This window comes from Bordetella ansorpii (assembly GCF_900078315.1).
In the GTDB taxonomy this organism is placed as follows: Bacteria; Pseudomonadota; Gammaproteobacteria; order Burkholderiales; family Burkholderiaceae_B; genus Bordetella; species Bordetella ansorpii.
In genome coordinates, this window is record NZ_FKBS01000014.1 from 1,089,847 (window position 1) to 1,144,833 (window position 54,987).

Annotated in this window: 59 protein-coding genes and 3 pseudogenes (1 of these 62 only partly in view); 55 read left to right on the forward strand and 7 right to left on the reverse strand. The window is 65.3% G+C overall.

Features of this window, described 5'->3' with window-relative positions:
• Positions 1–164: 164 nt before the first annotated feature.
• Positions 165–593 carry an RNA-binding S4 domain-containing protein gene (locus A7W11_RS12580; RefSeq protein ID WP_066414022.1) on the forward strand — a complete coding sequence of 143 codons (429 nt, stop codon included), beginning with the start codon at positions 165–167 and terminating at the stop codon, positions 591–593.
• A 73-nt stretch (positions 594–666) separates the two neighbouring features.
• On the opposite strand, the gene A7W11_RS12585 is transcribed toward A7W11_RS12580, so the two are convergent.
• Entirely contained in the window at positions 667–1,842 is a 1,176-nt protein-coding gene (locus tag A7W11_RS12585) for a citrate/2-methylcitrate synthase (RefSeq protein ID WP_066412652.1), read from the reverse strand.
• Between the two features lie 156 nt (positions 1,843–1,998).
• Here A7W11_RS12585 and A7W11_RS12590 point away from each other — a divergent pair, with 156 nt between their 5' ends.
• The 4 genes from A7W11_RS12590 to A7W11_RS12605 all read left to right on the forward strand — a co-directional run bounded on the left by A7W11_RS12590 (position 1,999) and on the right by A7W11_RS12605 (position 5,659).
• Complete coding sequence (locus A7W11_RS12590) at positions 1,999–2,952, forward strand: 2-hydroxyacid dehydrogenase (protein ID WP_066412655.1); 954 nt, start codon at positions 1,999–2,001, stop codon at positions 2,950–2,952.
• 66 nt (positions 2,953–3,018) lie between these two features.
• On the forward strand, positions 3,019–3,801 hold the full coding sequence (locus A7W11_RS12595; RefSeq protein WP_082887214.1) for a fumarylacetoacetate hydrolase family protein: 783 nt from the start codon (positions 3,019–3,021) through the stop codon (positions 3,799–3,801).
• Positions 3,798–4,562, forward strand: coding sequence for an SDR family oxidoreductase (locus tag A7W11_RS12600; protein WP_066412657.1), 765 nt, complete (start codon positions 3,798–3,800; stop codon positions 4,560–4,562). The genes A7W11_RS12595 and A7W11_RS12600 overlap by 4 nt, the downstream gene beginning before the upstream one ends.
• A 125-nt stretch (positions 4,563–4,687) precedes the next feature.
• A complete protein-coding gene (locus tag A7W11_RS12605) occupies positions 4,688–5,659 on the forward strand; it encodes a Bug family tripartite tricarboxylate transporter substrate binding protein (protein ID WP_066412658.1) in 972 nt (323 codons plus the stop codon).
• Between the two features lie 17 nt (positions 5,660–5,676).
• On the opposite strand, the gene A7W11_RS12610 is transcribed toward A7W11_RS12605, so the two are convergent.
• Positions 5,677–6,537: an RNA polymerase sigma factor gene (locus A7W11_RS12610; protein ID WP_235816863.1), complete on the reverse strand. Its 861-nt coding sequence runs from the start codon at positions 6,535–6,537 to the stop codon at positions 5,677–5,679.
• A gap of 57 nt (positions 6,538–6,594) precedes the next feature.
• On the opposite strand from A7W11_RS12610, the gene A7W11_RS12615 reads away from it, so the two are divergent.
• From A7W11_RS12615 to A7W11_RS27970, 3 genes are all read left to right on the forward strand, one after another.
• Entirely contained in the window at positions 6,595–7,194 is a 600-nt protein-coding gene (locus A7W11_RS12615; protein WP_066412661.1) for an ATP-dependent Clp protease proteolytic subunit, read from the forward strand.
• 249 nt (positions 7,195–7,443) lie between these two features.
• Positions 7,444–7,677 carry a hypothetical protein gene (locus A7W11_RS27965; protein ID WP_156523060.1) on the forward strand — a complete coding sequence of 78 codons (234 nt, stop codon included), beginning with the start codon at positions 7,444–7,446 and terminating at the stop codon, positions 7,675–7,677.
• Between the two features lie 4 nt (positions 7,678–7,681).
• Positions 7,682–9,292 carry a DUF6895 family protein gene (locus tag A7W11_RS27970; protein ID WP_156523061.1) on the forward strand — a complete coding sequence of 537 codons (1,611 nt, stop codon included), beginning with the start codon at positions 7,682–7,684 and terminating at the stop codon, positions 9,290–9,292.
• Positions 9,293–9,950: 658 nt separating this feature from the next.
• Here the strand turns inward: A7W11_RS27970 and A7W11_RS12625 are convergent.
• Complete coding sequence (locus A7W11_RS12625) at positions 9,951–10,451, reverse strand: DUF305 domain-containing protein (RefSeq protein ID WP_003098996.1); 501 nt, start codon at positions 10,449–10,451, stop codon at positions 9,951–9,953.
• A 450-nt stretch (positions 10,452–10,901) separates the two neighbouring features.
• Here A7W11_RS12625 and A7W11_RS12630 point away from each other — a divergent pair, with 450 nt between their 5' ends.
• The 11 genes from A7W11_RS12630 (at position 10,902) to A7W11_RS12680 (ending at position 21,212) form a co-directional block, all read left to right on the forward strand.
• Positions 10,902–11,648, forward strand: a complete 747-nt coding sequence (locus A7W11_RS12630; protein ID WP_066412668.1) for a hypothetical protein — start codon at positions 10,902–10,904, stop codon at positions 11,646–11,648.
• Between the two features lie 118 nt (positions 11,649–11,766).
• Positions 11,767–11,979, forward strand: coding sequence for an AlpA family transcriptional regulator (locus tag A7W11_RS12635; protein WP_003090093.1), 213 nt, complete (start codon positions 11,767–11,769; stop codon positions 11,977–11,979).
• A gap of 42 nt (positions 11,980–12,021) precedes the next feature.
• The gene (locus A7W11_RS12640) at positions 12,022–12,897 is read left to right on the forward strand and encodes a ParA family protein (protein WP_003098988.1); all 876 of its coding nucleotides are present in this window, start codon (positions 12,022–12,024) and stop codon (positions 12,895–12,897) included.
• Complete coding sequence (locus A7W11_RS12645; RefSeq protein ID WP_003050422.1) at positions 12,881–13,150, forward strand: hypothetical protein; 270 nt, start codon at positions 12,881–12,883, stop codon at positions 13,148–13,150. Before A7W11_RS12640 ends, A7W11_RS12645 begins: the two co-directional genes overlap by 17 nt.
• Positions 13,143–14,822, forward strand: a complete 1,680-nt coding sequence (locus A7W11_RS12650) for a ParB family protein (protein ID WP_004350508.1) — start codon at positions 13,143–13,145, stop codon at positions 14,820–14,822. Before A7W11_RS12645 ends, A7W11_RS12650 begins: the two co-directional genes overlap by 8 nt.
• Before the next feature lie 14 nt (positions 14,823–14,836).
• Positions 14,837–15,397 carry a DUF2857 domain-containing protein gene (locus A7W11_RS12655; RefSeq protein WP_003090097.1) on the forward strand — a complete coding sequence of 187 codons (561 nt, stop codon included), beginning with the start codon at positions 14,837–14,839 and terminating at the stop codon, positions 15,395–15,397.
• A gap of 3 nt (positions 15,398–15,400) precedes the next feature.
• Entirely contained in the window at positions 15,401–16,639 is a 1,239-nt protein-coding gene (locus tag A7W11_RS12660) for an STY4528 family pathogenicity island replication protein (RefSeq protein WP_003116837.1), read from the forward strand.
• A gap of 429 nt (positions 16,640–17,068) precedes the next feature.
• Positions 17,069–17,860 (forward strand): PFL_4669 family integrating conjugative element protein, encoded by a 792-nt coding sequence (locus tag A7W11_RS12665; protein WP_003116836.1) that lies wholly within the window; start codon positions 17,069–17,071, stop codon positions 17,858–17,860.
• The gene (locus A7W11_RS12670) at positions 17,857–18,384 is read left to right on the forward strand and encodes a DUF3158 family protein (protein WP_003098978.1); all 528 of its coding nucleotides are present in this window, start codon (positions 17,857–17,859) and stop codon (positions 18,382–18,384) included. Before A7W11_RS12665 ends, A7W11_RS12670 begins: the two co-directional genes overlap by 4 nt.
• 73 nt (positions 18,385–18,457) lie before the next feature.
• Positions 18,458–18,898 (forward strand): single-stranded DNA-binding protein, encoded by a 441-nt coding sequence (locus tag A7W11_RS12675; protein WP_003098976.1) that lies wholly within the window; start codon positions 18,458–18,460, stop codon positions 18,896–18,898.
• A gap of 283 nt (positions 18,899–19,181) precedes the next feature.
• Positions 19,182–21,212 (forward strand): DNA topoisomerase III, encoded by a 2,031-nt coding sequence (locus A7W11_RS12680; protein WP_003116834.1) that lies wholly within the window; start codon positions 19,182–19,184, stop codon positions 21,210–21,212.
• A 723-nt stretch (positions 21,213–21,935) separates the two neighbouring features.
• On the opposite strand, the gene A7W11_RS12685 is transcribed toward A7W11_RS12680, so the two are convergent.
• Positions 21,936–22,571, reverse strand: coding sequence for a cation transporter (locus tag A7W11_RS12685; protein ID WP_003098972.1), 636 nt, complete (start codon positions 22,569–22,571; stop codon positions 21,936–21,938).
• A 411-nt stretch (positions 22,572–22,982) separates the two neighbouring features.
• Between A7W11_RS12685 and A7W11_RS28750 the strand changes: the two genes are divergently transcribed.
• Both A7W11_RS28750 and A7W11_RS28755 read left to right on the forward strand, forming a co-directional pair.
• The gene (locus A7W11_RS28750; protein ID WP_014747696.1) at positions 22,983–23,192 is read left to right on the forward strand and encodes a hypothetical protein; all 210 of its coding nucleotides are present in this window, start codon (positions 22,983–22,985) and stop codon (positions 23,190–23,192) included.
• Positions 23,193–23,216: 24 nt separating this feature from the next.
• Positions 23,217–23,579, forward strand: coding sequence for a DUF3703 domain-containing protein (locus A7W11_RS28755; protein WP_196495817.1), 363 nt, complete (start codon positions 23,217–23,219; stop codon positions 23,577–23,579).
• A gap of 67 nt (positions 23,580–23,646) precedes the next feature.
• On the opposite strand, the gene cadR is transcribed toward A7W11_RS28755, so the two are convergent.
• Positions 23,647–24,045, reverse strand: a complete 399-nt coding sequence (cadR, locus tag A7W11_RS12695; RefSeq protein WP_003098965.1) for a Cd(II)/Pb(II)-responsive transcriptional regulator — start codon at positions 24,043–24,045, stop codon at positions 23,647–23,649.
• Positions 24,046–24,136: 91 nt separating this feature from the next.
• On the opposite strand from cadR, the gene A7W11_RS12700 reads away from it, so the two are divergent.
• The 9 genes from A7W11_RS12700 (at position 24,137) to A7W11_RS12740 (ending at position 32,344) form a co-directional block, all read left to right on the forward strand.
• The gene (locus tag A7W11_RS12700; protein ID WP_003098961.1) at positions 24,137–27,049 is read left to right on the forward strand and encodes a heavy metal translocating P-type ATPase; all 2,913 of its coding nucleotides are present in this window, start codon (positions 24,137–24,139) and stop codon (positions 27,047–27,049) included.
• Positions 27,050–27,052: 3 nt separating this feature from the next.
• The gene (gene lspA / locus A7W11_RS12705) at positions 27,053–27,553 is read left to right on the forward strand and encodes a signal peptidase II (RefSeq protein WP_003098955.1); all 501 of its coding nucleotides are present in this window, start codon (positions 27,053–27,055) and stop codon (positions 27,551–27,553) included.
• Between the two features lie 336 nt (positions 27,554–27,889).
• Positions 27,890–28,201, forward strand: a complete 312-nt coding sequence (locus tag A7W11_RS29120) for a hypothetical protein (RefSeq protein WP_003108988.1) — start codon at positions 27,890–27,892, stop codon at positions 28,199–28,201.
• A 337-nt stretch (positions 28,202–28,538) separates the two neighbouring features.
• Positions 28,539–28,751 (forward strand): hypothetical protein, encoded by a 213-nt coding sequence (locus tag A7W11_RS12715; RefSeq protein ID WP_003116833.1) that lies wholly within the window; start codon positions 28,539–28,541, stop codon positions 28,749–28,751.
• Positions 28,752–28,772: 21 nt separating this feature from the next.
• Positions 28,773–29,165, forward strand: a complete 393-nt coding sequence (locus tag A7W11_RS12720) for a hypothetical protein (protein WP_003116832.1) — start codon at positions 28,773–28,775, stop codon at positions 29,163–29,165.
• 182 nt (positions 29,166–29,347) lie between these two features.
• On the forward strand, positions 29,348–30,034 hold the full coding sequence (locus A7W11_RS12725) for a hypothetical protein (protein ID WP_003116830.1): 687 nt from the start codon (positions 29,348–29,350) through the stop codon (positions 30,032–30,034).
• An 83-nt stretch (positions 30,035–30,117) separates the two neighbouring features.
• Positions 30,118–30,855 carry a DUF5983 family protein gene (locus A7W11_RS12730; protein ID WP_003116829.1) on the forward strand — a complete coding sequence of 246 codons (738 nt, stop codon included), beginning with the start codon at positions 30,118–30,120 and terminating at the stop codon, positions 30,853–30,855.
• Between the two features lie 97 nt (positions 30,856–30,952).
• Complete coding sequence (locus A7W11_RS12735; protein ID WP_003116828.1) at positions 30,953–31,231, forward strand: hypothetical protein; 279 nt, start codon at positions 30,953–30,955, stop codon at positions 31,229–31,231.
• Positions 31,232–31,519: 288 nt separating this feature from the next.
• Positions 31,520–32,344: a hypothetical protein gene (locus A7W11_RS12740; protein ID WP_003098941.1), complete on the forward strand. Its 825-nt coding sequence runs from the start codon at positions 31,520–31,522 to the stop codon at positions 32,342–32,344.
• A gap of 261 nt (positions 32,345–32,605) precedes the next feature.
• Here A7W11_RS12740 and merR read toward each other — a convergent pair whose 3' ends face one another.
• A complete protein-coding gene (gene merR, locus A7W11_RS12745) occupies positions 32,606–33,013 on the reverse strand; it encodes an Hg(II)-responsive transcriptional regulator (RefSeq protein WP_003098939.1) in 408 nt (135 codons plus the stop codon).
• Positions 33,014–33,084: 71 nt separating this feature from the next.
• On the opposite strand from merR, the gene merT reads away from it, so the two are divergent.
• The 25 genes and pseudogenes from merT (at position 33,085) to A7W11_RS12870 (ending at position 52,839) form a co-directional block, all read left to right on the forward strand.
• Entirely contained in the window at positions 33,085–33,435 is a 351-nt protein-coding gene (gene merT / locus A7W11_RS12750) for a mercuric ion transporter MerT (RefSeq protein WP_003116827.1), read from the forward strand.
• 12 nt (positions 33,436–33,447) lie between these two features.
• On the forward strand, positions 33,448–33,735 hold the full coding sequence (gene merP, locus A7W11_RS12755; RefSeq protein ID WP_003116826.1) for a mercury resistance system periplasmic binding protein MerP: 288 nt from the start codon (positions 33,448–33,450) through the stop codon (positions 33,733–33,735).
• Positions 33,736–33,745: 10 nt separating this feature from the next.
• The gene (gene merA / locus A7W11_RS12760) at positions 33,746–35,434 is read left to right on the forward strand and encodes a mercury(II) reductase (protein WP_003098932.1); all 1,689 of its coding nucleotides are present in this window, start codon (positions 33,746–33,748) and stop codon (positions 35,432–35,434) included.
• A gap of 18 nt (positions 35,435–35,452) precedes the next feature.
• Positions 35,453–35,968, forward strand: a complete 516-nt coding sequence (locus A7W11_RS29125; RefSeq protein ID WP_003098931.1) for a Tn3 family transposase — start codon at positions 35,453–35,455, stop codon at positions 35,966–35,968.
• Positions 35,932–36,450 (forward strand): annotated as a pseudogene (locus tag A7W11_RS29130) (Tn3 family transposase); the annotation flags it as partial. The gene A7W11_RS29125 and the pseudogene A7W11_RS29130, both read left to right, overlap by 37 nt.
• A gap of 33 nt (positions 36,451–36,483) precedes the next feature.
• A pseudogene (locus A7W11_RS12775) lies at positions 36,484–36,780 on the forward strand (DUF3085 domain-containing protein); the annotation flags it as partial.
• A gap of 141 nt (positions 36,781–36,921) precedes the next feature.
• Positions 36,922–37,372 (forward strand): annotated as a pseudogene (locus tag A7W11_RS28760) (XF1762 family protein).
• Between the two features lie 310 nt (positions 37,373–37,682).
• A complete protein-coding gene (locus A7W11_RS12785) occupies positions 37,683–38,588 on the forward strand; it encodes a DUF3577 domain-containing protein (RefSeq protein ID WP_003116825.1) in 906 nt (301 codons plus the stop codon).
• Positions 38,589–38,733: 145 nt separating this feature from the next.
• On the forward strand, positions 38,734–39,561 hold the full coding sequence (locus tag A7W11_RS12790) for a DUF932 domain-containing protein (protein ID WP_003116824.1): 828 nt from the start codon (positions 38,734–38,736) through the stop codon (positions 39,559–39,561).
• A gap of 94 nt (positions 39,562–39,655) precedes the next feature.
• Positions 39,656–40,345: a DUF3275 family protein gene (locus A7W11_RS12795; protein WP_003116823.1), complete on the forward strand. Its 690-nt coding sequence runs from the start codon at positions 39,656–39,658 to the stop codon at positions 40,343–40,345.
• A gap of 94 nt (positions 40,346–40,439) precedes the next feature.
• On the forward strand, positions 40,440–40,781 hold the full coding sequence (locus A7W11_RS12800; RefSeq protein WP_003116822.1) for a hypothetical protein: 342 nt from the start codon (positions 40,440–40,442) through the stop codon (positions 40,779–40,781).
• A gap of 104 nt (positions 40,782–40,885) precedes the next feature.
• A complete protein-coding gene (locus A7W11_RS12805; RefSeq protein WP_003116821.1) occupies positions 40,886–41,293 on the forward strand; it encodes a hypothetical protein in 408 nt (135 codons plus the stop codon).
• Positions 41,294–41,309: 16 nt separating this feature from the next.
• Positions 41,310–41,570, forward strand: coding sequence for a hypothetical protein (locus A7W11_RS12810; protein ID WP_003090124.1), 261 nt, complete (start codon positions 41,310–41,312; stop codon positions 41,568–41,570).
• 76 nt (positions 41,571–41,646) lie between these two features.
• Positions 41,647–42,294 (forward strand): hypothetical protein, encoded by a 648-nt coding sequence (locus A7W11_RS12815; protein WP_066412671.1) that lies wholly within the window; start codon positions 41,647–41,649, stop codon positions 42,292–42,294.
• A gap of 40 nt (positions 42,295–42,334) precedes the next feature.
• Positions 42,335–43,468, forward strand: a complete 1,134-nt coding sequence (locus A7W11_RS12820) for a DUF6094 domain-containing protein (protein WP_254917107.1) — start codon at positions 42,335–42,337, stop codon at positions 43,466–43,468.
• Between the two features lie 50 nt (positions 43,469–43,518).
• Positions 43,519–43,839 (forward strand): hypothetical protein, encoded by a 321-nt coding sequence (locus A7W11_RS12825; protein ID WP_003098896.1) that lies wholly within the window; start codon positions 43,519–43,521, stop codon positions 43,837–43,839.
• A gap of 89 nt (positions 43,840–43,928) precedes the next feature.
• A complete protein-coding gene (locus A7W11_RS12830; RefSeq protein ID WP_003098895.1) occupies positions 43,929–44,234 on the forward strand; it encodes a hypothetical protein in 306 nt (101 codons plus the stop codon).
• Between the two features lie 136 nt (positions 44,235–44,370).
• Complete coding sequence (locus tag A7W11_RS12835) at positions 44,371–46,650, forward strand: helicase-related protein (RefSeq protein ID WP_003098893.1); 2,280 nt, start codon at positions 44,371–44,373, stop codon at positions 46,648–46,650.
• A gap of 138 nt (positions 46,651–46,788) precedes the next feature.
• Complete coding sequence (gene pilL2, locus A7W11_RS12840; protein WP_003098890.1) at positions 46,789–47,388, forward strand: PFGI-1 class ICE element type IV pilus protein PilL2; 600 nt, start codon at positions 46,789–46,791, stop codon at positions 47,386–47,388.
• The gene (locus A7W11_RS12845) at positions 47,385–48,029 is read left to right on the forward strand and encodes a hypothetical protein (RefSeq protein WP_003098888.1); all 645 of its coding nucleotides are present in this window, start codon (positions 47,385–47,387) and stop codon (positions 48,027–48,029) included. Before pilL2 ends, A7W11_RS12845 begins: the two co-directional genes overlap by 4 nt.
• Positions 48,030–48,041: 12 nt before the next feature.
• Positions 48,042–48,779 (forward strand): TIGR03759 family integrating conjugative element protein, encoded by a 738-nt coding sequence (locus tag A7W11_RS12850; protein ID WP_003098886.1) that lies wholly within the window; start codon positions 48,042–48,044, stop codon positions 48,777–48,779.
• Positions 48,761–49,351 (forward strand): transglycosylase SLT domain-containing protein, encoded by a 591-nt coding sequence (locus tag A7W11_RS12855; RefSeq protein ID WP_003109780.1) that lies wholly within the window; start codon positions 48,761–48,763, stop codon positions 49,349–49,351. The genes A7W11_RS12850 and A7W11_RS12855 overlap by 19 nt, the downstream gene beginning before the upstream one ends.
• Entirely contained in the window at positions 49,348–49,896 is a 549-nt protein-coding gene (locus tag A7W11_RS12860; protein WP_003109779.1) for an integrating conjugative element protein, read from the forward strand. Before A7W11_RS12855 ends, A7W11_RS12860 begins: the two co-directional genes overlap by 4 nt.
• A gap of 4 nt (positions 49,897–49,900) precedes the next feature.
• Positions 49,901–52,093 (forward strand): type IV conjugative transfer system coupling protein TraD, encoded by a 2,193-nt coding sequence (traD, locus tag A7W11_RS12865; protein ID WP_003116813.1) that lies wholly within the window; start codon positions 49,901–49,903, stop codon positions 52,091–52,093.
• Positions 52,090–52,839: a TIGR03747 family integrating conjugative element membrane protein gene (locus A7W11_RS12870; RefSeq protein WP_003105620.1), complete on the forward strand. Its 750-nt coding sequence runs from the start codon at positions 52,090–52,092 to the stop codon at positions 52,837–52,839. The genes traD and A7W11_RS12870 overlap by 4 nt, the downstream gene beginning before the upstream one ends.
• Before the next feature lie 40 nt (positions 52,840–52,879).
• Here the strand turns inward: A7W11_RS12870 and A7W11_RS12875 are convergent, their stop codons facing one another.
• On the reverse strand, positions 52,880–54,987 hold the 3' portion of the coding sequence (locus A7W11_RS12875) for an AAA family ATPase (protein ID WP_066412673.1). Its footprint extends 517 nt past the window's final position; the window shows 2,108 of its 2,625 coding nt (coding positions 518–2,625); its start codon lies beyond the right edge, outside the window — the gene reads right to left on this strand; it ends in the stop codon at positions 52,880–52,882.

Sequence of the window (54,987 nt, forward strand, 5' to 3'; positions counted from 1 at the left end):
TTCGCTGTACGTGTGCTATTGCGTGCGTTTTGCGAAGAAAAAGATCATATAACGTGTGTAACGAGCTTGTCAAGCGAGCGCGTGAAAAATATCGAGTCGATTCGCGGAAGCCGCCACGGCGGCGTCTTCGCCAGCCGTTCGCCGATCGCCGTATCATGTCCGGCATGTCCAAAGCCCATTCCCGTGACGCGCAAGACGGCGCGTCTTCCCAAGACAAGATCCGCCTGGATAAATGGCTGTGGGCCGCGCGTTTCTACAAGACCCGCAGCCTGGCCGCCGACGAAGTGGATAAAGGACGCGTGCTGGTCAACGGCCAGGGCGCCAAGCCCGCGCGCGAAGTGCGTCCGGGCGACGTGCTGGTGGTGCGCCGCCAGGAGCACGACATGGAAGTGCGCGTGCGCGCCATCAGCGGCGTGCGCGGCCCCGCCTCGGTGGCGGTGCTGCTGTACGAGGAAACCCCGGAAAGCCAGGCCGCCCGCCAGCGCGCGGCCGAGCAGCGCCGCCTGGCGCCCGAGCCGGCGCAGACCATCCCGGATGGCCGGCCCACCAAGCGCGACCGCCGCAGGCTGTCTTCGTGGCGGGAGGGCGGCTGATCCGGCGGTTTGCTGGCTCCGGCGATGGCGCGATAGCCATCGTGTCGTCCGGCCAGCGTCGACGCCATGCGCCTCAGGTGTCCGCCGTTGCGTCCGGCATCACCCCCACATAACGCCCGCGCGGCCGGATCACCTGGCTTTCGCTCAGTTGCTCCAGGCTGTGCGCCAGCAACCCCACGCTGCGCGCCGTGGCGAACAGGCAGAAGGCCGCGTCGGCGGGCAGCCGGTGATGCGCCACCATGGCCGCCAGCGCGGCATCGATGTTGGGCTGCTGGCCCGTCAGTTCCGTCACCTTGCGGATGAAGCGCGCGATGACCTGTGGCGGCTCGAACAGTTCCAGCAACGCCGCCGCGCGCGGATCGCCGTCGGGATACAGGTGATGCCCGAAGCCCGCCAGCGGCAGGCCTGACGACAGGTAGTGGGCGATGACCTGGTCTTCGCCCACGCGCTCGACTTCGCTGAACAGCGCCTGCACCCGGCCCGAGGCATCGCCATGCAGCGGCGCGGCCAGCGTGGTCAACCCGGTCAGCAGGCAGGCCGGCAGCGAGGCCGCGTTCGAGGCGGCGATGCGCGCGGCGAAGGCCGAGCTGGTCAGCTCGTGATCCATCAGTACGACCATGGCGGTGCGCAGGTGCTCCGCCACGCGCGCGGACTGCTTCCAGCCTTGCGCGAAGCGCTGGTGCAATGGCGCCGTGCCGGGCTTGGCGCCGAAGGCCTCGGCCAATTGCCCCACCAGGCTCTGGCATTCGTTGTGCAGCACGCGCGTCATGCGGCCGCGCGTGGAATGCCCCGTGGCCGCCAGCGAACCCAGCAACATGAACGCGGCCACGCGCCCGGTGCTTTCGCCGGGCGCCGAGCGGCCCTTGCCCGCGTGGCCGGCACAGGAGAAGTCCACCGGCTGCTCGCTGGCCCACAGCAACTGCGCCACCTCTTCGACCGTGGCCGTGCGGGCCAGCGCGATCGCGTCCTGGCCCCGGTAATACAGGCGCTGCCGCATGAAGGTGGACAGCGCCGTGGGAATGCTGGGTTCGGATCCGAACAGGGTATTGGCCGCCAGCGTTTCGTGCTTGCGCCCGGCCTGCTTGCGGCGGGCCAGGTTGGCTACGTCTTCCGCGCGGTACAGGCTGCGGCGCGTGTCCGAGGGATCCGTCATCACCTCGAGCTTGCCGCGGCTGACGTAGGCGTAGAGGGTCTGTGGGCGCACGGCCAGCAGGCTGCAGGCCTCGGCCATCGATATCCAGGAAGCCATGTTGATTCCAGAGGAGATAGAAAGTTTATATGTTGATTTTAAAGGTCAATATTGCCATAAGAATCAAGAATTAAATACCATCGTCGCATTCATTCAAAAACAAAAGCGGAGACAAGACGGGCATTGCCCGTGCCGCGCAGCAAAAGGCGTATTCCCATGAAGCCTCAGGTCCTGCAGCTCAACCCCATCCTCATTCCGGCGATCAACGACGAACTGGCCGCGCACTACGACATGCACCGGCTGTTCGAGATCGCCGATCCCGATGACTGGCTGCGCCGGCACGGCGCGTCGATCGGCGCGGTCATCACTGGCGGCCACACCGGCATCTCGCGGGCCATGCTCGAGCAGTTGCCCGGCCTGAAGGTCGTGGCCGTCAACGGCGTGGGCACCGATGCGGTCGACCTGGCGTATTGCCGTGACCGCGGTTTGCCGGTGACGTCGACGGTGGGCGCGTTGACGGAAGACGTGGCCGATCTCGCCATCGGCCTGCTGATCGCGGCCTGCCGCAATCTGTGCGCGGTGGACCGCTTCGTGCGCGAGGGACAGTGGGAACGGCACCCCCAGCCCAACGCCATTCCGTTGGCGCGCCGCTTCAGCGGCATGCGGGTGGGCATCGTGGGCATGGGCCGCGTGGGGCGAGCCGTGGCGGTGCGCGCGGCGGCCTTTGGCTGCTCCATTCTCTACACCGACCTGCGAGCGATGGACGACGTGCCGCACGCCTTCGTGGCCGACCTGGCGGATCTGGCCAACCAGTCCGATGCGCTGGTGCTGTGCGCGGCGGCCGACAAGGCCCAGGGCATCGTCGATGCCCGGGTGCTGGACGCGTTGGGGCCGCGAGGCTTCCTGGTCAACGTGGCGCGTGGCCGCCTGGTCAACGAGGCCGACCTGGCCGCCGCCGTCGAAGCCGGACGGATCGCGGGCGTGGGGCTGGACGTCTTCGTCGACGAACCGCGCGTGCCGCTGGCATTGCGGCAGTCCGAGCGCGCCACGCTGCAGGCGCACCGCGCCAGCGCTACCTGGGAAACGCGCGAGGCCATGGCGCGCATGGTGCTGGACAGCGTCGCGCAGGCGCTGGCCGGGCAACGGCCCGCCATGAGCCTCACCACCTGATCCGCCGCCTGCGATTCCGTGTCGCAGGCAACGCTTCCGTCGTACCGCTAGTGGAAGGAGACCTCCATGACGGACTTCGTTTTTCCCGCGCAGGCCATCACCGCCCTGCCCATCGTGGGCAGCGCCGCGCGCTTTCCGGTGGGCCGCGTCTTCTGCATCGGCCGCAACTACCCGTGGCGCCTGGACGAACCCGCCCCGGCGCAGATGCCGGCCTGGTTCATGAAGCCGGCCAACGCGGTGTTTCCGGCGCAGGGCGTGCTGCCCTATCCGCCCGGCACCCAGGCGTTCTGCCATGAGATCGAGCTGGTCGTGGCGATCGGCCTGGGCGGGCGCGACATCGATCCGGCGCACGTCGAGGCGCGCCATGTCTGGGGCTACGCGGCGGGGCTGGACATGACGCGGCGCGATCTGCAGCAACAGGCCAAGCAGGCGGGCGGCCCCTGGGAGCCGGCCAAGGCCTTCGATCACTCGGCGCCTTGCACACCGCTGGCGCCCGTATCGCTGTGCGGCCATCCCGGGCGGGGCGCCATCTGGCTGTCGGTCAATGGCCGCGAGCGCCAGCGCAGCGACCTGTCGAACCTGTCCTGGCCCGTGCCCGAGCTGATCGCCATGTTGTCCCGCTCGGTGACCCTGATGCCGGGCGACCTGGTCTTCACCGGCACGCCCGCGGGCGTCGACACGCTGCAGCCGGGCGACGAGATCCGCGCCGGCATCGAAGGCGTCGGGCAGTTGGCGATGACCGTGTCGGGCGCCGTCAACGCCGTGCTGGCCGACTTTTCCCCGGACGCGACGCGCCGCCGCGCCACGCCTGATTTGCCGAACCCCAACTACGCAGGAGCTTTGCCGTGAACGTAACTTCTACCCCGAAAATCGCCCTGGTCACCGGCGCCGGCAGCGGCGTGGGCCGCCTGACGGCGCTCGGCCTGCTGGACGACGGCTGGACCGTCGTGCTGGCCGGCCGCCGTGCGGACCCCTTGCAGACGCTGGCCGCTGAAGCCGCCACGCGCGGCCAGAAGGCGCTGGCCGTGCCCACCGACGTCACCGATCCGGACAGCGTGCAGGCGCTGTTCGGCACCATCGAGCGCGAGTACGGCCGCCTGGACATGCTGTTCAACAACGCGGGCGTCAACGCGCCCGCGGTGCCCATGGACGAACTGCCGCTGGACAAGTGGTTCGCCACGATCAACACCAACGTCACGGGCGTGTACCTGTGCGCGCGGGCGGCCTTCGGGCTGATGCGCCGCCAGTCGCCGCAGGGCGGCCGCATCATCAACAACGGCTCGATCTCGGCGCATACGCCGCGGCCCTTCACCGCGCCCTATACCGCCAGCAAGCACGCCGTCACCGGGCTGACCAAGGCCCTGGCGCTGGATGGCCGCGCCTTCAACATCGTGGCCGGCCAGATCGACATCGGCAATGCCCTGACCGAACTGTCCGAGCGCATGAAGCGCGGCGTGCTGCAGGCCAACGGCACCACCGCGCCCGAACCCATGATGGACGCGGTGCACGTGGCCAACGCGGTGCGCCACATGGCTTCGCTGCCGTTGGACGCCAACGTGCTGACCATGACCGTGATGGCGGCCAACATGCCTTTCGTGGGGCGTGGCTGATGTGAACCCATTCGGCCCGCCCCGGCGGTGAACGCGCCGGGGCGGGCAGCTTCAGCCCTCCGGGGCCGCACAGGCCCGCGGGGGTTTCCATAAGAGTTGGGTATCAACCGAAGGAGACAACAGACATGAAGTTCAACCCCCTCATCAAGATGCTGATGGCCGCGGCCGTCGTGGCGGCCGTGCCCGGCGTGGCGGCGGCGAAGTATCCGGACCACGCCATCAAGATCATCGTGCCCGCGCCGCCGGGTGGCGGCATCGACATCATCGCGCGCGTGGTCGGCGAGAAGCTGTCCACGGCATTGGGCCAGCCCGTGGTGGTCGATAACCGGCCCGGCGCGTCCAACAATCTGGGCACGGAGATGCTGGCCAACTCCAAGCCCGACGGCTACACCATCGGCATCGTGGGCGGCAGCCACAACATCAACAAGTTCCTGTTCAAGAACCTGGGCTGGGATCCCGAGAAGAGCTTCGAGCCCATCGTCTATTCGCACGAGATTCCGCTGGTGTTCGCCGTGTATCCGAAGATTCCGGCCAAGACGCTGCCCGAACTGGTGACGTGGATGAAGGCGCATCCGGACGAGGCCAAGGTGGCCACGTCGGGCCGGGGCAGCGCGCAGGAGATGGCGGCCGAGATGTTCAAGCTGGCCAGCGGCGCGCCCATGCTGCTGATTCCGTACAAGGGCTCGTCGGCCGCGCATCCCGATCTGGTGGCGGGCCGCACGATGCTCTACATCGATACGGTCAGCGCCATCCAGGAGCAGGTGAAGTCGGGCCGCGTGAATGCCGTGGCGGTGTCGTCCAGCCAGCGCAGCAAGTCCTTGCCTGAAATCCCCACGGCGCAGGAGCAGGGGTTCAAGGACTACAACGCCAATACCAACGGCGGCTTCCTGGCGCCGGCCGGCACACCGAAGGAGATCGTGGACAAGCTCAACGCCGAGATCAACAAGGCGTTGAAGATGCCCGACGTGCGGCAGAAGCTGGAAGCCGCCGGCATCGAAGTCCAGGGCGGCACGCCGCAGGACTACGCCAAGGTGATCCGTTCCGACCTGGACAAGTGGGGCAAGGTGATCCAGCAGGCGGGCATCCAGTCGGAATAGGCCTGGCGCGGCAAGTTTCAGCAAACGGCCAGCGCCGCATCTTCGGTAGCGGGGGCGGCGCAGCGCATCGGCGGGTGGGTCTCGCGCGCGCCGGGCACGCCGACCCGGGGCGGGACGGCCGCGATGCCGCCCGCGCCCGTGATCGCCGTCAGCGCCATCAGGTTAGGGGCGCGCTGGCGCGGCGAACCGTCGCTCGGCCTATCGCCTTCCTGCATGCCCGATACGGCGTTCGCCGCCACTGTCATGGCTTGCGGGCTGCAGGCGCGCAGTACGGCGACCAGGCCGCCCGCATCGCGTTGGGCCAACGCCTGGCGGCAAAGCGCGAACAGATAGGCCGCGTCTTCGTCCAGATCGTCTTCGGCCTGTCCGGGATCCCGCGCCGGCGCCGCACGCAGGCGCTTCAGCAGGCGATGCAGGTGCTGGCGCGAGGCCGCTTCGCTGCGCCCGGTCAGCGCGCCGAGTTCCGCATGGGTGAATTCGAAAACCTCGTAGAGCACCACGGCCGCCGCATCGCCGGGCGCCAGGGTGCGCGCCAGGTGCGCCAGGGCGGCTTCCACGCGCTGCGCCTGGTCGGCCAGCCGTTGCGGCCAATCGCCTTCGACCTGGCGCGCCGTGCCGGCCATTTGGCCGAGGATCTCCCGATAACGCCCCTGGCGACGCAGGAAATCGATGCATAGATGGTGCAGCACCGTCGCCAGCCACGCCTGCCGGCCGGCTTCGGTGGGCGGCAACGCATCGTCCGCCGTGCGCAAGTAGGCGTCCTGTACCAAGTCTTCGGCCTGGCCGCCGTGCATCAGCCAGCGCCGCGCCATCCCGGTCAGGCGCCTGCGCAGGGATTCGTCGTGGGCCAGGGGGTGCGGGGGCGGGGCGGATGTCACGTTTTCGATCGCTCGTTCGTATACCGGTCGGAACTTAACATGAAAGGAGTTTCCGCCATGCACGCCACCGATCCCGACCCGTCCGCCGCGCCGGCTCCCGCCTCGAACAGCGCCTTCCTGGAAGAAAAGACCTTCCGCAACCGCACCGTGCTGGTCTTCGGCAGCATCACCGATACCAGCGCGTCGGAAACCGTGAGGCGCCTGCTGATGCTGGACGCGGAATCCGACGCGCCCATCAACATGATCGTTTCATCTCCCGGCGGCCACCTGGAATCCGGCGACGCCATCCACGACGTGCTGCGCTTCATCAGCGCCCCGGTCAACATGATCGGCACCGGCTGGGTCGGCAGCGCCGCTACGCACTTGTATCTGGGAGCGCCTCGCGAGCGCCGCGTCTGCCTGCCGCAAACCCGCTTCCTGATCCATCAGCCCAGCGGCGGCGCGGGCGGCCCGGCCAGCGACATCGCCATCCAGGCCCGCGAAATCGTCAAGGCGCGCGAACGCATCGCCCGCGTCATCGCGCGTGAATGCGGGCAACCCCTGGAGCGCGTCTTGGCGGACATCGAGCGCGACCACTGGATGCCGGCAGAGGATGCGGTGGCTTATGGCCTGGTGTCGCGCATCATCGAGCGGCGCACGGAGCTGGGGTTGGGTTGACTAAAAATGCAGTCCGAGACGATGGATTTTTGCTCGGAGCGTGTGACTGTCGACGCAGGCGCCGCATCGTATTAGCGCTTTTAGGCAGTTCACCGGAAGCGATCTATGCCGGCTATCTAGACATAGATAAGCGATGGTTGTTGGTGCAGTTTATTGCTGATGTTTACGCGAAGACTTATTTGTTTACATCGTTTTTTCCTGATAGTACGATGGGGTCGCAATTTCCCCGTTCATGATCAGGAGCGTGCAATGGCTACAAAAAAAGCAATGGTTGCAAAAAAGGTAACCCCGGCAAAGCGTTCCAAAAGCGCTGCCGGCTCTGATGCTGTTGATGTCAATGCGATCCTTCAGTCCGCCATCAAATCGGGTTTGATAAAAAGCGATACGACCGTTGCAGAGGTCGTGGCAATGGCCGGGAGCCCCGAGGTAGGTACTCTTGGATATGCCATGGCCTGGGATCGTTATGTCGCAGTCGTGAAATAGCGCTGTGTCGACTGAGATTGGGGCCAATGGCCCCATTTTTTTTGATCTGCAGGACACTGAGGCCTGGCTGGTCAGCGGCATCCATGGCATGGGGGCTATTGTTGATGGGGATGAGCGGCGAACTCTTCGAAAAGTGAAGGCTATTGTCGAGCTGCTTTTCTGGGAGTCCTATGTTATCTCCAAGCCCTCGTCCGAGATGCTGCAAGCACTGCGTGAGAAACTGGCAGCGGAGGTTGGGCCGTTGCTTCAGTTTTTTTGGCATCACCTCGAGACAGATACTCTTGCTCGGGTGTGCTCGGGGATGATGTTGGATCTGGGGTTGATTGAGCGAGATCATTCGCTATTGCAGGCAATCCTATTCGAACTCTCTCACACCTATCATGAGCAACTTCCATTCCGGGCGCTTGATGCGGCCCATGCGACGTGGAAGTTTTGGGAGACCGAGTCTTCCAGGCCGAATTTTCCGCTCAATCCAAGCTTCAAGGGACATCTGCTTCCCCGTACGCTCGCTGACGAATATGCCTTAACTCACACTATTTTTTATCTGACGGATTTCGGAAAGAATCCTGAGGCGCTGGGAGCTGGAGCAAGGGCAGTAGAGCAACGGCTCAGATCACTGGTGACCGAAGCGTGGGTGTCTGGAAATCTTGATATTCTGGCCGAGCATCTTCTATGTTTGCGATTCATTGGCCAGGGTCAGTCAGGCGATAGCGGCTGGTATTCTCAGGAGTTGTTTCGTCAACAGATTGACAATCGATACTGGCAGGGGCCCTTGCAGCTCGGTTGCCAACTTTTGTCCGAAGGCTTTGAACGTGAGCAACTATTGTTCTTTGAAAACTATCACACGACTCTTCTTGTTCGAGACGTGCTTCTCGGGCAGGTAATCGGGGTAGCGCCATGCATAGTGAAAAGCGCTTCGGCGCCTAGGAATTTTGTTGCTCCTGCTCTTCGGCCGGGAAACTTTGACAAGCTGCTGCAGCTTCAGTCATTTTCTACGACGATTTTTTGTCAAGAGCTGGCCGATCCAGAATCGATTCAATTGAACCTGATGGCCCTGAGCCGTTGGACACGGTCTGGGCAAGGTATCCATCGAGCATCATTGGAGAAATTGAGGCTTCCAATTGATGCCTTGGCTGGCATCGAGCATGAACCAGAAAAATCCAGTGTCGCCCTTACGGTAGCGCTTGCTCAGGCTTTGAAGTCCTGGTTTGCTGCCCACGCTCCATCTGAGACGAGAGCCTATGACCAGAAGGGGCTCGAGAAGTCGATGCGCCGGCTGCTGAGTGCACAGCCTGCGGAAGCCAATCTTGAGCTTACGTATGGTGTCAAGACGGAAGTGGTGTGTATTGTGGCATTGAAGCTTGGCCCTGGAGAAACACCGCCGTTCTGGTCCAATGCGCTGCGTGGCCTTCTGCAACGAGCCGTTCGGCATCGGGATCTCGTCAACATGACATATTTGCTCTGGGCTGCTGATGTGATGGGCCTCGTTGTTGAGGAAGACATCGCGGCGCGCGGCCTTAACCTGATCAACTTTTATCTGAGCCAGCCTCCCCAATCGATCTTGCTGCTCAAAGCGGCGAAGATGGGGCAGATGTTACTCACCCAGGAGCATTGACGTCGATCGAACTGGGCCAGGCAAATTGGCTGGCCAATCGATGAGAATGGCTGAGACTTGGTTGTCCGAGTCTTGGGTGCCCTACGGCACGCGATTGGCGAGAATGCCGTGCGCTAGCTCATGCGCAAGCGCTTGGACTCGATGAGGTTGAGCCGCGAGGGATGCTTCTGGTGAGCAACCCATGCTTCAGAAACAAAAAAGGAGCCTAAGCTCCTTTATGGCCCATGAGTCGATGGCGCTTCATGGAAAAATCTGGAGCGGGAGACGAGTCATGCACTAGAGCGCTAAGTCTCTGTTTCCCAATCACTTTCTCCACTGTGGTGATCAGCGAAGAACTCAATTATAGCCTTGTTTTTCGCCCTCGGCAACAAAGTTCATCCAACCACTTCCACCAGCGTCCAAGGATGATCCATCCACCCGTCGTTACGCCTGATGCGTCCAGCTGCTGAGCGGGTTCGCTATCGAACTCCAACTTGCGACGATCATGACTTGCGCTCGCTCCGCAGGCAGCGCGGGGTGGTGTCGCGTGGACTACCTGGCACCTGGACGGCTGTAGGACACAACCGCCGGCATCGGAACACCGCAAGTACTCATCTTTACATCGCTGCGGCTAACTTCGCCGGAGCGCAACGCGGCGCCAGTGTAGTGGCAGCCAGCCTCAACGAAGGCGTGCAGCAATCCGGTTCATCTGCTCGATCTCCGCGCGCTGGCCATCGGAAATCGCTTGGCATAGGTTGACGAGTTCCGGATCTGAGAGCTGCGCCTCGCGGCACATGAGGATCGCTCCCGAATGGTGCGGGACCATAGACGCGATGAACTGTCGATCGCCGATTCCGGTTTGAGCACGGGTAGCGGCAAAAGAACCGAGTGTGAGAACGGCAAACAAGCCGTACAGCACGAGATTGAGCCGCCGGTTTGGAAACATGCCGGGCATTGTCGCTAGCATGAAGATGCCCATTGGCGCCCACATAGTGACCGCCATGTAGAGCATGTTGAGATTGTTTCTGAAGTCCCTGGCGCCGTCGATCATGCTGAACATTACGAAGTACATGACGACGAGGCCCAACACCATGTTCACCCAGAACTTGGCGTATGGTCGGCCGTGCTTACCCATCTGACCGGATGTGTGATGTTGATGTTCATGGGAATGTTCAGCCATCTCCGTCTCCTATGTGCTGGGGCAACCTGGCAGGGTCACTGGTACTGCGGCAGATACTTTGTCGATATATCAGCATGTGGAGCGATGCATCACTAACCGCTGATTTCCAGTCCCCAACTGGACGTAGGGGCGTCGAACGCTTCAACTCGCTGGTCTTGAACCGTCTGGATATCAGACCATACCAAATCGGTCTTGATGGGCTTTGCGCCACCTATGACGCTGGTACCGTGAGCGCCAATATCGAGCTTGCGTCCTCATCGCTCGATGGGCCGGCAACTGATCGATTCTTGCATATCAAGCAAGACAAGGCCACCTGCGGCGGACGCCAATGGCCTCCTCCGCCTTCGCTTAGGGCATCGCCTCAAGCGTCCGTCGCAGGCCATAACGACACAACAGCCCTTGGGCAAGAAAGGAGCCGGTGATGTAGCGCACCCGAAAGGAGACGAAGACATGCACAAGGACATTTCAACATCAAAGGTGTTCTATCGTCCCATCGAGGCGGCCATCCGATGGGCTGGGTTGCTGCGGTATCTCCCGATGATCCTGGCCACGATCGCGTCACCGCGTGTCCTGCCTCGGTCGCTGAACTGCCCTCGATGGAATGAGTGCCCGCTGCACTCGGAACGTATCTATGACGGCATCCTCAACGGAGAGCTGCCCTACGGCAAGAACGGGATCACGCTCAATGATCCGAACCTGCTCAATTCTCTGGATCTGACTGTTCGCCATGTCGATCTAAAACGCTGGATGCGCACCCACTATCCCGAGCACCGGCCAGGATTTCTGTTCAGCCGTGGCGAACGCATGGCGCATCCTTTCATCACCATGGAAACAGGACAGGCGATCCTCGTGGAGCGGCTGGCCCTTCAGGCCGCGCTTGAACAAGCCCGACGTGAGATGCGAGAACTGCAGGAGCAGCACGACACGCTACTCAAGCAATCCTCGGTGCTGTTGGCATCCAAGCAATGCGAGATCAGCGAACGGGCGGAAACGACCTATCTCAACATCATTGGAGGGATGTTGACGCTGATGCTGAGCCAGTCGCCTTCAGGCGTGCCCTATTCCAGCTTCAAAACGCAGGAGGCCCTTGTCTCTGCATTGGTCGCCCACTACGGCGGCACCATGGGCATCACTGAGCGCACCTTAAACGGAAAGTTCGCCAACGCTAAGAGGTACGTTCGTAGCGCAAGCGCATGAGGTTATCCAGCTTGTATGTGCAATCGCGGAGATTGCATTTGCAATGTCTTTCCGCAGCCAGGTCTATTGAATAGAGGTCACGCCAACAAACGCCACCGAGCGTTCAGGAGTGACCGCCATGTCGCAGACCCCTGTACTCCCGCCGAACGAGCGCCGCATCCTGCGGCTCGATGAAGTCGAAGCGAAGTCCGGCTTCAAACGCGCCCACATCTACAACCTGATGAAGAAGCGCCAGTTCCCTCAGGCGCTGCGCCTGGGCGTGCGCGCTGTCGGCTGGGATTCGATCGAAATCGACCAGTGGATCGCCGAGCGCCTCAACCACCGGACCTGACCCGCTCTCCCGCGGACTTCCCATTCCCAGCCGGAGAGCGCCATGCAGGTCGTGTCCATCATTTCAACGAAGGGCGGCGTCGGCAAGACCACGACGGCCGCCAACCTGGGCGGGCTCGCCGCGGACGCGGGCCTGCGCGTGCTGCTGCTCGATCTCGACGTGCAGCCCACCTTGTCCTCCTACTACGAACTGACCCAGCGCGCGCCGGGCGGCATCTATGAGCTGTTGGCCTTCAACGAGCGCGACCTTGGCCAGCTCGTGTCCCGCACGATCATCGCGGGCCTGGACCTGGTGCTGTCCGACGACCACCGGGGCGAGCTGAACACGTTGTTGCTGCATGCGCCGGATGGCCGCCTGCGGTTGCGGCATCTGCTGCCAGCACTTGCTCCCCTCTACGACCTGGTGCTGATCGACACCCAGGGCGCGCGTTCCGTGCTGCTGGAGATGGCGGTGCTCGCCTCCGATCTCGCGCTGTCGCCCGTCACGCCGGAGATCCTCGCGGCACGCGAGCTGCGGCGCGGCACCATGCAGTTGCTCGAAGACATTGCGCCGTACCGGCACCTGGGCATCGAACCGCCGCCGCTGCACTTGCTCATCAACCGCGTCCACCCGGTGTCCGCCAACGCACGGCTGATCCAGCAGGCCTTGCGCGACCTGTTCCAGGACAGCGCCGGCATCCGCGTGCTCGCCACCGACGTGCCGGCCATAGAAGCGTATCCACGTGCCGCAACGCGCGGCCTGCCGGTGCATCGGGTCGAGCACCGCCAGCCGCCCGGCAGAGTCGCCCCTGCCGCGCTCGACACGATGCGCGCGCTCGCCAGCGAGTTGTTCCCGCAATGGCAGGACCGACTGGCTCAAGTATCCGGCCGCCCGCAGCGACCTCTTGATCCTGGGAGGCCCCATGGCGAACGCACATGAGCTGGCCCGCGGCCACAAGCGGCTGCGCGCCCTGATCGAGTTCGCGGTCGGTGAGGGCTGGCACGTCAAGCGCACGCCGGGCGGGCACCTCAAGTTCACCAAGGCCGGCTGCGCGGCGATCTACACGAGTTCGACAGCGAGTGACCACCGGGCCGAATTGAACGCCCGTGCGCAGATCCGCCGCGCCGAGCGAGAGGCCCGCATGGCGCCGGCCGGCGGTCGTGGGGACTGCGAGGGGTGCGGCCATGGCTGACATGACCTCGCAGGACATGGCAGGCAAGCTGCTCGCGGCCGGCTTCGAGCGCAGCGGCCCAGCGGCTACGGCCTTGAGCGACCCGATCGCGGACACGCCCATGGTCGTGACGCTGGACCAGTTGCGGCCCTACGACCATGACCCGCGCATGAAGCGCAACCCGGCTTACGAGGAAATCAAGGCATCCATCCGCGAGCGCGGCCTGGACGCGGCGCCGGCCATCACGCGCAGGCCCGGCGAGGACCACTACATCATCCGCAACGGCGGCAACACGCGACTGGCGATCCTGCGCGAACTCTGGTCGGAGACCAAGGAAGAACGCTTCTTCCGCATATCGTGCCTGTTCCGACCATGGCCGGAGCGCGGTGAAATCGTCGCGCTGACCGGGCATCTTGCCGAGAACGAACTGCGCGGCGGCCTCACGTTCATCGAGCGCGCGCTCGGCGTCGAGAAAGCACGGGAGTTCTACGAGCAGGAGAGCGGCGCCGCCCTGAGCCAGTCGGAACTGGCCCGCCGCCTGGCGGCCGATGGCTTCCCCGTCCAGCGGTCGCACATCACCCGCATGGCCGACGCGGTGCGCTACCTGCTGCCCGCCATTCCCACTGTGCTCTATGGCGGCCTGGGGCGCCACCAGGTCGAGCGGCTGTCGGTCATGCGCACGGCCTGCAAACGCACCTGGGAGCACTACGCCAAGGACCGTTCGCTGCCGCTGGACTTCGACAGTTTCTTTCAGGAGGTGCTGGCGCAGTTCGACACGCAGGGCGACGAGTTCGCGCCGCAGCGCGTGCAAGACGAGCTGATCGGCCAGATGTCCGAGCTGCTGGGCATCGGCTACGACGTGCTGGCGCTGGACCTGACCGAATCGGAAAGCCGCCACCGGGCGCTGGTCAGTGACCCGACGCCACCTGCGGCGCAGCCGGCGTTGCCTTCGCCCACCGCCGGCACGCCGACTCCGCCGGGCGCAGCATCGTCCATCGCCACGCCTGCAGCGGCGGCCGGTCCTCCACCCGCCAGCCCTCCGGCGTCCGAGCCCACCTTGCGCCACGACGACACGGCGGTTGGCGAAGCGGCCACGGGAAGCCAGCCGGCCGCACCGGGCGATCTGCTTCGCGAGCACATCGTCTCGCCAGCACCGACGACAGAACGGCTCCAATCGATCCAGCGCATGGTCGCCGACCAGTTGGGCGATGCGCTGCCGCCCGACTTCTCGGCGAGCGTGCTGCAGTCCATCCCGGTGCAAGCCGGCGGACTCTATCCGATCTCCGACGTCTGGTACATCGACGCCGGCCTGGACACGCCCGATCGGCTGCGCATCCACATCGCGCAGTTCGCGCGCGAGATCGCCGGGGAGGCAGGCCTGGACGAGTGCATCGAGGATCGCGCCGATGGCATCGGGTTTGCGTGCCGCGCCCGCGGCCAAGCCCCGTCGCCGCTCGGCCGCGCGGTGCTGACGCTGCTCACTTCCCTGACGGGTCAGCCCGTCGCCGAAGCGGGCCTGGACGGCGCGCAGCTCGCCGCCGACCTGCCGACCCTGTTGCACGGCCAGAGCCAAGGCCATGGCAGCGGCGCAAGGCGCTTGAGCGACACGGCGTTGGTCAAGCTCTTTCGGCTGCTGCGCCTCGCCCGGCGTCTGCTGGACCTGGAAGCCGGCACCACGGCGCCCGGGACGTGAGCGAGGGAGGCCGCATGTCCACATCGCATCCGCTCAACCAGGCCGTGATTGCCCAGGCGCTGTATGACCTTCGCAACGGCCAACTGCGCCGCTGCAAGGCCATGGGCTTCGGCGAGGCCGAGCTGGATGCGCTCAAGCACCCCGCGCTGATCAGCGTGCTGGCCAACGCCAGCGTCTCGTGGTGCTCGGTCACGGTCAACCGCGAAGTGCTGCAGCGCCTGCTCAACCAGGCACAGGACGTGGAGAAGGAAATCGCCACGGTCGATCGCATGCTGCGGCTGGGGGCCAGCACGGAGATGGTCAGCCGCTTCTATGGCCTGACCCATCAGGAAGTCGCCCTGCGGCGGGAGATCCTCGGCCTGCCCAAGCGCAAGGGGCGCCACCCCGTCCTGGACGAGACCCAGGACACCGAACTGTGGCGGCAATGGAAAGCCGTGACCAGCAGCAGGAACGTCGATCTGGAGGACGAGACCTCGATTCTCGATGCGGCCATGGACCTGGCCGAGGGCATGTCGCTGCCGCTCTCGGTGGTCTGGGCCGCGATCAGGAACTGGGTCGATCAGGGATTGGGCTAGGCCATGGCCGTGGACGACACCGCCCCACGAGCCCAGCGCCCTGGCCCCATCGCACTCGCCGACCTGTTCGACGCTGCGCTGAAGGACCTCGCGCCCAAGTCCAGCTCTGGCGCTCCCGCGTCCCTGCCTGCTCCAACGCCCACGCCTCCTACGTCCGGCGACGCCTTCCTGTTCAGTGGCAATCGGCACGAGAGCGTGCCGCGGCGGCTGTTCCTCGACCGCCGCCTGACACCGCTGGAGCGCAACGCCTGGCAGGTGTTCCGATTGATGCTCAACGACGATGGCGTCACGGCATTTCCCACCTATGAGCAGTTGCGCCCCTGGCTGGCGTCGATGCCCTGCGCAGGCCAGGCCTCCCATGAGACCGTGGCGCGGGCGCTGACGCTGCTGCGCCTGACGCGCTGGCTGAGCCTCGTGCGACGACGGCGCGACCCCAAGACCGGTCGCATCCTCGGCAACCTCTACGTCCTGCACGACGAACCGCTGACGCCGTTCGAGGCGATGCAACTCGACGCCGACTACCTGGCCCTGGTCAGCCAGTCGCTGGGGCATTCGGCCAAGGCCGTCCAGGTGGTGGGACTCAACACCCTCCAGGAGATCGCGGACGACCCGATGCTGTCCGGACGCACCTTGCCGTCGCGGCTGCAAGTGCTCGCCGAGCGCCTGGCCGACCAGGGCATCACCGCCTCCGAAAGTTATCCACAGGAGGATGCGGTCCACGATTCCGAAGAAGGGCCCGCGAGCCTTCTTCGGAATGGCGATCGCCCATCTTCGGAATCCGAAGCAGGGCCGAAACCCGCGCCAGACGGCGCTCTTCGGAATTCGAAGCAGGACCGTACAGTACGTAGTAGTCGTATTGATGAAGTACGTACTACCGCGCAGGCGCGTGCGCTGGGCGACCTGCAATGGCCCAAGCGCTTCGCGGAACTGAAGGCGGAACAGCAGGCCGGAGCCAAGATGGCGTTGCAGCAGGTGGACGCTGCCCTGCGGCAGGCCGTGCTGGACGAATGGGCCGCACGGTGCGGCAAGCATGGCATCCGCAACCCCGCCGGTTATCTGTTCGGCATCATCCAGCGCGCCATGCGCGGCGAGTTCAATGCCTGGGCCAAGCAGACCGGCCCGGCACCGCCAACACCATCGGCGGCGCGAGCGCCACCAACCGAGCCGCCGCGCAACGTCGTGCCGCCCGAGGTGGCCCGGCAGCACATCGAGCGCCTGCGCGATCTGCTGCGCAAATCCTGAGCACAGGGCTTGTCAAAGCCGTGAAGTAGATCTCCATGGCGGTCGGCAGAAACGGTCCCCTGGGGACGGCTGTGCGGTGAAGCGCCGGGCGACGGCGCGACATGCTGCGCAAAACCTGAGTAGAGCGCATGCAAGACCATGAAGCAGACCTCCATGGCGCTCAACGGAACGGTCCCCTGGGGACGGCTGCGCGGCGAAGGATCGTGTCGAACGGCAGCGCGACGTGCGGTGCAGCACGCATACCGTCAACAACCGAGGACGGGAACGCCGATGTGAGTGCCCATCTGCGGAGCGGTCCCCAGGGGACCGTTGCGCGCTGCGCCGCCAGCGCGCACAGAACCGGGGGTCGGCTCATTTCGGTTTGTTGACTGACTGCCTTCCGCTGCATGCGGATGCTGGCGGCTCCCTGTCCACCAGCGAGCGATCACCATGGCAACCAGCAACGAACCATTGCAACTCAACCTCGGCTCCCTGCGCAGCGCGATGTCGCTGACGCTGCACACCCACCACGCCTCGCGCATCTGGCATGGCCGCGCCGCCGCCGAGGGGCGACCCGGCATCGTCGGCCTGAACGGCTACATCGCCGTGATGAACAAGATGAAGCGCGGCTCGGAGCAGGACGACCCGTACAGCGACTGGTGGATGTTGCGCATCGAGGAAAAGCTCGACCAGACCAGGACCACGTTGCAATCGCTGCGCGAGCAGGTTGACCAGGCACTGGCCGGCGTGCCTGCGGCGTTGAGCCTGGGTGAGAACCTCAACGTGCAGCCGGTGAAGCTCCCCTTGTTCGTGAACGCGCAGCTCGGCTTTGCCGCCGTCTATCTGCTGGCCGACTACGACGACATCGCCCGCAAGCTGATCCTCGCCCACCACACCGCGCTGATCGATCGCTCGACGTTGGAGCGCTGGCTCAACGAAGGTGCCCACGCGCTGCGCAGCCTGTTCAGCCTGGCCCAGCAATACCGCTACTCGGGCTGCACCCGCGACGACTTCGCGGCCAAGAACGCCGCAGCTCGGGCAGCATTGGAGAAGTTCGGCGAACTGCCGCAGGACGTGCTCGAAGGCATGCGCCGCTCGAAGTTTGCGCCGCCCGTCGTGCGCCGTGGTCTGCAACAGCGTGGTGATAGCGCTGCCGCAGCCGCATCTCCCACCGACGAAGGCGCTGCCGCCGATTCGGCCGAGGCCAAGTCCACAGCCGCCGGCGAGGACGAACCGGCATGAGCGACCCGAACCGCGAACCGCGCTACTTCCGTCGTCTGGAACAGCCAGCCTTCATGCGGCTGGAACACGCGGCCTCTCTAAAAGGCCTTTTAAAGCCTTTTAAAGGTAAAGGGGACTTCGAGGCCTGGGCCAGCCAGTGCTTCGCCATGCGCGACGAGTTGATTGCCCTGGCGCAGCGACAGGTGCTGCCACAGGCGTGCGGGCATCCCTTCCACCTGCTTCCCGTCGAGCTGGCCCAGCAGACCACTGGCGCAGGCACGACCTTTCTTCGCTGGCGCAAGCACGATCGATCGGCCATGGGCGTGGCGTTGTGGCAGGAGCTGATGGCGAGCCCCAGCACGCCGGTCAACCTGCTGCACGACCTGCACGAGATCGAACTGCAGCGCGTCATGCTGAACATGCAGATCAGCCTGCTGCACACCCTGGGCAGGCAAGCACAGGAATGCGCCAGCAAGGCCGCGCAGGCGGACAACACCTACCTGCGCCGGCTCGCGTCCGTTCCTGCCGCAGTGCGCGATCGGTGATTGCGCCTGCCATCCGAGCACGCGCCCGAGCCCAACGAGGCACGGGTATTTCAACCACCACGGAGATTCCAACATGAGCACACAATTCATCGGCGAGGGCAACATCGGATCGCCTCCCGAGTACCGCGAATTCCCCAATGGCAACGACGATCCTCGCCGGTTGCTCCGGCTGAACGTGTACTTCGACAACCCCGTCCCCACCAAGGGCGGCGAGTTCGAGGACCGCGGCGGCTTCTGGGCGCCGGTGGAACTCTGGCACCACGACGCCGACCGCTGGCAGCAGCTCTACCAGAAGGGCATGCGGGTGCTGGTCGTCGGCCGCATGGAGCGCGACCCCTGGACGGACAACGAAGATCAGCCGCGTGAGACTTGGCAGGTCAACGCGCGCAGTGTCGGCATCCTGCCGTACCGCATCGAGTCTGTGGCCCTCAGCCCGAAGCCACAGGAGGCAGAGCCGAAGCCCCAGGCCACCCAGGAATCGACGGCGCCGAAAGAGACCAAGCGCAGGAAGTGATCGGGCATGGAGGGCGGCTGCCGCAGTGCTTCGCCGCCCTCCATGCGCTGCGAATTATCCCCAGGGGATAGCTCCACCAACGTCCACCGAGTTCCACGCGCGCTCCCGGAAATCGCGGCTCTCGGCCCGCACACTTCCGGCCACGCACCTTCCCCGCACTCGCCATTTCATCGGCGTGAAAGCGGTCGCTGCCGCATGCGGCTTGTTTGCTGCTGCCAGGGGCTGCGCTCGGCATCCTCGATCCCAGCAACTCCATGAACAACAGGAATCGGGATGGACGGATATGCGGCTGTTCTTGTGCGAGAAGCCCTCCCAGGGCAAAGACATTGGCCGGATTCTCGGCGCCACGCAGCGCGGTGAAGGCTGCCTCAACGGTTCCGGCGTCACGGTCACCTGGTGCATCGGCCATCTCGTGGAGGCGGCGCCGCCCGAGGCCTACGACGAGCAGCTCAAACGATGGTCCGTTGAGCAGTTGCCCATCATTCCCCAGCACTGGCGGGTCGAGGTCAAACCGAAGACCGCCACGCAATTCAAGGTCGTCAAGGCGCTCTTGGCGAAGGCGACTCACCTGGTTATCGCCACCGATGCCGACCGCGAGGGCGAATTGATCGCCCGCGAGATCGTGGAGCTTTGCGGCTACCGCGGCCCCATCGAACGCCTGTGGCTGTCGGCGCTCAACGATGCGTCCATTCGGGCGGCACTGGGCAAGCTGCGGCCTTCGGCCGAGACGCTTTCGATGTACCACTCGGCGCTGGCGCGCTCCCGTGCGGATTGGCTCGTGGGCATGAACCTGAGCCGGCTGTTCACGGTGCTGGGGCGACAGGCGGGTTACGACGGCGTGCTGTCGGTCGGCCGCGTACAGACCCCGACGCTCAAGCTCGTTGTGGACCGCGACCGCGAGATCGCGCGCTTCGTGTCCGTACCATACTGGGCCATCGCCGTGTCCCTGTTCGCAGGCGGTTCGACTTTCGCCGCGCAATGGGTTCCACCCGATGCGTGCACCGACGACGCAGGCCGCTGCCTGCGGCAGCCGGTCGCACAGCAGACCATGCAGCAGATCCGCGCTGCGGGCAGTGCCCACGTCGTGTCGGTGGAGACTGAGCGTGTCCGCGAAGGCCCGCCGCTGCCGTTCGACCTGGGCACCTTGCAGGAAGTGTGTTCCAAGCAGCTTGGGCTGGACGTGCAGGAAACCTTGGAGATTGCCCAAGCCCTGTACGAGACGCACAAGGCCACGACGTACCCCCGCTCGGACTCCGGCTACCTGCCCGAGAGCATGTTTGCCGAAGTGCCCACCGTTCTCGACAGCCTGCTCAAGACCGATCCCTCGCTGCGCTCGATCATGGGCCAGCTCGACCGCTCGCAGCGCTCGCGCGCCTGGAACGATGGCAAGGTCACGGCGCACCACGGCATCATCCCGACGCTCGAACCGGCGAAGCTCTCCGCCATGAGCGAGAAGGAACTGGCCGTGTACAGGCTCATCCGGTCGCATTACCTGGCGCAGTTCCTCCCTCACCACGAGTTCGACCGCACTGTGGCCAAGTTTTCGTGCGGGGGGCAGAACCTGGCGGCCACGGGCAAGCAGGTTGTCATCCCGGGTTGGCGCCAGGTGCTCGCCGAGCCGCAGGCCGAAGACGGTGATGGCGAGGGCGATACTGCGGTCCGCGCCCAGGTGCTGCCCGCGCTGCCGAAACTGTATGAGGGCCTGGCATGCCAGGTGGCCGACGTCGATCTCAAGGCACTCAAGACGCTGCCGCCCAAACCGTACACGCAAGGCGAGTTGGTCAAGTCCATGAAAGGCGTCGCCAAGCTGGTGTCCGATCCCCGCCTGAAGCAGAAGCTCAAGGATACGGTTGGCATCGGCACCGAAGCGACGCGGGCCAACATCATCGGCGGCCTGATCGCTCGCGGCTACCTCGTGAAGAAGGGGCGCGCCATCCGCGCCTCGGATGCGGCTTTCACTTTGATCGATGCCGTGCCTGCGGCGATTGCCGACCCTGGCACCACCGCCGTCTGGGAACAGGCGCTCGACATGATCGAGGCCGGACAGCTCACCCTGGACGTGTTCATCGGCAAGCAGGCCGCGTGGATTTCGCAGTTGATTGCGCAGTACGGCAGCGCCTCCCTGTCCATCAAGGTTCCCCAAGGGCCGGCATGCCCGCAGTGCGGCGCACCCACGCGCCAGCGCAGCGGCAAGAGCGGCCCGTTCTGGTCGTGCAGCCGCTACCCGGACTGCAAAGGCACGCTGCCAGTCGAATCCGGCAGCTCCAAGCGCGGCGCCTCGCGCCCGCGCCGTAGCGGCCGCAAAGGCTCCTGACCGCCCCCGTTCCCCGTGAGCCGTGCCCGCCTTCGGCGGCGTGGCCCCTGTCCCGCACTCCGCCGCATGCCCTGCGGGACGCCCAGCGCGCAACGCCTTCTTGATCCGTGTGCGCGTCCCGCCCAGCCGTCCCCGGCCGCGGGACCTGAAGGTAGCTTCTCTGCGAGCCGCACCACGCGCGTTCTGTTGATCTGCGTTTCTTCCGCCCTCTGCGAAGGGTCTCCCGGTGGCTTGCCAGGCTGCACGAGCCACCGGGAGACCCTTCGTGGTCAGCGGTAATCGGTGCCGGTGCCCGCCGGTGCAAAAACGGGCTCCCTTTGTGCGCGGATGTGCGCCAGACGATGCCGGCCCCAGCCACGACATGGGCCGGGTGTGATTGCTTGATGAGCAGACGGTTCTAGCGACGACCGGGCCTGCCAATCAGCCCACGGGTGGTTCCTCTTTTCTCCCGAGCCGAAGGCCGTTGGGCCTTCGGCGCCATTCTCCTGCCCATCAACGTCCCGGCCCGGCCATTGGCCTGGGCCACACGAACAGGAGAGACGACATGCACCCTCAACCTTGCGCACCGCTGCTGTACGGCAGACGGAGGTCGAGAACGGCATGCCCGCCTATCGCGCGGCCATCGCCAATGGTACGCTCGGCTGCAGCCGAGGCCGTAGCCCAAAGGCTGGACTACCTCTTTTGCAGAGGTAAACCTCGGGATGAACTGGGCGAAAACATGCCTTATGTGCCCGCCTTACGGCGAGCTGTTTCCGATGCTTCGCGCAGGATTTCCCGCCCCCCATTCGCTGCGATTGCGGCCACGATGACGCCCAGCACCAGATCCGGGATGTTCGACCCGAACCCCATCACCAGCACCCCGGACAGCACAATCGCACCATTGACGATGGAGTCGTTGCTGGTAAAGATCGCTGACGCCTTGAAGTTCACATCTTCCCCGCGATGGCGGCGCAGTAGTCTGAGGCACACTAGGTTCAAAGCCGCGTTCAGCGCGGCCATGGCCATCATGGCTGGGCCGACAGGCTCTTCCCCTCCAGCGAAGCGGCGTAGGACTTCCAACAGCAGCAGCGCGGCCAGGCCGATTAGCAAGAAACCCGACAAGCGGGCCGCGCCCACCTTGACCGTTGCCGCACGACCGACGGCATACAGGCTAACCGCATAGACCGACGCATCGGCGAGGTTGTCCAACCCGGCGCCCATCAGCGCCGTAGAGCCAGCCCAGATGCCAAGGGCAATGCCGGCGGCGGACTGCGTCAGGTTGATCAGCAACACAGTCAGAAGAATCTTTCGGTCCTTCGCATCGCTCGCATCTAGGCGGCCCAACTCGTCGTTTTCGTGATTTCTGTGGTTTTCAGCCATGCATTGTTCCTTCCAAATCGATGGATGCTGAAGCCTGTAGCGGCTGGAGAGTCAAGGCGCAGATGCAACGAACTTGCCACAGGGTCTTCCCGGACGCCCTTGACTCTACCGTAGCTAGAAGGTTTTCCAATCCAGTCAGAGCTTTAGGACAGAACAGATGAGCACCAATGCGCCCCCTTCATTGCGACTGTCATCCGGTATGGCTGCTATCCACTGATCCGTGGCGCCACTGCGGTTGTGCTCTTCGGCGAGCTCGCGACCGGCCGGCCGTCTTTTCCGACGGAGCTACTCACAGTGATCGTCGCGCTCGCTTGTGCCGCCTTGCTAGAGGGCGGGCGGCCTTTCCACTCCCCGTTGAGCCAGTAGCGGCGTTCCAAGCTGTGGTTGGCCGTCGGCGCATGGCTCGGCTTCTTGGTCGTGCATCTGGCCTTCCAGCACTCCAATCTGGGATACCGGGTCGGGCCGTTGGGATTGTTGATCGGGGTGGCTGAAGCCCATCGCTGGCATCACAAGCGTGAGCACGAAGACGCCCAAGTCAACTACGGCGATTTCTGGATGCCCGGGGGCCACTTGTTCAGCGCTTTCCGGTCGCAAAAGCACACGCTGGGCGCCAAAGAGTGACACTCAAGAAAGATGGACTTTCCAATGGACTACGGCCCGCAGCTTGTCTATCCCTTCCGGAGCCGGCCAGCAGCGGCAAACGCTTGCGCTGCTGGCTATACGATCTTGCCCACGTCGCATTCTTGCGCGAGTCGGGCCTTGCGGCTTCTTGCGAAGCGATCGCGAGTTGCGTGGCGTGCCCATGAGTCGGGCCGCGTCGTGGCGCACTGCTACCTTGGCCTGCACCTGCACCTGCGCAGCCACGCCGCGATGCTCGGTCTGGCCTGGAGAACCCGTAAGGTGGCGGAGATTGCGGCGCGCAGGTCGTCCGGCTCGCGCTGGCTCCTGTGGGCCACGCCCTCGGTCGCACGCCGTCTCAAAACGTCAGAATCGCGCGCTTTCGCATGATGGAGCGCGGCACGTGGCTCTCAGAACTGGACCCGATCACTTCCAGCACCGATGACACGCTCGAGCTTCAGGCGGGCTCGGCCAAGCTGTTGAGAATGCCGCACTCGCGCGAGGTTCGGGCGCTATCGCAGGAGCGTCGCAGATCCATTAACTCGCGCTCCAAGGCGCGCAATTCCTTCATCTTGGTCCGCACTTGCGCGATATGAGCGTCGACCAGCGCGTTCACCTCGCCGCAGCCCAACTCTGGCCGATCCCGTAAGTTCAGCAGTTGACGGATCTCATCCAGCGTCATGTCCTTCGCCCGGCAGCGGCGGATGAACAGCAAGCGCTGCAAATGGACTTCGTCATAGAGCCTGAAGTTGCCCTCGCTACGTGCAGGCTCGGGCAGCAAGCCTTCTGACTCGTAAAAGCGCACGGTCTGCACCAAGCAATCTGCCTTCTTGCCCAGTTCACCGATCCGCATCATGGTTGCTTCCTATAAAAAACTTGACTCTATATCTACTAGAGGTTTTCTAATGATGGCATCCGGGGAAAACCTTGTCAATGAAGAGCGATCTATGAACAAAGAACCTTCCAGCCCATGCGCCTGCTCCGGCGGCAATGGCCAACAGACGGCGTGCGCCAGTGAGCAGGCCAGCACTGAAACCACCGTTTTCCACGTGAGCAACATGGATTGCCGCAATGAGGAAGCACTGGTGCGGCGAACGCTGGAGGGCATGCCCGGTGTCGAGCGGCTCCTGTTCGATCTTCCGCAGCGTTTGTTGACCATTTCGCACCGCGAAGTCTCGGCCGATGCCTTGGAGCAAGCGCTGAATTCGGTGGGCATGAAGGCTCAGGCTGTCCGAGACGCCGCCGTGTCGACCACCTACCGCATCGAGAACATGGACTGCCCGAGCGAGGAGAAACTCATCCGCTCGCACCTCGGGGCAGTCGAGGGAATTCAGGACCTCGACTTCGACCTCGCTGAGCGCACCCTGTCGGTGAAACACCTCGCTCAGGCACGCGCGCAGATGGAGCAGGTCCTGGCCTCGATCGGCATGCGCGCCAAGGAGCAGACCTTCGGCCACACGGGGCCGATCGAAGCCGCGGCTGTGATCCCATCCTCGGCCCTGCAGCAGCAACCAACCGCTGCCGTTTCCGCGCCGCCGATCGGCGAGCGGGTGACGTACCGGATCGAGAACATGGATTGCCCGACGGAAGAAGCGCTGATCCGCGACCGGCTGGGCAAGCTGCCGGGTGTGACCGCGCTCGACTTCAATCTGATGCAGCGTGTGCTGGGAGTCCAGCACACGCTGGCGACCTCAGCGCCGATCGAGAAGGCGCTTGCTTCCATTGGAATGCAGGCTGCGCGGCAGGACATGCAGACAGCCACCACGGTACTTCGCATCGCGAAGATGGACTGTCCGACCGAGGAAAGTCTGATCCGCGGCAAGCTGCAAGGCATGCCGGGCGTGCAGGGAATGGATTTCAACCTGATGCAGCGCACGCTCACGGTTCGGCACACACCCGACGCGATCAAGCCGGCAGTCGAAGCCATCGAATCGCTGGGCATGGAAGCCGAGGTCCAGAGGACTGATGAGCCGCGCGATGCCCCGGTGGCCGCGCACAAGACCAATTGGTGGCCGATGGCGGTTTCGGGCGTTGCGGCGGTGGCCGCCGAAGGCGTGTACTGGGTCAACGACGGCAATCATTGGGCCGTGATCGTGCTGGCACTGGTTTCGATCTTCACCGGCGGCCTCAGCACCTACAAGAAGGGCTGGATCGCGCTGAAGAACCTCAACCTGAACATGAACGCCCTGATGGCCATCGCGGTCACCGGCGGCATGGCGATCGGCCACTGGCCGGAGGCCGCCATGGTCATGTTCCTGTTCGCGTTGGCGGAAGTGATCGAGGCGAAGTCGCTGGACCGCGCCCGCAACGCCATTCGGGGGCTGATGGACTTGGCGCCCGAGACCGCGACCGTGCGGCAGGCCGATGGCTCATGGACAGAGCTGCCGGCCAAGGAGGTCGCAAAGGGCGCGGTGGTCCGCGTGCGTCCTGGCGAGCGCATCGCACTGGACGGCCTGATCACCTCGGGTCGATCGGCCATCAACCAGGCGCCCATCACCGGCGAGAGCCTGCCCGTCGAGAAGGCCGAAGGTGACCAGGTCTTCGCCGGAACCATCAATGAGACCGGCTCTTTCGAATACAAGGTGACCGCAGGCGCCAGCGACTCGACGCTCGCGCGCATCATCCATGCCGTGGAGTCCGCGCAGGGCAGCCGTGCGCCCACGCAGCGCTTCGTCGACCAGTTCGCCCGCGTCTACACGCCGGCGGTGTTCGCGGTGTCCGTGCTGGTTGCCGTCGTGCCGCCGCTCGCCTTCGGCGGCGCATGGTTTGACTGGGTCTACAAGGCCCTGGTACTGCTGGTGATCGCCTGCCCCTGCGCTCTGGTCATCTCCACGCCGGTCACCATCGTCAGCGGCTTGGCCGCTGCCGCCCGACGCGGCATCCTGATCAAGGGTGGCGTCTACCTGGAGGGCGGGCGCAAGCTCAAGGCGTTGGCCCTGGACAAGACCGGCACACTCACACATGGCAAGCCCGAGCAGACCGACTTCGTGCCGCTGATCGGCGAGGCGCAGGAAGTTGCCGCCTGGGCCGCAAGCCTCGCGGCACGCTCGGACCATCCTGTGTCTCAGGCCATCGCCCGCAAGGCGAACCGTGACGGCATCGCGCTGCACGAGGTCGACGACTTCGCGGCGCTGCCTGGCCGCGGCGTGCGCGGCCGCGTCGCCGGGCGCATGTTGCACATGGGCAACCACAGGCTCGCCCAGGAGCTGGGCCTGAGCGAAGCGACGCTCCAGGCTCGGCTGGAGACCCTGGAGCGCCAAGGCAAGACAGCGATCCTGCTGATGGACGATGCGACCGTGCTCGGCATTTTTGCAGTGGCCGACACCGTGAAGGAAACCAGCCGTGAGGCGGTGGCCGACCTGCAGGCGCTGGGTGTGCGCACGCTGATGCTGACGGGGGACAACCAGCACACGGCCGCGGCCATCGCTGCCCAGGTCGGAATCTCTGAAGCCCGTGGTGACCAACTGCCCGAAGACAAGCTCAAGACCATCGAAAGCCTGGTCGGCGGCGAGGGCCAGGTGGGCATGGTGGGCGACGGCATCAACGATTCGCCCGCGCTCGCCCGTGCCGACATCGGCTTCGCCATGGGCGCGGCCGGCACCGACACCGCGATCGAAACAGCCGACGTCGCCCTGATGGACGACGACCTGCGCAAGATCCCCGCCTTCATCCGGCTGTCGCGTAGCACTGCGGCGATCCTCACGCAGAACATCGTTCTGGCCCTTGGCATCAAGGCGGTGTTCCTTGCGTTGACGTTCACAGGGCATGCCACCATGTGGATGGCTGTGTTCGCTGACATGGGGGCAAGTCTTTTGGTTGTCGTCAATGGGCTGCGCCTCCTGAAGTTCAAGGCGGCATGAACAATGGATGAACCATCTCTTCGCAAGACGCAGTGGTACTCACTCGCGATCGTTATATTCGCCGGCGATCAGGCAGCTAAGAGCTACATTGACGCGACAACTCCCTTGGGTTGGTCGCACGAGGTGGCGTCATTCTTCAACCTAGTTCACGCTCTCAATCCCGGCGCGGCGTTCAGCTTCCTTGCTGGCGCGGGCGGCTGGCAGCGGTGGTTTTTTCTGGCGATCGCGTTCGCAATATCGGCATGGCTCGCATGGCTGCTCTCCCGGCCGCTGCGCAAAACGGAAGGCCTTTCGTACAGCCTCATTCTGGGCGGCGCATTGGGCAACGCGTTCGACCGCGCCACGCGCGGGCACGTTATCGACTACATCGACTTTCACCTGCACGGCTGGCACTGGCCCGCCTTCAACATCGCTGACATGGCCATCGTGGGCGGGGCGATCGCGCTGGTGGCCCAGTCGTTCATGAGCGTGGAGAACCCGGCCGCCACAAAGGAGTCCCAGTGACATTGGGACGATCCGGAAATTCGCAATGCACACGGTGCAGGACACCAATCTGAAGAGAACGGCCCCCAGCATGAGCGGCCGCGGCTTGGCCCTCATGCTAGCGCCCACCGCCGCTTTTGCTGCAACGCCCTGTTGCGATGGCGGCGATTGCTGCAACGACGTCGCAATGCCTTGCTGTGAATAAACAGCACGCAAGCCAGTTGACCTGGCAATTATGAAAGTCCATCACGGCGATGCTGGCCTTTTTCGTTCCAATGAGCCGTCACGGAGAGGTGATGATGAAGCTATGCCGGGATCCTGCAAGCTTTAGGACGGTCTTCTTTACCGCATAGCGATATGCTGATGTCACCCGTTCGCCTCGCCTGGCAAGTACAAGTAGTTCGTCGCGGTTTTCTGGCCGTGTCCGCCCGCTTCGCTGGCCCTTTTGCCCCAAACAAGCGCAATCATGCCTGCGTTACCACCAAAGTTCGCCCCCGCCAGTTGCTGTTCCTAAAGGGCATCAAGCTCAACGCCATCGCCGACCGGCCAGCGTATTTCGCATCGCTGCGTGCCCGTCGGGGCCAGCCCATCGTCATCCTCGCAGAGCTGGGACCGGACGAGGCATTCGCCCTGTGGAAGCAGCATGTACTGGGCGACAGGCCTCGCTGACCCAGTTTCGCCTCATCCTCCTGACAGCCCCGCACTTATTGCGGGGCTTTCTTTTTTCCGCGTTCGCCAATCGGGGCTGTTGCAAATGCCGATTTCCGGCTGACGCGGCTCGCCTCGCGCATGAAGCTGCCCGCATGTGTCGCTGATTCGTCAGCACCATGCCAGCAGCCAGAGTTTCCAGGCTGCCGCGGATTCTTTCCGCGCTACCCGCCAGTCCGCCATCGCATCGAGTCTGCGGACGCGCGTCACCCGTGACGCCGATGCTTTTTTCTCAACCGCGTGCGGGAGCTGCCATCCCGTGAGGGACGAGGCCCCGCTTTTTCCAAGGAGCCCGTCCATGTCCCAGCAAGCCTCTTTCGGCCAGTTGGCCTTGATCCATTGCGGCAAGTTCCTGCCGCTCGAAATCCTGCATAGCGCCGCCGGCCACTACATCGGCACGCGCGATACAGAAGGTCCCGTTTCGCGGGAATCCTGCCAGTACTTCCGCAGCTATGCCGCGGCTCAACGTGCCCTCGAAAGAGGCGGCTGGTCCCAGCTCGCCACACCCTGATCCAACTGGAGGAACCACGTCATGAACCAGCTTTTGCCCCAGGAAGTCGTCGATCAGATCATGCGGGAAGAGCAGCATTTCGCCGCCGCGCCCCAAGCCTTCTTCGAGGTCTGGAAGCGCGGCGTCGAGATCGCAGGCCCGCAATGGTTTGGCGACGGCACGCGCGAAGGCCTGAACCAGGCAAAGAGCAAGTGGGATCTGCGTCCCGACATGCTGCGTGCCAACGACGCACTCGGCGTCCTGAGCAGCGGGGAACGCATGTTCCTGTCCGCCATGTTCAGCTTCTACAACGCGCGCGAGGGCGGTGCCATGCTCAAGCGCTGCCACTTCCAAGGACTGTCGGACTTCGATGGTCTCGATCTGCAACGTCGCCAGGTGATCGCCGACCTGCTGCTGAACTACAGCGGTTGGTGAGCCGGTCCCTGGCACACCTTCATCACTGCGTTCACGGGACCCCATGAGGGACATGCGCCTCGTTCGAGGCCATGTCCCTCGCGTTTTCTCCCCGCCCAGCGCCATCCGGCATCAGGCGGTTTCCCCTGCGGATGCCATCGTCCGCAAGGGCTGGCTCCGTTCATTCATCGAAAGGAGCCTTCATGGCCAACAACTACTACGAAGCCACCGGCGTTCTCGTGCTCGACCGTGTGACGCCCGTCATCCAGGCGCTGTTCGGCGCCTTCGCGCTGGACGAGAGCCACCCCGGCAACGGGCAGGCCTACATCGCCCAGATCGCCGAGACCACCAATCCGCAATGGCCGGACGTGCTCGATGGCCTGGAAGACCTGGCCACGCAACTCGGTATTCCGATGCCGGACGACGAAGGGCTGTCGATCCCGCCGCTGCTCGAACTGCTCGCCGTGCACTTCCGTGCCGATGAGGACGAAGAGCTGGGGAACTTGATCGACCGTCATTCGTTCGAGGACACCGCCGATCTCGACGCATTGTTTCTGATCGCCACCCGGTTCGATGACGGGCACCACCTGACCGCCATCCAGTTCGAGGGCTGCTGGTACTGCAGCAAGCCGCGGCTGTTCGAGTTCGGCGGCAACGGCTGCTACCTGAGCCGCGAGGTCCGCTTCATCAGCTCCTCCTCCCAGGCCCTCCAGCTCGGCGACCAATTGCGCAAGACCATTGTGGCCGCCGACATCGAAGAGGCTTCGGCCCTGATCGCGCTGGAGACCATCAATCTGCTGGCGGGCGTCAGCGACGAGCCATTCCGCATGAATTTGCGCCGGCGCGTCGCCGAGCGATTGGCCCAAACGCCAACGATCAGCGTCACCTGACGCTGTTTCCTTTCTTTCCACCCACCGGGGTCAATTCCCGGTGGCGGGGATTTGCTCCATCATTATTCTGTTGGAGAAATCCCATGTCCCAGAATCCCAATCCCTTTCTACGCGGCTACTGGAATCTGAAAATCGTCCGCACGCTGTCCATCAGCTACGAGGACGGAAGCCCGCATGTTTGGCGAAACATCCACCCGAGCCAGCAGCACCTCTGCGACGCGGCGCTGGTTTCTTCTCCTTGCATCATCACCAGCGACTTCGCGGTGGTCAGGACTGGCACCGAACCTGTCGGCGCCGCACTGATCGCCGAATGCGACGCGGCTGAAGGGGGCAGCGGCGAAGGCATGGTGGGTGCCGTGGTGTACGCGATCCACGGCGACGACTTCGACGGCCGCCCCGTCCACATTGGCGACACCTATTCGGCCGAGGCCGCACGGGAAGTCGTGCAGCGGTTGAGCTTCGAGACCGGCTACTACAGCCGGTGCTGGGAAATCAGCAGCGCGCACATCAGCCGCGAAACCGGCCAGTACCTGGCCAACCTGGCTGACCTCGCGACGCCGGAGGCCTTTTTGTTCATCGCGTTCCGGATTCCCTACAGCCCGGCGATCGGCGTCAAGCTGATCTCCACGCCCTGGACGGACCAGCACCTGCAGGACGTCGAGGGGATCGCCGCCGAGCAGCTTCGGCAGGAGCACCGCAGCAAGGGCATGCCGGACGAGCTGGCACAGATCCTTGAACTGGCCGGCCAGGCCGACGTGCGCATCCTCATCCTCGATGCCGACGCACCCGTGTTGCCGGGCCTATCGCTGGCCGGCGAATAGCTGCCACACACATCCCCGGCCTTCCTTGTCCTCACCGCATGCCGGCCCGGTCTCCCGCCAGAGAGCCGGGCCGGCGCACTTTCACAGGAGCGATCCCATGTTCCCCGACCTCATCACACCCGCATCCGACTTCGAGCACCAACTCGGAGCCTGCGTCAACGCCATGAGCCAGGAAGATGCCATCGGCCAGATCCTGGTATTCGAGCGCATGAGCGGCACGCTGCACATGCGCCATATCGCCAGCGCCGACCTGGTGGACACCGACGTGGACGACTACGAAATGGTCGTCTTCGACGGTGGCAACACAAGCGGCGACACGTGGAAACACGTGTTCTTTCCGCGTCAGCGCGAGCACTACTTCGTGTACCAAGCCTGATTCCTCCAGCCCCTTTCGAGGGGCTTTTTCTTGCCCGCAGCACAGGAAAACGGTTGTGGTGCGGTGCCGTTTCCTGCGGGCAGGCAGACCGCCCCAGGGCCATGCTTGCCCCATGTTCGTCGGCGTTGCCGGCACATGCCCAGGCAGTCGAGACCTTCGAGGCTGCAAGCGCGGGAAACCGTGCTGGTCGTTTCTTCCTACGGACCTACCGCGTCCATCCACGCCACCCACAAGGGACCTCTCCCTTGCGGGCGGGGAATCCCTTGTTTTTCCTCAAGGAGTTTCCCCATGGATCGTTCCCTCATCAAATCCATGATGCCTTCGCTGGTCGCAGGCCATGTGCCCCGCAACGTGCGGTCGTTCAAGTACCGCGTGTTCGATGATCAGCCGCTGTCCTCAACGCTGGGCTTCGCCATCGACCCCCAACCCTTCGACGGCAAGGTGGTCGCCGCGACCGACGATGCCATCGTCGTCAAGCTCAAGCCTTCCGAGTTCGCGGTGCTCGATCCCAGCCTGGTGACCACGGTTCCTGCCGAAGGCGCCAAGGTGCATGTCCAACCCTATGCCCGTCGTCGCTTCGACGGACTGCGCGCGGACACGCCGGAGGTCATCACCGAGGAGACTTCGGACGGCACGCCGTACACCATCACGAGGCACATCCTCGGCTCGGCGCCGGCCAAGCTGCCCATTCCCACGCCGCAGTGCATGGAGTTGGGCCAGCTCATCGAGCAGTTGGAGGAGATGCCGGCCCCCGATCGCTTCCGGCGCATCACCCACATGCTGGTGGATGCCGGTGCCCGCGACTTCACCTGGGTCGATCCCACGCCCTCCAAGATCATCGAGACCCCGCCGGCGATCAGCTTCACGGTCTCGACCGCGAAGTTCGAGGGCCGGGTGACGATCCTCTACGACCGCGGCGGAGACACCTACGTGGTGGAACTGCACCGTCAGAACGGTGAATCGGTCGAACTGGTCGATCGGCACGACGAGGTGTATTTCGACATGCTCGGCGAAGTGCTGGAGAGGCTCATCGACGACGGGCGCTGGCGCCAGATCGACGTGAGCATCCTCGACGCGAAAGCGGCCCGCAAGCGCCAGGCCGTCCCGGCATGACGCCCCGCAGCGAAACCGGGCGGTCCTGCGGCTGACCCGAGGCATCCGCCACGGCGTTCCAGCCGTTCCGGCCGCGTGCACTACAGGCCCTTCATCCCATCGGATGGAGGCCTTTCTCATTCTTCCACACAGGAGATTTCATCCATGTCACTGCGATTCAAAGGCGCTGACCTGCGCCCCGTGCTGACCGAAGCCATCGCCAATCAGGGGTCGTCTCAGAAAACGGAAAAAAATCGTACGCTAAGAGCCGAAGTGGGCCCTTTAGCAGCAATGCAAAGCTGCGATCAACGGGCAGGAAACATTGCCATGGTGCGCGTTGCACTCTCTCACTAGCGTCGACAGGGCCTCTTCCATCCGCGTGAGGTCCGCCATGCGTGCGCGCACATCGGCCAGCCGGTGAGCAGCCAGTTCGGCCGCCTCGCTGCAATGGGTGCCGTCCTCCAGTTTCAGGAGCTGGCCGACTTCATCCAGGCTGAATCCCAGGCGCTGGGCTGACTTCACGAACTTCACCCGCGCCACGTCCGCCTGCCCGTAGCGGCGGATGCGACCGTAGGGCCGCTCCGGCTGGGGTAGCAAGCCCTTGAGCTGATAGAAGCGGATCGTCTCCACGTTGACCCGGGCTGCCTTGGCGAAGGCCCCGATGGTCAGATTCTCTTGAGCGTTCTCCATGGCGCTTGACTCCGTAGTTGACTACGGAAGTAACGTTACAGCATCAAGCGAAGTCCCGGAAGGAGAACCTTATGTCGGAACCCAAGAACGGCTGCGGCGCACTGGCGACCGGCGGCGTCGCGGCCGTCCTCGCCTCGGCCTGCTGCCTCGGCCCCCTTGTCCTGGTCGCGCTCGGCTTCTCTGGCGCGTGGATCGGCAACCTGACCGTGCTGGAGCCGTATCGGCCGATCTTCATCGGCGCAGCGCTCATCGCGCTGTTCTTCGCCTGGCGCAGCATCTTCCGACCAGCCCATGCCTGCAAGCCCGGCGACGTTTGCGCCGTGCCCCAAGTGCGGACTGCCTACAAGGTGATCTTCTGGATCGTGGCCGCCCTGGTTCTGGTTGCCCTCGCGTTTCCCTACGTCCTGCCGCTGTTCTACTGAAAGGAGATCACCATGAAGAAACTCACCACCCTCACCACCCTCATCGCCCTGGCCGCCGCTCTAAGCGCGCCCGCCTGGGCTGCCACCAAGACCGTCACCCTGTCGGTGCCCGGCATGACCTGCGCCGCGTGCCCGATCACGGTCAAGACGGCTCTGTCCAAGGTCGCCGGCGTCGAGAAGGCCGAAGTCAGCTTCGAGAAGCGGGAGGCCGTCGTCACCTTCGACGAGGCCAAGACCAATGCCGACGCCTTGACCAAGGCCACCGCAAACGCGGGTTACCCGTCCAGCGTCAAGCAGTGAGGGCGTAATCATGGCCGAGGCGATCACCCTCCACATCGAAGGCATGACCTGCACGTCGTGCGCCGAGCACGTCCAGCAGGCTTTGACGAACGTGCCCGGCGTGCGCGCGGCCTCGGTGTCCTATCCGCAGCGGCAGGCCGAAATCGAGGCGGATGCAGGCGTGAGCGTGGCCCCGCTGGTTGCCGCAGTGGCCACGCTCGGCTATCGCGCACGGCTTACCGACACGCCGAACAAGCCTGCCGGCCTGCTAGACAAGGCGCTGGGCTGGCTCGGTGGCGAAACGAAGCATGTTGGCGGTGAACAAGCGCTGCACGTGGCTGTGATAGGCAGCGGCGGCGCGGCGATGGCGGCTGCCTTGAAGGCCGTGGAGCAAGGCGCCCGCGTCACGCTGATCGAGCGCGGCACCATCGGCGGCACCTGCGTCAATGTCGGCTGCGTGCCGTCCAAGATCATGATCCGCGCCGCGCACATCGTCCACCTGCGCCGCGAAAGCCCGTTCGATGCTGGCCTGCCGGCCGCAGCGCCCGCTGTACTGCGCGAGCGGCTGCTGGCCCAGCAACAAGGCCGCGTCGAGGAGCTGCGCCATGCCAAGTACGAAGGCATCCTGGCAAGCACTCCGGCCATCACCGTGCTGCGCGGCGAGGCCCGGTTCAGGGACACGCGCACGCTGACCGTGGCGACCGCTGACGGCGGCACGCACGAGGTGAACTTCGACCGCTGCCTGATTGCCACCGGCGCGAGCCCGGCGCTTCCGCCAATCCCGGGCCTTGCGGACACACCCCACTGGACCTCCACCGAGGCGCTGGAAAGCAGCTCGCTCCCCGAGCGGCTGGCCGTGATTGGTTCCTCCGTGGTGGCGGTCGAGTTGGCGCAAGCCTTCGCCCGGCTGGGCAGCCAGGTCACGATCCTGGCGCGCAGCACGCTGTTCTTCCGAGAAGACCCGGCCATCGGGGAAGCCGTAACAGACGCCTTCCGCGCCGAGGGCATCGAGGTGCTGGACCACACCCAGGCGAGCCACGTTGCCTATGCGGGCGGGGAATTCGTGCTCACCACCGGGCAGGGGGAAGTGCGCGCCGACAAGCTGCTGGTCGCCACCGGTCGCGCGCCGAACACGCGCAGCCTGAACCTTGAAGCGGCAGGCGTCGAAGTCAATGCGCAGGGAGCCATCGTCATCGACCGCGCCATGCGCACGAGCGCACCGCACATCTTTGCTGCCGGCGACTGCACCGACCAGCCGCAGTTCGTCTATGTGGCGGCGGCGGCCGGCACGCGCGCCGCGATCAACATGACCGGCGGCGACGCGGCGCTGGACCTGACGGCGATGCCGGCGGTGGTGTTCACCGATCCGCAGGTGGCGACCGTGGGCTACAGCGAGGCGGAAGCGCACCACGACGGCATCGAGACCGACAGCCGGCTGCTGACGCTCGACAACGTGCCGAGGGCGCTCGCCAACTTCGACACGCGCGGCTTCATCAAGCTGGTGGCGGAAGCTGGCTCAGGGCGGCTGATCGGCGTACAGGCGGTCGCGCCGGAAGCGGGCGAACTGATCCAGACGGCCGCGCTGGCGATCCGCCACCGGATGACCGTGCAGGAGCTGGCCGACCAGTTGTTCCCCTACCTGACCATGGTCGAGGGACTGAAGCTCGCGGCGCAGACCTTCAACAAGGACGTGAAGCAACTGTCCTGTTGCGCCGGATGAGGAAAAGGGAGGTGTTCGATGAACGCCTACAGCCGCGCCAACCGCCGCATCTACGCGGCCTTGTCCGATCCCCTGTCGGCCACCCACCGGCACCGCCTCGACGATCTGCTCAAGCGCCACGACAACGGCAAGACGACCTGGCTGGCCTGGCTGCGCCAGTCGCCCGTCAAGCCGAACTCGCGCCACATACTCGAACACATCGAGCGCCTCAAAGCCTGGCAGGCGCTCGACCTGCCTTCCGGCATCGAGCGGTCGGTGCACCAGAACCGCCTGCTCAAGATCGCCCGCGAAGGCGGCCAGATGACGCCCGCCGATCTGGCCAAGTTCGAGGCACAGCGCCGCTACGCGACCCTGGTGCGCTCGCCATCGAGGGCATGGCCACCGTCACCGACGAAATCATCGACCTGCACGACCGCATCCTGGGCAAGCTGTTCAACGCTGCCAAGCACAAGCATCAGCAGCAGTTCCAGGCGTCCGGCAAGGCGATCAACGCCAAGGTGCGGCTGGCCACCTCGATCAAGCAGGGCACGGTGACGGCCTCGCTGATGCTCAGGAAACTCGGCAGCTACCCGCGCCAGAACGGCCTGGCCGTGGCGCTGCGCGAGCTGGGCCGCATCGAGCGAACGCTGTTCATCCTGGACTGGCTGCAAAGCGTCGAGCTGCGCCGCCGCGTGCATGCCGGACTGAACAAGGGCGAAGCCCGCAACGCGCTAGCCCGCGCCGTGTTCTTCAACCGGCTGGGCGAAATCCGCGACCGCAGTTTCGAGCAGCAGCGCTACCGGGCCAGCGGCCTCAACCTGGTGACGGCGGCCATAGTGTTGTGGAACACGGTCTATCTGGAACGGGCCTCAAACGCCTTACGCGGTCACGGCCAGACTGTCGATGACGCCCTGTTGCAGTACCTGTCGCCGCTGGGCTGGGAGCACATCAACCTGACCGGCGATTACCTCTGGCGCAGCAGCGCCAAGATCGGCGCGGGCAAGTTCAGGCCGCTACGACCGCTGCAACCGGCTTAGCGTACGATTTTTTCCGTTTTCTGAGACGTCCCCAATCAGTGCCGCATTGTCCTGGTCAAGGATCAGGGCGTGTACTTCCTCGCCGAGCGTGGGGAGCGTCGCCCGGATGGGCGCCAGGCACTGCTCGCCTACGCCGTCGGATGCAACCCGGACACCGACCCGTTCGATGACTGGTGGCACCTCGCCGGCCGCGAGCTGGGCGGCGATGACTTCGCGGAGTATTTCGACCCGAAGGACGGCCTGTTCACGCGCCTCCAGCACTCGGCGGACGATCTCGTGCTTTCCGCCACCGCCACGCACCTGTCCTTAGCAGTGGTGCCTCCCGCCTGACGCGGCAACCGCCTCGCAGCCCCCGCATCGGGGGCCTTCTTTTGTTCGCACCGCCGCCATCGCCGCGCGTGCGCGTTTGTCTCCAGCCGCCGAGGCACGCCCCGCCGGCCACAACGCCGGCATGCCACCGGAGACAACCGCATGAACACGCCATCGACCTCGCCGAGGCTGCACCTCCTACCGGTGTCGCTGCGCACGGCCAATGCATTCGTTCTGTCGCACCATCGCCACCACCGCCCGGTCCAGGGCGCGAAGTTCGCCCTGGCCGTCACGCTGAGCGACAGCGACCTGATCCACGGCGTGGCCATTGTCGGCCGCCCGGTCGCGCGGCACCTGGACGCTGGAAGTCACGCGGCTGTGCACCGACGGCACACCCAGCGCCTGCAGCAAGCTCTACGGCGCGGCCTGGCAGGCGGCAAGGGCGCTGGGCTACATACGCCTGCTCACCTACACCATGCCCGACGAAGGTGGCGCCAGCCTGCGCGCCGCCGGCTGGCGGCTGATCGGCGCGCGCGGTGGCGGCGCCTGGAGCCGTCCCGGCCGTCCGCGCGCCGATACCCCCGAGCACCTGCGCGGCGCCAAGTGCCTGTGACAGGCGCCGGGTGGCGCGGACAAAGGGAAGCGCCCGGGTGCCGATTGATTGCTGCCGCGCGCGCGAGGCCCCGCCATGCTGGCCCCATGCCTGCTGACGTCGTCAGCGACATGCCAGGCAACCATCGGTCTTCGAGGTTGCGGCGCAGTTCCCACTGCGTGACCGAGCCAGCTCGCACCGCATCCTTCCGCGAGCGGCCACCAGCCTCTGGTGGCGGATGCTTTCGCCTTATCAACCCACCGCGGGGTCACGCACCTTCCCCGCATGCGTGGGCCGGTGTGTCTCCGCTTCATCCCAATGGAGATTCACCATGAACACCACGTCCAACGAGAAATCGTATTTCGACCTCCACACCTCGGGCATCGGCTACATCCAGCGTGTCCGTGAAGTGCCCGTCCGGGGCGGCCGCCGTGCGCAGCCTTTCCTGGCATGCACCATCGCCGCGCTGGTCGGCCCCGCCCGGGACCCCAGCTACCGCTACTTCGACGTCAAGGTCTCGGGTGCCGAGGCCAAGAAGCTCGTTCAGCGCTACATCGGCGTTGACGATCCCAAGCAGCGCCCGCTGGTGCGCTTTCGCCTCGGTGACCTGTGGGGCGATGTGTACATCCGCGACAAGGGTGAGCAGAAGGGTCAGGCCGCCGCGTCCCTCAAGGCGCGACTGCTCAAGGCCGAACTGATCGACCGGGCCGAACTGGCTTCGATCGAGCAGCACGAGTTGATCACCCGCGGCATCGGCTATCTCAATCGTGTGAAGGACGTCACCCCAAAAGCTGGCGACTCGTTCCTCTCTTGCACCGTCGCGGCACTGGCCGGGCCTGTCGATGAACCGGAGTATCGGTACTTCGACACCATCGTCGCCACCCCGGAAGCCGAGCACCTGGTTCGCCGGTGCGTTCAGGCCGTCGAGGGTGACCGCAAGGTGCTGATCGCCTTCCGTCTGAACGACATGAAGATCGATCCGTACATCCGCACCAAGGGTGAGCACGCCGGGGAACCGGCCGCCAGCCTGGAATCGACGCTGGTCCACATCGGTCTCATCAAGATCGACGGCACCCAGGTCTATCCGACGAGCCAGGCGCAAGCCGAGGCGCCGCCGGCCGAAGACGCATCCGCGTCCGAAGCCGACGATGCCATCGACACGGCCACCGAGCCCGCCGAGCGCGAGCCCGAGGCGCAAGTCCAGGAGCAGGAGCCGGCATTGGCTGCTTCGTTCTGATCCGGCACGGCCTCTCACGGGGCCTTGTCGCTTTTCCTCCCCACGTACGCCGCGTCCCCAGGACGCGTGCTTGCGCATTTCATCCCCCGAGTTCCGCGTGGTCTCACGGCCACGCGGTTGTCGAATTTCTCAAAGGAGATCAGCCATGTCTCTGGTATCCCGCTTTGCTCCGCAATCCCCGATCCTGCGCTCTGATCGCCCACTCTCGGACGACCGCATTCGTGCCGTCGTTCCGTCGATCTTCGCCGACGCTCCACATGGGAGCCGGTCCGATCGGTATGCCTACATACCGACCTCGACCGTGCTGACCAAGCTGCGCCAGGAGGGCTTCGAGCCCTTCATGGTGTGTCAGACGCGCGTGCGCAACGAAGACCGGCGCGAGTACACGAAGCACCTCATCCGACTTCGCCATGCAAGCCAGATCAACGGCGACGAGGCGAACGAGATCATCCTGCTCAACAGCCATGACGGCACGAGCAGCTATCAGATGCTCGCCGGCATGTTCCGGTTCGTCTGCCACAACGGCCTGGTTTGCGGTGACACCACCGCAGACATCCGCGTTCCCCACAAGGGCGACGTGGCCAGCCAGGTGATCGAAGGTGCCTACGGAGTCCTCGAAGGTTTCGAGCGCGTGCATAACGCGCGCGATGCGATGCGCACCATCACCCTCGATGAGGGCGAAGCGGAGGTCTTTGCGAACTCTGCGCTCGCACTCAAGTACGACGATCCGGCCAAGTCCACGCCTGTCACCGAGAGCCAACTGCTGGCCCCTCGGCGATGGGACGACCGCAAGAACGACCTGTGGGCCGTCTTCAACCGCGTCCAGGAGAACCTAGTCAAAGGGGGCCTGAACGGACGCACGGCCAACGGCCGCAATCAGCGCACCCGTCCGGTGCAAGGCATCGACCAGAACCTGCGCCTGAACCGGGCGTTGTGGCTGCTGGCCGAAGGCATGCGCCAGCTCAAGGCGTGATGCCACGCGGACCTCGCCCACCTCGGGCGAGGCCATTTCCTCTCATCCACCGGGTGCCGTCGGCGGCCCGTCATTCATCATCAGGAGAACCATCATGGCAACCCCATCGGCTTCCGAGAAATCTGTTGCGCCCATCGTCGTCCCCGGCCAGCTCACGCTGCGTACCATCCGCGGCAAGAACGGCCCGTTCACGGTTGGCCGCCTCGCGACGCACCTCGGTACTTTCGAGGTCAAAGACCCGGAGCTGGAGCAGTACCCCGAAGGCAAGTACGACGGGGAATTCATCATCAGGTACATCTTCCCGAAGTCCTATCCGGTCGGCGGCGGCATGCGGTTCGAGATCCGTGCCAGCCTCGACGGCATGACGCTCAACGGCATCGACAAACTCAGCCGCGACGAAGCCCGCAGCTTCGCCACCCAGGACGTCGATCCGCTCGATGAAGAGCAAGGGGCGCAGCCTGCGGCAACGCCGGCCAAGCCCACCAAAGCGTCCAGGCCCGCCAAGCCCGCACCCGTGCAGGCGTCCGCGGACCCGCTGGTCGATACCACGCCCTTCGGCGTGGATGCGCCACCGCCTGCTACGGCCGCTGCCCCCGGCAGCACCGAAGACGGTGACGCCGCGCTCTTCGGCCTGCTGTGGCCGCTGGGCGAGTCCGTGAAACTGGATTCGACCATCGACCGCCGCACCCTGCGCGCGCAGATCGCCCGCCTGGGCGAGCTGGGCTACGCGCTGGACTTCAAGACGCAGGAGTGGAGCCGCCAGGCCGAACCAAAACCTGCGTGATCGCAGACGCCGCATGCGCGGTGTTCTTCATCCACCCGCCGGGGTTCCTTTCCCATGCGGGGGAGGCCCTGGCCATTTTCTGGAGGTCTCCATCATGTCCACCATCGCTTGCGATACCCCGCGTTCAACGCTGGATGAACCCGCGTGGCGGGACCTTTGCAAAGCGGCCGCCGCACACGCCCAGCGCGGTTGCGGCTTGTCCTACGACCACTACGTGACGCTCTTCAGTTCGGCGATCGACGCACAGGCCAATCGTTTGCCGGATGAGCAACGTGCTCAGGCTCTCGAAATCGCGGCCCAGGAATGGGACTACGCAACACCTGCCGAACGGCAGGAAACCCAGGACTGGAATGCGGAGCATGGCTATTGCTCGCACGGGATCGAGTTCGGCTACTGCCCGGCCGGTTGTGATCGAGACGATGACGACTGGGATTGAGGGCGACGCATAGGTTCCTTCGCCGCAGATGCGGCATTCCATCACCCGCTGGGGGTTCTTCCCCACGGGGAGGCCTTCAGCTCAACTTTTCGAGGAGGCCTCTCATGGGCTGGTATTTCTCAAACCAATCGCGGTCCGAACTGATCGCGGAACTGATCGCACCGCAAGAGACCGAGCGCGCCAGCGTCAAGGTCATCGCTCACACCCTGCGCGGCAACGTGCTGTGGTCCGTCGCCGAAGTGACCGCCAAGGTCGAAGGCGTGCATCGTGATCTCGCACCGGGCCAGTCCCTGCGCTACATCCGCTGCGATCTGCTTGAACGAAGCGGCGGCCAGTGGGGCTACAAGTCCTTGGACGAGTCCATGCACCCGTACTACTACACGTGCCCGCTGTCCTATCTGGACCTCGCACCGGAGCAGTCCGCCGACTGGCGTGCAGGCGTTCGCGCCTACCACGCCCGGCGGCGCACACCCACGGCATCCGCGGCATCCGCCGCGGCGTCGATGGCCTGAGCCAGGAGGAACCGACATGGACCCGATCCTGGCAACGCTTCCGCCCTCGTTGCTGGCACTCGTTGAAGGGAGTTTGTCCAACGACGAAGTGTCCTCCGACGAGGAAATGCTGGCGTACTTCATCGACAACGGCCTCACCGAGGACCAGGCACGGCAGGCACTGACCTACCGCGACCAGTACCTCAACAACATCTACCTGGAAGGCTTCACGCCGATCACTTCGGCGGACGAGCCGCTTCACTTCAACCCGCACACCCGGCAGTTCGAGCCGGACTGAGCGGTTTTCTTCCACCCCCTGGGGCAGTACTTGCCCCAGCGGGCGGTGCTGTTCCCGTTCATCCGAGGACACCACCATGCCCGCAAACACTTCTTCCACGCTGTACCGCATCGACGAATGCCCGGACGTGATGGCCGACGCCTGCGTCGGCGATGACCAGGGCAACCTGATCTTCCTGTCCATCTGGGCGCGGGACACCGCCGTCCAGCAGTTCCTCGCTCGCCTGACCCTCGGGCGCGACGAGCAGGGACTGGACCAGTTCCACGTCATCACCGACCAGGGCGGCAGCGTCCCGGTATTCATCGGCAACGTCGATCGCCTGGAAAAGCGCATCACGCGCGCGTACCGGCGGACGCTGTTCGGCTCGCTGTCCAACGTGTGGCTGTTCGACCGGCGCTGCGTCAAGCCCGACAAGGCCAACGCCAGCGCATTGGCACTGCTGCCACGCGACAGCGCCCACAGGCTTGACCGCCTGTGGATGCTGGTGCGGGACACCTGCCCGTTGCCGCTGCTCGATCACTGGCGCGAGACCGTGCTGGAACTGCTGCAAACCCGCGAGATGCTGGCCCGCCTTCCGTTCGCCCTCGGGCCGCTGGAAGGCCATCGGCTCGCCATCGACGTGCCGGCGCTGAGCTTGGCGCTGGGCTCCCTGATCCGCAGTGACGCGCTCACCGCCTATCCCTATCCGGCCAAGATTTGGACGCCGGAAGCGGTAGCGGCTTGACCCACCCTCGGAGGCACGCCTTGGCGTGCTTCCGTCATTCATCCCCGCCAACCAGGAGACTTCCATGGCTCTCATGTTCCCGCGGCTCGCCCGCAATTTCGCCAAAAATGGGTACTACCCGACCGACGAACCCACGCTCGAAAGAGCCCTCAACGCACTGATGCCCAGCGACGGGCCGATGTGCATCCTCGATCCCTGCGCCGGTGAAGGCGTGGCAATCGCCGAAGCCTCTCATGCCCTCGGGCGCGAACAGACCAAGGCGTTCGCCGTCGAATTCGACGCCGAGCGGGCGCGCCATGCCCGCGGCCTGGTCGATCACTGCCTGCACGCGGACCTGATGGACACGATGATCTCCAAGCAGTCCTTCGGACTACTGTGGCTGAATCCACCGTATGGCGACCTGTCCAAGGACGTCAACGGCAACATCGGCTATCAGGGCCAGGGCCGTGCCCGCCTCGAAAAGCTGTTCTATCAGCGTTCGCTGTCGCTGTTGCAATACGGCGGCGTGCTGGTCTTCATCGTCCCCGGCTACGTGCTCGACGCGGAGCTGGTCGGCTGGTTGACGCGCCACTACACCGATCTGCGTATCTACCGAGCGGTGGAAACGCAGTTCAAGCAGGTGGTGATCTTCGGCCGCCGGGTCCGTCAGCGGGAGCTGGCACCCGATGGCGTCAAGGCCGTGCGCAATCTGCTGCTGCAGGTTGGGCTTGGCGAAGTCGAAGCCGAGGAACTGCCGAGCGAATGGCCGTTCCTGCCGTACATCGTCCCCGCCAGTCCGGCCGAGCCGGAGCATTTCTTCCGCGTGACGATGGAGCCCGAACAGTTCGCCGACGAGGTTGGCCGGCTGCAAGGCCTTTGGCCGTCGCTGGACACGCACTTGGGGACCGCGCAGCAGTCGCTGCGTCCACCGGCGCGGGCCTTGTCCCACTGGCATCTCGCCCTGGCTCTGGCCGCGGGCGCGATCTCCGGCGTCGTGCGCTCCCAGACGGGGCGCGTGCTCGTCGTCAAAGGTGACACCCACAAGGACAAGACGCTCCAGCGGGAATTCACCGAACGCGAAGACGGCTCCATCGCCGAGACACGCATCCTCACCGACAAGTTTGTGCCCGTTATCCGCGCGTGGGACATGACGCCTGGCTCCCCGACAAGGGGCGAGGTGCTGACCATTCGCTGATCCACCGGACGCGCTGCCGTCCTGCTGTACCACATCGAAGGAGAAACACCATGTTCCCCAATCCGTTCAAGCGGCCTGCGCCGCGCAAGCAACCCTTGTTCGCACCGAGTACGTTGAAGTTGAGCGAGAAGGTGCATTGGCTGGCTCGGCGAGGCCTGATCGACCCCTTGGCCTATGTCCAGCGCCATGTGCGCGGGGACTGGGGCGAGATCGATGAGGCCACCCGCCAAGCCAACGACGTCGCAATCCAACAGGACAACCTGATGATCTCCCAGTACCGGATCACGCCGGAACTGGTGTTGCTCGTGAAGACCAGCGAAGACCACCAGACCACGGTGGTCCAGCTTCCCGAAGAGCGCGACCTGATCTGAAGGCGCCGCCTCGTCATCCCATCCACTTGACGGAGCCACTTCACTCCGCCAGGGGTGTCGTGGCTCAATAGCCTTTCAAGGAGGAGCCCATGGCATCGCATCGCATCGAAACCTACTGCCAGAGGCTGGCGTTCCCCATCGGGGCGCTCATCTTCAGCCGAGGCATTGATCGCCTTGTCCGCGCGGGTCGCCTGGACCCGATTCCGTACTTCAGGCGCCACACCCGTGGCGACTGGGGTGACGTCAACGTCTGCCAATGGCACGCCAACGGCGTTGCACTTCAATCGGGCGCGTCGCTGGAATCGCACTATGTGATCCACCCGGGACTCGCCATTCGCATCATCACCGATGCGGGGCGCAGCGTCACTGCCATCGTGCTGCCGTCCGAAGACTGAGCACGGTTCACCCGCAGGCCACTCAGGCCAGCATCTTCAACCACCTTCGGCCGCGCGCCGATTTCCTTCCCACCACGGGGCATGCCATTGCCCCGCTGGGGGTGGTGCATGCCCCATTTTTCATTGGAGCATCACAATGTCCTTCGATCTCGAAACCACTGCCGCTGACGCCGCGCCCGTACAGGGCGAACTGCTCGACGCGGAATCATCCCCTCTGACCCTGAGCCTTCAGGATTTCGTCGGCGAGTTCGGCGACGAACTGCTCGACGCCCTCAACAGCGCCAACCCGCCTGTCTATACCGGCCAACCGCAGGCGCACCGGCAGCTCATCGTCGCCAGCCTCAAACGCAAGCTGTTCCCGGCCCAGGCCGAAGTCGTCCACGCCGCCGCCGAGCTGCTGATCGACCGTGGCGAACGCGCCGCGATCGTCAATGGCGAGATGGGCTGTGGTAAGACGACCGTTGGCATCGCCGCGGCCGCCGTGCTCAACGCCGAAGGCTACCGCCGCACTCTGGTCCTGTCGCCACCGCACTTGGTTTACAAGTGGCGGCGGGAGATCCAGGAGACGGTGGCCGGCGCCAAGGTATGGGTGCTCAATGGGCCGGATACGCTCGTCAAGCTCCTCAAGCTGCGTGAGCAGTTGGGCGTGCAGCCCACGGGCCAGGAGTTCTTCGTCCTGGGGCGCGTCAGGATGCGGATGGGTTTCCACTGGAAGCCCGTCTTCACCCAGCGGCGCACCCGCCACGGCGACGTGGCGGCCTGCCCGGACTGCGGCACGGTCATCACCGACCTCGACGGCGAGCCGGTCAACCCGGTCGCGCTCGAAGCCGAGGAGTACCGCAGGAAGTGCAGCCATTGCGCTGCGCCCCTGTGGACGCTGATCCGCCCGCGCAGCCTGTCCGGCAGCGACCAGTCCTCGGCCGTCCTCAAAGCCCTGAAGCGCATCCCGACCATCGGGGAAGTCACTGCGCAGAAGCTGATGCAGAAGTTCGGTGACGGCTTCCTGGCCTCGATGCTGGGCGACAACATCCACGAGTTCATCAACCTCATGGATGGCAACGGCGAGCTGGTGTTTTCCGACCGTCAAGCCACGCGCATGGAACGTGCGATGGCCAACATGGAGTTCGGCTTTGGCGAGGGCGGTTATCAACCCTCGGAGTTCATCAAGAGGTACTTGCCGCAAGGTACGTTCGACCTGCTCATCGCTGATGAAGCGCATGAGTACAAGAACGGGGGCAGTGCCCAGGGCCAGGCCATGGGCGTGCTGGCGGCGAAGGCTCGCAAGACCTTGCTGCTGACTGGCACGCTGATGGGCGGCTACGGTGATGATCTTTTTCACCTGCTGTTCCGAGCCCTTCCGGGGCGGATGATCGAAGACGGCTACCGCCCGACCACGAGCGGCAGCATGACCTCGGCTGCGATGGCGTTCATGCGCGATCACGGGGTGTTGAAGGACATCTACTCCGAGAGCACCGGCACGGCGCACAAGACGGCCAAGGGCACCAAGGTATCGGTGCGCACGGTCAAGGCCCCGGGCTTCGGCCCCAAGGGCGTCTTGCGCTGCATCCTGCCATTCACGATCTTCCTCAAGCTCAAGGACATCGGCGGCAACGTCCTGCCGCCGTATGACGAGGAGTTCCGTGAAGTCGCGATGGACACGGCGCAAGCCGCGGCCTACCGCGATCTGGCGGGTCGGCTGACCGCCGAGCTGAAACAGGCTCTGGCGCGACGCGATACGACCTTGCTGGGTGTGGTCCTCAACGTGCTGCTGGCCTGGCCGGATTGCTGCTTCCGGTCGGAGACCGTGGTGCATCCGCGCACGCGCAACACCTTGGCGTTTGTCCCGGCTCAGTTCAACGAGTTCGAGATCAGCCCCAAGGAGCGTGAGCTGATCGACATCTGCAAAGAGGAGAAGGCGCAGGGCCGCAAGGTCCTGGCCTACACGGTCTATACCGGCACGCGCGACACCACGTCGCGCCTGAAGGTGTTGCTGGAGCAGGAAGGCTTCAAGGTGGCGGTGCTGCGCGCGAGCGTGGATGCCAGCCGCCGCGAAGACTGGATCGCCGAGCAACTGGACCGTGGCATCGACGTGCTCATCACCAACCCCGAGTTGGTCAAGACGGGGCTGGACCTGTTGGAGTTCCCGACGATCGTGTTCATGCAGTCGGGCTACAACGTGTACTCGCTCCAGCAGGCGGCACGCCGCTCCTGGCGCATCGGGCAGAAGCAGCCCGTGCGTGTGATCTACCTCGGCTACGCCGGTTCCTCGCAGATGACCTGCCTGGAGCTGATGGCCAAGAAGATCATGGTCTCGCAGTCCACCTCGGGCGACGTGCCCGAATCCGGGCTCGATGTCCTGAACCAGGACGGTGATTCCGTCGAGGTCGCACTGGCCCGGCAGCTTGTCGCCGCATGACACGTTCCACTTACGGCCCTTCGGGGCCGTTTTTTTTGCCGCTCCCGGTAAATCGGACGCTGCCTGGTTCGCATTGTTTGCTGCCGCTCGCGGCCTGAGCGGCGATGGTGAGGGCTGGATGTTTCAGGACGCCGAGCTATGTGCCCCTCTCCACCGTGGTTTCACTATCCCGAACGCCGCCTTCTGGCGGGATTTCTCGGCCTGCTGTGGTCGGTGCTGGCCGGTGGCTGCGCGACGACGACTGCGCCGGTCGCGCCCGACACCATCGCGGAAGTCTTGGCCGCGCCTGAACCCGAGGCTTCCGAGTACATCCCGGTCGTGCGCTACGCCCGCTACACACTGGTCGAACTGGCACCCATGGCGGCGCAGCGCGACCTGTTGTTGCAGACCATCGACGTGTCCATGCCCGAGGATGCCCGCGCCACGGTCGGGGATGGGCTTCGGCACGTGCTCAAACGCAGCGGCTATGGCCTGTGCCAGACCGCGCATGCCGTGATCGAGCTGTACGCGCTGCCGTTGCCGGCGGTACACCTGCACCTCGGCCCCATGACCTTGCGCGATGCGCTGCTCACGCTGGCTGGCCCGGCCTGGGAACTGCACGCGGATGACCGCGCACGGCAAATCTGCTTCGAGCGGCCCGGCGATCGCGCGGTCGCCGAGTCCCCATCCGAGCCACCCGCCACCGAGGCGGTGCAGACGTTCCCGCTGGCACCCATGGTTTCGGGAGGCCAGCCATGAACGCCCCGCAACCTGCCCAGCGATCGACCGCCGCCGTGGTGGTGCAGAGCCTGATGTGGCTCTGGTTGATCTTCCTCAGCGTCTTGGCGGCCCTGGGCTACCAGGCCCTCAGCGACCAGGCCGACCAGGAGCGGCTGGATTCCCGCCTGCAACGCCTGGAAGCGCAGGCAACTGGCTTGGCCGAGACGATCGAGGCCATCCAGCAGCGCCCGGCCGTCGCGACGGACGCTGACCTCAAAGACACCCGCCAGATTCTGGAAGCACGCGCGGCCCAGGTCGAGAAATCTCTCAGTGGCTACGCAGCGGCCGACGACCTCCAGGCGCTGCGCGCGGAGGTCGAGCAGATCAAGGCGCGCCAAGCCGCCGCGCGTGCCACCGCACCCGCCCAGCGGCGCGCATCGCGCACGTCCGCCGCCTCCAAGACCGAGCTGCCGCCGCTGCCATTCCGCGTCGTCGGCGCCGAACTGCGCGCCGGCCAGCGCAGCGTGTCCGTCGCGCCGAGCATCGGGGACTTCACGCCCGCCCAACTTCAGGTGCTGCTGCCCGGGGATGCGGTCGGCCCGTGGCGCCTGCAGGCGATCGAGGGCAACACCGCAGTGTTCCAGGCCGGCAACCAGACCCGCCGCGTGGCGATTCCCTGACCGGAGCACCCCATGAAGCCGTCGATCCTCCTTTTCGCGGTCCTGGTGGCGTCGTCGCAATGGCCCGCCTGGGCGCAGCAGCCCGCAACGACCTCGGCGCGCAACGCACAGAGCCAGGAGCGCCCGCTGGCCGCCCGCGTGCTGGACGACCGGGTGGCAACCGAATGGGGCTTGCAGCCACAAGAATGGGCACGCTACCGCGAGCTGATGGATGGGCCGCTGGGTATCTACTCGCCCAACCTGGACCCGCTGTCCGCCCTGGGCATCGAAGCTCGCACGGACGAAGAACGGCGCCGCTATGCGGAACTGCAGGTGCAGGTGGAAGCGCGCCGCGTCGAGAAGCTGCTCGCCTACCAGCGCGCCTACGACGAGGCCTGGCAGCGCCTGAATCCGGGGATGCAGCGCGTGAACCTGCCCGACGACAAGCCGGGCGCCGGCCCATCCAGCAGTCCCTTGCGCGGCAGCGGCCGCATGGCGGTGTTCGTCAAGGACGGCTGCGCAGCCTGCGGACAGCTCGTGCAGCGCCTGCAATCCTCGGGCGCGGAGTTCGACCTGTACATGGTGGGCAGCCGCCAGGATGACGCGCGCATCCGCGACTGGGCCAAGCGCGCGCAGATCGACCCGGCGCGCGTGCGCGCCGGCAGCATCACGCTCAACCACGACGGCGGCCGCTGGCTGTCACTGGGCCTGCCCGGCGATCTGCCCGCCGCCGTGCGCGAAGTGAACGGCCAATGGCAGCGCCAGCCGTAGCCATGCCCCTGCGCGCACTGGTGCTCACTGCCGGCCTGTATGCCGTTGCCGCCCTGGCCCAGGAGGTTCCGCCACCGGCTTACCAGCTTGCCGCCCAGCGCGCAGGCATCCCCTCGACCGTGCTCTACGCCGTGGCCTTGCAGGAGAGCGGCATCCGGCGCAACGGGCGCCTGGTGCCGTGGCCGTGGTCCCTCAACGTCGCCGGCCAGTCGCGCCGCTTCGCCACGCGCGCCGACGCCTGCGCTGGCCTGCAGCAGGCGATGCGCGCCACGCCGCACACGCGCATTGATGCGGGCCTGGGCCAGATCAACCTCGGCTACCACAAGCACCGCTTTACCGGCGCGTGCGACCTGCTGGATCCGTATCGCAACCTGGCCGTTGCCGCCGAGATCCTGAAGGAGCAGCACACCCCCGGCGAGGACTGGCTGCTGGCGATCGGCCGCTACCACCGCCCCGCAGGCGGCGAGCCCGCCGCCCGCTATCGGCGCAGCGTGTCGCGCCACCTTGCCCGCGTGCAGGGCACGCGACCAGCCGCCGCGGTCCTCGCGGCGCGCCAGGAGACCTCCCCATGACGAAACCCCATCCCGCCCATCTCGCGTTCACGGGCCTACTCATGCTGCTGTCAGGCCTGCCGCTGGCCTCGCGTGCCGGCGAGCCACTGATCGTTGTCGAGGACCGTGGCGGCACGTCGGCATTGCCGTACTACGAAGCCCTGAATCTCCAGCCGCGCGCCAACGCACCGGCGCGGCCGTCCATCCCGACGCCCCAGGTTCCTGCCACACGGGCGGACGAAGCCGCGATGCTGCCGGTGCGCAGCGCCAAGCTCACGCCCGGCACCGTCGCGCGACGGGTGATCGAAGCGCCCGGCCTGCGGCCGTTCGTGGTCATCGGCGACGACGAGGCTTCCCGGGCCTGGTTGCAGCGCCGCGCCGCCGCTTTGCGCGAACGTGGCGCGGTCGGCCTGGTCGTCAACGTCGAGACCGCGCAGGGCCTGGCGCGGCTGCGCGCCCTGGTGCCGGGCGTGCCGCTCGCGCCCGTGGCCGGCGACGACCTGGCCGATCGCCTGGGCCTGCGGCACTACCCGGCGCTGATCACGGCCACCGGCATCGAGCAATGAAGCCATGTCGGGCAAACAGCCGGTCGAGGTTCTGCTACGCCCAGCGGTGGAGCTATACACCGTCGCGGCGTGTGCAGGCGCCGCGTTTCTGTGCCTGGTGGCCCCATGGTCGCTCGCGCTGAGCCCGGCCATGGGCATCGGCAGCGCCTTGGCGTTCGGCGCCTACGGCGCGATCCGCTACCGCGATGCCCGCATCATCCTGCGCTACCGGCGCAACATCCGCCGTCTGCCGCGTTACGTGATGACCAGCAAGGACGTGCCGGTCAGCCAGCAGCGCCTATTCGTGGGGCGCGGCTTTCTCTGGGAGCAGAAGCACACGCATCGGCTGATGCAGACGTACCGGCCCGAGTTCCGCCGCTACGTCGAGCCGACGCCGGCCTACCGGCTGACCAGGCGCCTGGAGGAACGGCTGGAATTCGCGCCATTGCCGCTCTCGCGCCTGCCGAAGCTCACCGGCTGGGACGCGCCTTTCAACCCCGTGCGCCCGTTGCCGCCTGTCGGCGGCCTGCCAAGGCTGCACGGCATCGAGCCCGACGAAGTGGACGTCAGCCTGCCGCTGGGCGAGCGCGTCGGGCACTCGCTGGTGCTGGGCACCACGCGGGTGGGCAAGACGCGCCTGGCCGAGTTGTTCGTCACGCAGGACATCCGCCGCAGGAATGCTGCCGGCGAGCATGAGGTCGTCATCGTCATCGACCCCAAGGGGGATGCCGATCTCTTGAAACGGATGTACGTCGAAGCCCAGCGCGCTGGCCGCGAAGGCGAGTTCTACATCTTCCACTTGGGCTGGCCGGAAATCAGCGCCCGCTACAACGCCGTGGGCCGCTTCGGTCGGATCTCGGAAGTGGCGACACGCATCGCGGGGCAGCTCTCCGGCGAAGGCAACAGCGCGGCGTTCCGCGAGTTCGCATGGCGCTTCGTGAACATCATCGCCCGCGCCCTGGTGGAACTGGGGCAGCGCCCGGACTACATGCTGATCCAGCGCCACGTCATCAACATCGACGCGCTGTTCATTGAGTACGCCCAGCACTACTTTGCCAAGACGGAGCCCAAGGCCTGGGAGGTGATCGTCCAGATCGAGGCCAAGCTCAACGAGAAGAACATCCCAAGGAACATGATCGGGCGCGAGAAGCGTGTGGTGGCGCTGGAGCAATACCTCTCCCAGGCGCGCAACTACGACCCTGTGCTCGATGGCCTGCGCTCGGCGGTGCGCTACGACAAGACCTACTTCGACAAGATCGTTGCATCGCTGCTGCCGCTGCTGGAAAAGCTCACGAGCGGCAAGATCGCCCAGCTCCTGGCGCCGAACTACTCCGACCTGGCCGACCCGCGCCCGATCTTCGACTGGATGCAGGTCATCCGAAAGCGGGCCATCGTCTATGTGGGTCTGGATGCGTTGTCTGACGCCGAGGTCGCCGCAGCGGTCGGCAATTCGATGTTCTCTGACCTGGTTTCGGTGGCCGGACACATCTACAAGCACGGAATCGACGATGGCCTGCCCGGCGCAGTGGCTGGCGCTCGCGTGCCGATCAACGTGCACGCGGACGAATTCAATGAACTGATGGGCGATGAATTCATCCCGCTCATCAACAAGGGCGGCGGTGCCGGCCTGCAAGTCACGGCGTACACGCAGACGCTCTCGGACATCGAGGCCCGCATCGGAAATCGCGCGAAGGCCGGCCAAGTGATCGGGAATTTCAACAATTTATTCATGTTGCGCGTGCGCGAGACGGCCACCGCGGAACTGCTGACGAGGCAGTTGCCGAAGGTCGAGGTCTATACAACCACCATCGTCTCGGGCGCGACGGACAGCTCAGACATCCGCGGCGCGACGGATTTCACGTCGAACACCCAGGACCGCATCAGCATGGCCAGCGTGCCGATGATCGAGCCGTCACACGTCGTCGGCCTGCCCAAGGGCCAGTGCTTCGCGCTGCTGCAGGGCGGCCAGCTCTGGAAGGTGCGTATGCCGCTGCCGGCGCCGGACCCGGATGAAGTGATGCCGGCGGACCTGCAGCAACTGGCCGGGTACATGCGCCAGAGCTACAGCGAGGCCACGCAGTGGTGGGAGTTCACCAGCTCGTCGGCCTTGCAGGATGCGGCCTTGCCCGACGACCTGCTGGACGATGCCGCTGCGGCCGAGCCCGGCGCGGTGGCCACCGGCGCCGACGATGGCGCGGGCAACGAGGCCGTGCCATGAAGGATGCCGCCTCGACCGCGCAGCGGGAGCAGAACCATCGCCAAGGCTTGATCGTCGGCACCATCACCTTACCGTTCCGGCTGCTCGGGGTGCTCATTGGCTCGCTGCTGTTCTCGATCGTGGTGGAGTGCGCCGGCATGCACCTGTTCTGGAAGGACCAGGGCTGGCGCCACTCCCAGCAGATGCTGCGGTACGAACTCGGGCACCTGTCCAACCACTTCACGCGCAGCGTGGTGGTACAGGAGCCCGGGCGCACGGCGCACGAGTTGGTGGATACCGGGTACGAGTGGGTGTTCGTGCGCTCGGGGTTGCTGGAGCGCATGAGCCAGACCGCCGAGCGCGTCCGCGCGCCCAGCCACGGGCAGAGCCGCAACTTCCGCTACTACATCAGCCAAGTCTATGTCTGGGCCGAAAGCTACCTGATCGCTGCGGCCTTCACGACGCTCACCTTCCTGGTGCGCCTGCTGGTCCTGGTGCTCACGCTGCCGCTGATCCTCACGGCGGCATTCGTCGGCCTGATTGACGGCCTGGTGCGACGGGATGTGCGCCGGTTCGGCGCGGGCCGCGAATCCGGCTTCATCTACCACCGCGCGAAGGCCAGCCTGATGCCGTTGGCCGTGCTGCCTTGGGCCACCTATCTCGCTCTGCCCATATCGGTGCATCCTCTGGTCATCCTGCTGCCCAGCGCGGCGTTGCTGGGGATGGCAGTCAGCCTGACCGCAGGCAGCTTCAAGAAGTACTTATGAGGTGACACGGGCGGCACGGCTCTGCAAAGCCGTGTGCCGTTCATCGGTTCTGCAGGGTATCAAGAGCAGCATCCAACGCCGTAACCGCCTCGACGACCGTTCTTACCGTCGCCCGATCAAACTCATGATCGCGCTGAGCGTCGTGCACACCGCTATTGAGGTAACCCCATTCAATACTCGTACCGCTGACATTGAGCAGCCGGACCAACGCCCCTACGGCATCCGGCGCACCCGCATGTTGCGCCGCGATACGCTCGACGGCCGACCGCAACTTGGTGCATTTATTGTTCAGCTCCCAAGGCGCGCGGGGCCCGCTCAGCTTGATGTCGATCCGGCCGTCCGCCCGCCGACCCAGCCACGTCCACAGGCGGTCCGTCAGACTCTCCAGCGCCGGCCGGGCCTGACGCAGTGCCTCGCGTTTCTCGTCAGCCGCCAACGCCTGCTGGGCCAGAAGAACATAGTTCTTCGCTAGCGGGTCGCTGTCGACCCGCAGTTCGTGCTCTCCCTGATGCGGGAGAAACTTGTAGCGCTTAATGGCCGCGGCGCGGCGCACGCCCAACTCCTGCTGGATGCGGTGCAGGAACTCCTCTGCGTGCGAGGTGAGGATAACCTGCTTGCCGTGGAGCAAACCGTCCTCGAAGAAGGTACGCCAGATGCCATCGCGATGGTCGTCGTCGATCGCGTTGACGACGTCATCGAATATGACCACGGGGCAGCCCTGCGCGAGGTTCTTGGCAAGCAGAATCGCCAGGCCCAGGCATTTGATGTGCCCTTCGCTGAAGACGATCAACGCGTCGTAGCGCGCGCCCGGCTCGCCGGCGAACTCCACCTCGATCTTGCCGTTCTCGGCCACGGGCAACCACAGCGCGTGCAGCAGATCGCCGGGCGGATCGGCCCGGTTGAATGCGTTGTAGAGATGGCGGGCTTGGTCTCCCAGCCCCTGTAGCAGAACCCCCGGCAGAGCGGTCAGGTATGCCTGAATCTCGGGCAGGAAACCGTCGTAGGCGGCCTTGACCCGCTGATGGTGCACCACCACCGGCATTTCGTCCGTGGCCGCCTGGATCAGGCCGCGGTTCGCGTCGTCGAATTGGGCCACGGTTTGGCGGGCGGCCGCCAGCTCCTGATCCGCAGTCGTGCGCATGGTCCGCAGCCGTTCGATCTCCAGCTGATGCTGTTGCAGGCGGTCCCGCTCCTGGGCCATCGCGCCGCGCTGGGCATTCACGTCGCGCGCCTGCGCGTCGAAGCCTTCGATGATCTGTGCGATCCGTAAGAGGGCTTGCCAGGCGCGCTGGTCCCCATTCACCCCGCCGCCGAGCCAATTGCCCGCCGACGTGGGAGGCAGCAGTGGCAGGCCCGCGGCCTGCGATTCGGCAGGACAAGCGACCCCAGCCGCCGCCACCACGCGGCGCATTTCGTCACACAGCGCTCGGACCGCCTCGCTCAACTGTGTCCGATGCCCGGCCTCCTGCTGCTGCAGGACGGCCAGTTGCGCGAGCTGCTCCAGGCCCATTCGCGCCCTGGCGAACGGGTCCTGCGCCACGGCGGCCAGTTCGGTTCCACATGCCGGACACGCGGTCGCCCCGTCCGCCAACGCTTGCACGGCCTCGTAGAGCTTCGCGTACGACACCTCGCCGGCGCGGGCCGCGAGTTGCGCGGAAGACGCTTGCCACAGTCCCTGGACGCGGTAGGCCTCTGCCAGCAACGCTTGCAGGCGGGCCTGGGTCACCTCGTGAATGGCAGGCGGGTTGGCGTCCAGCTGAGCCTGGACATACGGTAGCCGTCCTTGCTGCTGCGGCGTACCCAGCAGCCAGTCCACGCAGGTTTGATAGGTCGCGCCAGGTGACATGCGCTGCGCCAAAGCTTGTTCCAGGCCCTCGACCGCTGCGATCTTCTGCGGGTAGGCGGCGATGGTCTGTTCGGAGTTCGCCAACTGCAGGCGACGCTGCGCCAGCTGCGCCGCCTGCACGCCGGCAAGCATCAGGTCCTGATCGAGCGAGGGGTTGAAGCCGCGCACGAACTCGCTGAACTGGTCCACGCCGAACAGGGTGGCGATGAGCTGGCGCTGATCGCTCGGGGTCCGCGCGGCGATTCGGGCGAAATCGTCGAGGCGGTTCTTCTCGATGAAGCAGAAGCGATACTCAGCTTCGT

Excerpts from the sequence above, each read along its gene's own strand:
- A7W11_RS12635 (WP_003090093.1), top strand. The coding sequence starts at position 11,767 with ATGTCGCAGACCCCTGTACTCCCGCCGAACGAGCGCCGCATCCTGCGG.
- lspA (WP_003098955.1), top strand. The coding sequence starts at position 27,053 with ATGGATGAACCATCTCTTCGCAAGACGCAGTGGTACTCACTCGCGATC.
- A7W11_RS12830 (WP_003098895.1), top strand. The coding sequence starts at position 43,929 with ATGGCATCGCATCGCATCGAAACCTACTGCCAGAGGCTGGCGTTCCCC.
- A7W11_RS12605 (WP_066412658.1), top strand. The coding sequence starts at position 4,688 with ATGAAGTTCAACCCCCTCATCAAGATGCTGATGGCCGCGGCCGTCGTG.
- A7W11_RS12685 (WP_003098972.1), bottom strand. The coding sequence starts at position 22,571 with ATGGCTGAAAACCACAGAAATCACGAAAACGACGAGTTGGGCCGCCTA.
- A7W11_RS12785 (WP_003116825.1), top strand. The coding sequence starts at position 37,683 with ATGAACACCACGTCCAACGAGAAATCGTATTTCGACCTCCACACCTCG.
- traD (WP_003116813.1), top strand. The coding sequence starts at position 49,901 with ATGTCGGGCAAACAGCCGGTCGAGGTTCTGCTACGCCCAGCGGTGGAG.
- A7W11_RS12870 (WP_003105620.1), top strand. The coding sequence starts at position 52,090 with ATGAAGGATGCCGCCTCGACCGCGCAGCGGGAGCAGAACCATCGCCAA.
- A7W11_RS12715 (WP_003116833.1), top strand. The coding sequence starts at position 28,539 with ATGTCCCAGCAAGCCTCTTTCGGCCAGTTGGCCTTGATCCATTGCGGC.
- A7W11_RS12595 (WP_082887214.1), top strand. The coding sequence starts at position 3,019 with ATGACGGACTTCGTTTTTCCCGCGCAGGCCATCACCGCCCTGCCCATC.
- A7W11_RS12735 (WP_003116828.1), top strand. The coding sequence starts at position 30,953 with ATGTTCCCCGACCTCATCACACCCGCATCCGACTTCGAGCACCAACTC.
- A7W11_RS12585 (WP_066412652.1), bottom strand. The coding sequence starts at position 1,842 with ATGGCTTCCTGGATATCGATGGCCGAGGCCTGCAGCCTGCTGGCCGTG.
- A7W11_RS12680 (WP_003116834.1), top strand. The coding sequence starts at position 19,182 with ATGCGGCTGTTCTTGTGCGAGAAGCCCTCCCAGGGCAAAGACATTGGC.
- A7W11_RS12815 (WP_066412671.1), top strand. The coding sequence starts at position 41,647 with ATGCCCGCAAACACTTCTTCCACGCTGTACCGCATCGACGAATGCCCG.
- A7W11_RS12730 (WP_003116829.1), top strand. The coding sequence starts at position 30,118 with ATGTCCCAGAATCCCAATCCCTTTCTACGCGGCTACTGGAATCTGAAA.
- A7W11_RS12655 (WP_003090097.1), top strand. The coding sequence starts at position 14,837 with ATGTCCACATCGCATCCGCTCAACCAGGCCGTGATTGCCCAGGCGCTG.
- A7W11_RS12855 (WP_003109780.1), top strand. The coding sequence starts at position 48,761 with ATGGCAGCGCCAGCCGTAGCCATGCCCCTGCGCGCACTGGTGCTCACT.
- A7W11_RS28755 (WP_196495817.1), top strand. The coding sequence starts at position 23,217 with ATGGACTACGGCCCGCAGCTTGTCTATCCCTTCCGGAGCCGGCCAGCA.
- merA (WP_003098932.1), top strand. The coding sequence starts at position 33,746 with ATGGCCGAGGCGATCACCCTCCACATCGAAGGCATGACCTGCACGTCG.
- pilL2 (WP_003098890.1), top strand. The coding sequence starts at position 46,789 with ATGTGCCCCTCTCCACCGTGGTTTCACTATCCCGAACGCCGCCTTCTG.
- cadR (WP_003098965.1), bottom strand. The coding sequence starts at position 24,045 with ATGATGCGGATCGGTGAACTGGGCAAGAAGGCAGATTGCTTGGTGCAG.
- A7W11_RS12645 (WP_003050422.1), top strand. The coding sequence starts at position 12,881 with ATGGCGAACGCACATGAGCTGGCCCGCGGCCACAAGCGGCTGCGCGCC.
- A7W11_RS29125 (WP_003098931.1), top strand. The coding sequence starts at position 35,453 with ATGAACGCCTACAGCCGCGCCAACCGCCGCATCTACGCGGCCTTGTCC.
- A7W11_RS12665 (WP_003116836.1), top strand. The coding sequence starts at position 17,069 with ATGGCAACCAGCAACGAACCATTGCAACTCAACCTCGGCTCCCTGCGC.
- A7W11_RS12825 (WP_003098896.1), top strand. The coding sequence starts at position 43,519 with ATGTTCCCCAATCCGTTCAAGCGGCCTGCGCCGCGCAAGCAACCCTTG.
- A7W11_RS12675 (WP_003098976.1), top strand. The coding sequence starts at position 18,458 with ATGAGCACACAATTCATCGGCGAGGGCAACATCGGATCGCCTCCCGAG.
- A7W11_RS12660 (WP_003116837.1), top strand. The coding sequence starts at position 15,401 with ATGGCCGTGGACGACACCGCCCCACGAGCCCAGCGCCCTGGCCCCATC.
- merT (WP_003116827.1), top strand. The coding sequence starts at position 33,085 with ATGTCGGAACCCAAGAACGGCTGCGGCGCACTGGCGACCGGCGGCGTC.
- A7W11_RS12805 (WP_003116821.1), top strand. The coding sequence starts at position 40,886 with ATGGGCTGGTATTTCTCAAACCAATCGCGGTCCGAACTGATCGCGGAA.
- A7W11_RS12740 (WP_003098941.1), top strand. The coding sequence starts at position 31,520 with ATGGATCGTTCCCTCATCAAATCCATGATGCCTTCGCTGGTCGCAGGC.
- A7W11_RS12720 (WP_003116832.1), top strand. The coding sequence starts at position 28,773 with ATGAACCAGCTTTTGCCCCAGGAAGTCGTCGATCAGATCATGCGGGAA.
- A7W11_RS12640 (WP_003098988.1), top strand. The coding sequence starts at position 12,022 with ATGCAGGTCGTGTCCATCATTTCAACGAAGGGCGGCGTCGGCAAGACC.
- A7W11_RS12650 (WP_004350508.1), top strand. The coding sequence starts at position 13,143 with ATGGCTGACATGACCTCGCAGGACATGGCAGGCAAGCTGCTCGCGGCC.
- A7W11_RS12860 (WP_003109779.1), top strand. The coding sequence starts at position 49,348 with ATGACGAAACCCCATCCCGCCCATCTCGCGTTCACGGGCCTACTCATG.
- A7W11_RS12845 (WP_003098888.1), top strand. The coding sequence starts at position 47,385 with ATGAACGCCCCGCAACCTGCCCAGCGATCGACCGCCGCCGTGGTGGTG.
- A7W11_RS12670 (WP_003098978.1), top strand. The coding sequence starts at position 17,857 with ATGAGCGACCCGAACCGCGAACCGCGCTACTTCCGTCGTCTGGAACAG.
- A7W11_RS12790 (WP_003116824.1), top strand. The coding sequence starts at position 38,734 with ATGTCTCTGGTATCCCGCTTTGCTCCGCAATCCCCGATCCTGCGCTCT.
- merP (WP_003116826.1), top strand. The coding sequence starts at position 33,448 with ATGAAGAAACTCACCACCCTCACCACCCTCATCGCCCTGGCCGCCGCT.
- A7W11_RS12725 (WP_003116830.1), top strand. The coding sequence starts at position 29,348 with ATGGCCAACAACTACTACGAAGCCACCGGCGTTCTCGTGCTCGACCGT.
- A7W11_RS27965 (WP_156523060.1), top strand. The coding sequence starts at position 7,444 with ATGGCTACAAAAAAAGCAATGGTTGCAAAAAAGGTAACCCCGGCAAAG.
- A7W11_RS12590 (WP_066412655.1), top strand. The coding sequence starts at position 1,999 with ATGAAGCCTCAGGTCCTGCAGCTCAACCCCATCCTCATTCCGGCGATC.
- A7W11_RS12850 (WP_003098886.1), top strand. The coding sequence starts at position 48,042 with ATGAAGCCGTCGATCCTCCTTTTCGCGGTCCTGGTGGCGTCGTCGCAA.
- A7W11_RS12630 (WP_066412668.1), top strand. The coding sequence starts at position 10,902 with ATGCACAAGGACATTTCAACATCAAAGGTGTTCTATCGTCCCATCGAG.
- A7W11_RS29120 (WP_003108988.1), top strand. The coding sequence starts at position 27,890 with ATGCTGATGTCACCCGTTCGCCTCGCCTGGCAAGTACAAGTAGTTCGT.
- A7W11_RS12800 (WP_003116822.1), top strand. The coding sequence starts at position 40,440 with ATGTCCACCATCGCTTGCGATACCCCGCGTTCAACGCTGGATGAACCC.
- A7W11_RS12835 (WP_003098893.1), top strand. The coding sequence starts at position 44,371 with ATGTCCTTCGATCTCGAAACCACTGCCGCTGACGCCGCGCCCGTACAG.
- A7W11_RS12580 (WP_066414022.1), top strand. The coding sequence starts at position 165 with ATGTCCAAAGCCCATTCCCGTGACGCGCAAGACGGCGCGTCTTCCCAA.
- A7W11_RS12810 (WP_003090124.1), top strand. The coding sequence starts at position 41,310 with ATGGACCCGATCCTGGCAACGCTTCCGCCCTCGTTGCTGGCACTCGTT.
- A7W11_RS12615 (WP_066412661.1), top strand. The coding sequence starts at position 6,595 with ATGCACGCCACCGATCCCGACCCGTCCGCCGCGCCGGCTCCCGCCTCG.
- merR (WP_003098939.1), bottom strand. The coding sequence starts at position 33,013 with ATGGAGAACGCTCAAGAGAATCTGACCATCGGGGCCTTCGCCAAGGCA.
- A7W11_RS12625 (WP_003098996.1), bottom strand. The coding sequence starts at position 10,451 with ATGGCTGAACATTCCCATGAACATCAACATCACACATCCGGTCAGATG.
- A7W11_RS12795 (WP_003116823.1), top strand. The coding sequence starts at position 39,656 with ATGGCAACCCCATCGGCTTCCGAGAAATCTGTTGCGCCCATCGTCGTC.
- A7W11_RS12700 (WP_003098961.1), top strand. The coding sequence starts at position 24,137 with ATGAACAAAGAACCTTCCAGCCCATGCGCCTGCTCCGGCGGCAATGGC.